Raw genomic sequence first — 57,671 nt, forward strand, 5'->3', positions numbered from 1 at the left:
TGATCTCAGAGAAATCCACCACCCACACGCAGTGGCCGTTATATTTCATGAACAGCACCTTCCTGGCCTCTGGGTCAAACATGGTGCAATCTTCTTCACGCGTAAACCCCAGTGATTTACCCACCTGGAAAGTCGTACCGAATTCCTGATTGACCGATGCCAGAGTAGAGACTAGCCGTGCTTTTTCTTGTTTGCCTATATATCTGATCCAAACAATGAAACCGCCGATGATCAAAATAGCGACCAGCTTCTCTGTCCACTTCTCCATCCCACCAAAGAGCAGAATGAGAGCGGTCACGATACAAACCAAGAGATAGGCCGTACCAAAAAGAGTAGCCAGCGTGTGCGAAGAAGCAGACGTCGATATATCGTAAGGGGTGGGTCGTTTCATAAAAAAGGGTAATTGGTGAATACCGAGGCCAGAAATTCAGTTGCGCCTGCGTGAAGTAATTGGCATGCGCTATTGCCTGGCCACCTCTGCCTGGGTTGGCACATTCACGAGCCAGAAGCGATAGTCCTGGGCTTCATTCCAGTTATATCCCAGTGTCATCATGATGCTACCGATGTAGTAGTTACCATTGGGGTTGAAGAACAGGTCGTAACCTGGTTTATTCGGAAACAGATGCTGTGGCGGCAGTGGGCCACGAGTACGCTGCGCGCCGGTGTGCTGCGCACCGCTGACGACGCCAAAGCTCTTCCACATCAGGCCAACATCCTTGAACGGCGTGTTCCGCACAATGTCGTCACCACAGACATTGAGATTGTCGTAATTGACAGAGTGTTTTGCATCGCTCCAAACCGTAATCGACACGTTCACGCAGTCATTGGCTGAATAACGACCAGGCACGCCACCGGGTGGCATACCGTAAAACCACTTGGGTAACTTATTGACGTTGACGGCAACCCTGGGCCAGTCGGCAGAACCACTTGTTCCAAAAATGTCTTTGGCAGGCAGGTTGCTGAGACGCAAGCGTCCATCTGGCGCGAGAGCACCAGTTTTGTTATTTCCACTCTGGACGGGGGCGACGATGGCATTGCCAACCGTATTGATGGATGCGTTCAGTCTCTCACCAAATGTCGGGCCAGAAGCTTGGACAGTCTGCCCATCTTTGCCCTCTTGTTGTGACGTTGGCGCTGTAACACATCCTGTGAGTACAAAGATGCTAGGAGAGAAAAAGGCAAGTGCAAGCCTTAGCCTATAGTGGCTGCTGAATTTCATTGCCTTATCCTTTTTGTCAATATGAGGAAGATTACCCGTGGTTTGATTGCCATCATATCGTGAAAATTGGCTTATGCCAATTACTTCACCACATGCCCAAGATAAAGTGCTGATCGCCTTCGGCGCAGCCGTGCGGCAAATCCGAAAAGAAAATGGCATTTCTCAGGAGGAACTGGCGTTGAAATGCGATATTGACCGCTCGTATATGGGATCAATCGAGCGTGGTCAGCAAAATTCTGGGCTTCTTCATATTTCCAGAATTGCTCAAGCTCTACATATTTCAATAGCTGAATTAATGACTACGGCTAAGCTGTAAGAATTGGAAAAGGCAATATCTGTGCGCACTCGACTTGGGTTGGTGCAATCGAATTTCCACTTCGCACCGCCATCTTAAAATAATTACAATAAATCAGTTCGTAGTTGCAGAGCTCACGAAGATGAGCCTAGCAAAGAACATCTGGGTAATTTTCTGAATATATGCACTTTGTATTTTGAAAATTATTTTACCTATTAAACAATGAATTGTTTGATGTATAAATGTTATTGTATAAAATAAATATTTACCTGAATTATTAATGGATTTTGCGTATGCGGCGTGGAAATGAACGTTTCGGCGTGCCAAAAGAAAATCTGCGGGCAGCAAAAAAATGGGCCGAAAAGCAAAACATTCAAGCTTTTCAATGCTATGTACCCACCCGCACAGAGGTTGCAAACTTAAGTCGCCAGAAAATAACTAAAATTCTTGTGAATTGGATGTGCCATAGCCCAGTCGAAATCATCCCGAGCAGAAGCCAGATCATTGAGGTAAGGGACATCCTGCTCTCTCATGAGGATGTCGATACGCTCAGCAATGTAATAACGATGTGCAATTACTATATTGCAAACGATTAAATTTCCGTTGCGCCTCAAAGTATAAAAAAAGCAGCCCAGAGGCTGCTTACAAACGGAATCGACGTCGAGGAGATGTACGCTTCAACTACAGCAGTCAGGTATTACAAATCAATGACTTCTTATCGTATTTGTTGCGTAGCAAAAACAAGCGTCGGTTTTCAGACACTTCATTTCAAAAGTCACACCGAATAAGAAAATTTTTACTATGCATTCTTAAATAGTCATCAACAATAAATTTTTTTGGACATTTTGCACTAAGTGTAATAACTAACGTGTAGCACTTATGTATTAGAAATAATGGCGTTTTTGAACGCATGAGATATGGCCGTTCGATTATCGTACGATCACTTTTTCGACAATACCGTCGCATTTGCAAAGATGTTGTTGCGAAATTAAATTAAAGGTGTAAGAAAGTTTTAGCAAATAAGAGAACAAGTCAAAGAAGGAAATGCTTCGAGTGTCGTAGCAAGTTGAGTAAATCCTGCTATGCGATCAAAACATATTTCAAATGTTATATACAATTAAACAGTCGCTAGCCCAAGTGCTAATTTAACATTTGCCTTGTCCAGCAAATTTTAGAGTGATCTGTCACAGTGACCAGCGTAACAACTTTGATCAAATTCCATTATTTCGTGCTGATCTTACTGAGGAAGTGGTGTCCAAGGCAAGTGAAGCATGGCATCAAGCACTGCCTTCTTTGACATCCGCGCCCAGGTTCGCAACACAAGCTTGCACCGTTTCCTCGTAGGAATGCAAAGTTAAATGGGCGCTGGGAATTGCTTGAGGAGTCTGGCTGAATTCCTCGAAGGGATTGTTCAGGCATACGGCGAGCGTTATTGCATGAGGCATGCGTTGACGGTTTTTCAAAACAGATGCTTCAAGGAGATTTTGCTCATTTTGAGGGTCGATGGAAACAAAGCAAACCATGGCAACAAGTTCGGGTGTGCTCTCGCCTGGTGGTGGGGCTTCCAGGTCTTCCAGGGAAAGATGCCTGCCATCCAGGTTTTGAGCACGGAGAACTCTGACCAGAATTTCTGCCGCGAATTCGTTTGCTACTGAACCAAGACCGATAGTCAGTATGATGGAGCCTGCGGGCACATTCAAAGGCCCTTGCCATTGACCGAAATCGCGCTCTCGTTTTGACCGCAAATGTCGCGCTGCGTTAACGCCTTCCAGCAAGGTGACACTCGAATTTCTCTTCCACCATTTTTTATTTTCTTCTATAGATATCAATAGAGAAGTGACTGCATTCGTGACTCTTGATTCCTCTTCTCTGGTGATGGCGCTCTTCATGAAATCCATTTGTGCCAGGTATAAAGCAGGCGTTAGCACCACGTCGCAATAACTGCTGAATGATTTTCGTTTGAGAAAGCGTTTTGCACTTCCCGTGATTTCCTGTGCGTCGCCCGCCAGTGCTCGTTGATAAAAATTCTCTGGCATGGTCAGGGCCGGGATTTCACCGAGCAGGATTTCCAGGAATTTGAGCGCATCAACATAATGTCCAGCTACAAGCAGGCAAAGCGTCAGCGGCGTTGAAAGGATGAGACCGACAGGCCCCCATATCCAACTCCAGAAAATGGCGGATATCACTACCGAGAGTGGCGATAACCCAGTCGCATGGCCATAAAGCCGGGGTTCCACAAGCTGCGAAATGACCAATTCGACGCAAGCAAACCAGGCAAAGCTCAAGATTGCCAGTGTCCAGTCCGGTGAAATCGCGGCTGCCAGCAGCGTGGCACAAGCGGCCGCGATCCATGCACCTACGTAGGGAACGAATCGTAGCGATGCCGTGAGTATCCCCCATAGCAGGGCTTGTGGAACACCGATGATGGCGAGTCCCAGGCAAATTAGCGTGCCAACCAAAAAATTCAGGGCGAGTTGAGACACAAAAAACCGGGACAGGCGATTACCGGCGTCGTTGACTGCCACTGTAGTCGCTCGCAGGTTATTCTTACCAATCAACCTGATGAAGCGGTCGCGCAGATCTTCACGTTCCAGCAATACAAATACCAGGACAACAAACACGATACCCGCAGTCTCAATTGGTCCCCAGACCGAGGCAGCGATACGCGTGAGAATTTGCAAGGGCGAAGACGCCGGTTCACGCAGCTCCACGGGAACTGGTTTACTTACATCTGCAGGCCCTGGCAAATCCTCTGTCCTGGTTGACAAGTGATTCGTCTTTTGACGGCTTGAGAGTTGATTAAACACACGATCTGAATGCTTGGTAATATCACCAAGCTTGCCCAGAGTAAGTTGATCCAGCACCACCAGTTTATGATGGATCGTGCTTTCATACTGTGGGAGGCTTGACCCCATTTGTATCAGTTGGGAGGTAATTAGCGAGCCGGTTGCGAGCATTACCAATGTGAGTACAAGAACGCTGGTCGCAACGGATCCTGTCTTCCCCATTCCAAATCGCGTTAGCCTGCGCACCATTGGTGCCACCAAAAAACTAAGCAGGATGGCCAGCGCAATGGGGATGAGCATCTCCCTGCCAAAGTAAAGTAGTGCCAATACCAGTGCCGCACCGATAATCTTGCTTAGTTGACTGGTGCTCTCTTGAGATCTTGCCTGGGTGCTCATGTACTGCTCCAATTTGAGGATAGTGTGTGGCTACGATATCTGTAGCTGTGTAGCCACCCACGTCGCTATTTCAAGATCAAGATACAAGCCAGGCACCCAGCGCGCGCAAACTGTCCTCGGTCAACTCGCCGGCTGCAGCGGCCAGACGCAGGCGTCCCAGGAGATAATCGGCGCGGGCCTGGACCAGGTCCAGTTCCGCCGTAAATGACCTCTGCTGCGCATCCAGAACGTCCAACTGAGTACGTGTGCCAACATCGCGGCCAAGTACGGTCGCCTCGAGGGCGCTACGTGCCGATACCAAGGCCTGCTCCAGGGCAGCGATACGGGAAACTCCGGTCGTCACGGCAAGGAATCCATCTTGCACTTTGATGCGCACATCTCGTCGCGCAGCATCCAGCTGGTGCTCGGCCTGATAGCGTTTGGCGACGGATTCACGCTGGCGTGAATCAAGTCCACCACCTGCATACAAAGGTATATTGAATTGCAGACCCACGATGCTTGTCCTTTCTCCATTGGGTGCGACCAAAGGTGACAGACCGCCACTCTGTGCTTTCGCACCATAGCTGGCCACAAGATCCACAGTTGGGCGTCCGGCCAGACGGTACTTGTCAATTTCAGCTTTGGCGATATCCCGTTCCGAACGGCGGCTCTTTACAAGGCTGCTCTGATTCTCCGCTTTGGTCTGCCAGGTGAGCAGGTTCTCCGGCTCTGGCCGCACAGGTGGGGATGAAGTCAGCCTGGAGAGTTGATCCGGTTGCGCACCAATAGTCTCGCGAAACTGGGTCTGCCTCAGTTCCAGCGCGGACTGTACCGAGAGCGCGCGTGCATTGACGCCGTCTAGCCTGGCCTGCGCTTCCTGCACGTCGGTGATCTTGCCTTGGCCTATGTCAAAACGCGCTTTGGCGCGATCTCGCTGATGGCGGAATGCGTCCTGTTCGGCCTGCACAACGCGGAGCGCCTCTTCCGCCACTAACACGCCGAAATAGTTTTCGGCCACACGCAGAACGAGATCTTGTCGCGACGCATCGAACTGAAATTGTGACAGCGCAGTTTGCTCCCGCAGTTGCTGCCGGTTCGCCCGGGCAGCCATGTCGTACAGTGGCTGTACCAGTTGCACCGTCATCTGACGCGCTGTCCCCGTGCTATCTGTTGGAACCAAGGTCGAAACGGCTGACGGAGCATCGGACGTGAGGTGATCATGGATGCGGCTGAGGTTTGCCTGGAGGTTGATGCGCGGACGTAACAGGGCATCACCCTGCACGGCCTTCTCGCGCCCCGCAGTCAGCGCCTCACTGTCGGCCAGGCTGGCCGGATCGTATTGCAAAGCCTGGCGATAAGCTGTAACCAGGTCGATGGCATTAGCGTGTGGGACGTTCAGGCCAAACAGCAAGCAGATTGCAGCCTGCGTCGCCCGCATGGAAATATGGGTAATCTTTTTCATGGAAATATCTCTTTCTTTAACTTGTCATCAGACTGCCATTGGGCGCTGCGCCCGATAGCAGAGCGCATACAGCGCTGGCAGGAAAACCAGGGTCAGCAGGGTTGCCACCGTCAGGCCACCCATAATCGCCCAGGCCATAGGACCCCAGAACACTGATTCGGTCAGCGGCACCATCGCCAGGATTGCAGCCAGCGCGGTCAGCAGGATGGGGCGCAAGCGACGCACTGCAGATTCAACGATAGCTGTCCATAACGGCATGCCGTTTGCAACCTCTTCATCGATCTGCACGACCAGGATCACTGAGTTACGGATGATCATCCCGGCAAGAGCAATCACTCCCAGCATCGCAACAAAGCCGAACGGGATTTGGAAGGCAGCCATAATGGCACTTACACCTATCAGACCCAAAGGTGCAGTGAGCAGCACCAGTGCCATCTTTTTCATGTCTTGCAGCTGTATCATCAGCAGTATCAGCACCACGATAATAGTCGCGGGCATGACGGCGGCCACTGAAAGCTGTGCCTTTGCGCTGGATTCAGCGGCACCACCAACATCTATGCCGTAGCCCATTGGCAATTCCTTGGCCAATGCCTCTATCTTTGGTTGCAATGCACTTGTTACGTCGGGTGCTTGCGCGCCCGAAATGTCTGCCCGCACCGTCAGTGTGGGGATACGGTTGCGACGCCACAGCTCGCTGTCTTCGCTGTCGAGTGTGAGCCTGGCCACTTGCGAGACCGGTACAAATTTGCCATCGCGCAGATATATCTTCGCATCCTTGAGATTGTTGAGGTCAGTGCGCTCCGCATCGATAAGGCGGGCTACTACGTCAATGTTTTGGTCATCTTCACGGAATTGAGTAATTGGAGTACCAGACAACGAAGCTTCAAGTGCAGCCTTGATCTGATAAGAACTAATGCCCAGTGCACGTGCCTTGTCCTGGTCTACATCAACCCGCATGCGCTTGACACTTTCACCCCAGTCCTTGTTGACGTTACGGACAAAAGCATTGGTGCGTACAATTGCAGCCACACGCTCGCCTATCGCACGAACCTTTGCGTTGTCAGTGCCATACACACGGAATTGAACGGGGTAGCCAACTGGAGGTCCATTTTCCAGGCGATTGACACGACCCCTGACATTTGGCAGGCGGCTTTCAAAAATTCCCTGTATCTTTGCCACGGCACGCTCTCGGGCCTCACCACCTTTGGTCATCACCATCATTTCGCCCAAGTTGATATTTGGCGTCTGCGCATCCAGCGGCAAATAGAAACGGGGGGCACCATTGCCGACGAAGCTGGTTACCGCAACAATGTCTGCGTCATCCTTCAAGAGCTTTTCCAGTTCGCGCACTTCGCTCTGGCTGGCTTCAAAGGTAGCAGCCTTGGGCATCCACAGATCCACCATCAATTCAGGGCGATCAGAGGCGGGGAAGAACTGTTGCGGCACTGCTTTGAACAGCACAAGCGAAGCGGCAAAAACTGCCAGTGTGATACCGATCACCCAGTGACGTCGCACCAGGCAAAAATTCACAAACCAACGAAACTTCGCATAGAAACCGCGTTGATAAATAGCATTCTCATCATGTGATGCATGTGCATTTTCCTTCAACAGCTTATAACCAATATATGGTGTGAAAATTACAGCGACGATCCACGACAGCAGGAGTGAGATACCCACTACCTGGAACAGCGAATACACATACTCGCCTGTACCAGATTTGGCAAATCCCACCGGCAGGAAGCCGGCTGCCGTGATCAGCGTGCCCGTCAGCATAGGGAAAGCTGTAGCAGTGTACGCATAAGTAGCAGCGCGGAATTTGTCCCAACCTTGCTCAAGCTTCAAGGCCATCATTTCTACCGCGATGATAGCGTCATCGACCAGTAATCCCAGGGCGATAATCAGCGCACCCAGGGAGATGCGTTGCAAATCTATGCCAAGCAAATACATAGCCAGGAACGTCAATGCCAGCACCAGCGGGATACAAAGCGCCACTACCAGGCCAGTACGCAAACCTAATGAGAAGAAGCTCACAGCAAGTACAATCAATACTGCCTCGGTCAGGCTCTTCTTGAATTCATGGACCGAATGCTCAACGACATGTGGCTGATCGCTGACAGCATGTATTTGCACGCCTACAGGAAGGTTAGATTTAATTCTGTGAACAGTTTCGTCCAGTTTGGCACCGAGATGAATGACGTCGCCACCCTTGCGCATGCTCACTGCCAGCCCGATCGCGTCATTGCCGTTGAAACGCATCCTTGATACGGCAGGTTCGACAAATCCGCGTCGCACTTCGGCGATATCACCCAGCCTGAAGGTGCGTTGACCAGCACGAATACCAATCGCACGTATGCCTTCAACGGAGTCGAATTCGCCACTGACGGTCAGGCGCACCTGCTCAGCCGAGGTCTGCACTGTACCTGCGGCGGCTACAGCGTTCGCCTGCGCCAGAGTGGATGCAATCAGCGCTGGATCGAGGCCAAGTGAAGCTAATTTTGCGTTGGAAATCTCTACATAAATTTTCTCGTCCTGTTTGCCAAGCAGATCAACCTTGTTGACATCATCCACGCGCAGAATCTCGCTACGCGCATCGTCGGCAATCTTGCGCAGGTCGGCGTAGCTGAAGCCATCACCCGTAATCGCATACAAGTTGCCAAAGGTGTCGCCAAACTCGTCATTGAAAAGTGGCCCTTGCACGCCCTGTGGCAGGGTGGCTCGTATATCATTCACCTTCTTGCGCACCTGATACCAGACATCCGGTACGGCACGCGGCGGTACATCTTCCCGCAGGTTGATTTTTATCTGTGTCTCGCCCGGCTTGACATAGGTTGACATATAGTCGATTTCTGCCACTCCCTGCAGCGCACGTTCCAGCTTGTCGGTCACCTGATCAGCCATTTGTTGCGCGGAGCTACCTGGCCAATAGGTCTGCACCACCATGGTCTTGATCGTAAAATCCGGGTCTTCCTTCTGACCCAGGCGGCTATAGGCCAGCGCACCCGCTACTGATAAAAGCAACAGCAGAAAAGCGATCATCTGCTGATGCTTCAGTGCCCATTCTGAGAGATTAATACGGCTCATTTGCTCTCTCCCGAAGCGACGACGGGTGCCTGATCGACCAGTTTGACTTGCTGGTCAGCATGCAGCTGGTGCACACCGGCAGTCACGACAATTTCTCCGCCAGTCAGCCCGCTGGCTATCAGCACGCTGTCTTTCTGTGCTGCACCCAATTGAATATTGCGGGCAGCAACACGTTTCGTTTTCGGATCGACTATCCAAACCTGACGTTGGACCTCGTGGTAGACAATGGCCGTCAGCGGCAAGCGGATTGCACTGCTACCTTCGATATCAGGAGCAAATACCGACGCGGTCATACCCAGTCGCAGCAAGGCAGGATCGGGCTGCTCGATAGCGATGCGGGCCGAGTAAGTACGCGTCACGCTGTCGGTAGCCGGAGCCAGTTCACGTAAGCTGCCATTCCAGACCTTGCCTGGGTAAGCCCAGACAGACACTTGCAGTGACTTGGCTTTGCGAAGTTCATCCACACGTGACTCAGGGATACTGATCGTCACTTCGCGCTCGCCATCGGCATCCATAGTCACGACTGGCTGGCCCGCTGCAACTACCGACCCAGCTTCTGCATTGATGGCGCTCACGACACCATCGCGATCTGCCACCAGGGTTGTGAAACCCCGCAAATTAGCGTTCATTTGCTGGCGGGCTTGCGCCGAACGCAGTTGCGCCTCGGCCTGGTCCAGTGCCAAACGCTGGTTATCAAGTTCCGCCTGCGATGCAAAGTTTTTTGCCAGCAATTGCTGGGCACGTTGCACATCAATTTTCGACTGCGCGACGCGGCTGCGTGCGGCATCGACATCGGCACCGGCGGCATTCACCATCAGCATTTCCTGTGATGGATCAAGTTGCAGCAGTGGCTGGCCACGCTTGACGTGACTACCAACTTCAACCAGGCGCGCAACAATCTTGCCTCCGGTACGAAAGCCAAGCTGGCTTTCGTACCGGGAACGAATTTCACCTGAATAGTTGGCACCCACCGAACCTGTGGTCCGGCCTGCAATGAGCGTCCGCACTGGGCGCACATCTTCATGCTCCGGTGGCTGAGAGGGGGCGCAGCCTGCAAGGATATGCGCCGCCATGATTGTAAGTATTGCTGATCGATTGTATTTAAACATTTTCCGTCCTCCTGTCGGGTACTGCGTATCGGCGAATGCCGACGACATCCTCATGGCATATGCGTAAGCCATTGCGGTTCTCCACAATGGCTTGATCAAGGCAGATCATCATTCGCCTGAACCTGTGATTACAGGTCTGTTGCCATCTTAGGTGGGAGTAATATACATCATAACGACATATTTGTCATGTTGACGATTAATTTAATTTGAAATTATTTTCAATGACCAAGACAATCTGGATCAACGTCACCGGAAGAAAACAATTGTGGTCGTGGACTCGCTAATCCAGTGATATGAATTGGCAAAAAGAAGGCGCAGAGCCAGGAGGAAATATGGAAATTGCAGATAGAGAAAACGACGAATTCAGGAACTATGTCAGCATCTATTTTGCAAATTGCAAGATAGATGTAGCAGGCAGGACTAGTTCTGGCAGAGGCAGTTCCACAATTTTTCCAGCCTTGAGTTCCTCCACGCCCAGCCCTTGCAGCATGGCCTTTACGATCGCTTCTGGATAGCCGGCGTCCAACACATCCCTGGCCAGTGAATAGGCCGCACTGAACATGACGCCCACTACAAGGTCGATGGCAGCCCTCTGCCTGACGCGTTGGAACTGGTCCACCATGACACCAAGTGCAACATCACGTGTCAGAAAGCGAATCCCAAGCAAACTACTGTTCGCTGCTGGGGCTGGCAAGCGGTATATATAGGAGGCAAATTGAGGAAACCTGATCACTGCATGCAGCAACAAACGCGCTCCACATGAAATCCGTTCAATTGGCTCAGGACAGCACTGTACGATAGGATCAATGGCGGCAAGCAGTTCATTATTTATTTCAACGGCAAGTGCGACCAGCAGTTCATCATAGGTTTTAAAATAGTTGTAAAAGGAACCGCGCGCCACCCCTGCCTGCTCAATAACATCTCCAATCAGGGCTTGCGATCCTTTCTTTGAGAGGACGTGCAATGCGCTTTGCAGCAGTTTTGTCCGGGTCTTCTCGCGACGTTCAGCAGCCACACGACTGCGATGATCTGGCGTTCCTTCAGTTCTCATATTCTGTCCCGGCAGTCACAACCAGCGATTGGCTATGCATTGCCGGATGACGCCCATCGTTTACTGCAAATGTATTAAATCAATCTTTGATATGACATTATAGTCAAATTGACGTTAATGTCAATATTGAGAGGGAGGTACTTGAAAGAATACTTTGCCGTCAATTAGGCAGATCGGCATTGGGTAAGCACTGATAGTGCTGGCGATTTGAGTAACGCAATCTGCTTGGCATCCTACCTGCAGAGGTGCTCAACATAACTGATCATTGATTACGGTCTTGGATAAAGATCATCTATTTGATTTAGCAATACCGTCATTTTGACGTTGATGTCAATTCAGGTTTTAACGTATAATAAAAAATTATATTTCAAGCATCTGAATGTATGAAATCCGAACAGCCAGAAAATCATAGAACACGAGTCGGTGCGGAACGGCGAGAAAAAGCACGTGCACGCCTGCTCGAAAGCGCATTGCTGGTCTTTGCTAACAAGGGGCCAGAGTCAGCTGTCATCGATGAAGTCATCGCATTGGCTGGCATGTCACGCGGTTCGTTCTACAACTATTTCCGTACGAACGAAGAGTTACTGGAAGCAGTAGCCGAGGAAATCAGCAACGAGTTGCTGAATGTGATTGATCCTGTTGTGCTCCAGTATGAGGATCCGGTTGTACGAATTACTTATGGCTGTCGGCTATTGTTACATGCGGTGCGCGAATACTCATTGCTAGGTGATTTTTTATCACGCCTGCATTGGCCTACTCTTGGCAAGTCGCTGCATGGGATTACTTTCCTTGCAAGAGACATAGAGATGTGTGTCGCTCAAGACAGGTTTTTGTGCACGAAGAGGGTTGCCTTCGATCTCATGGTCGGTGCCATGTTTGGTGCGGTCAATTCACTGGTGCAAGATAATTCACAGTCTGACTACCCCGAAGCAATGGTATTAACGGTACTCCGGGGGCTGGGCGTCGACAAAAGAGTCGCCACCCGTCTCGTTGCAGCCCCGCTGCCAACTATAGTATTTGACGACCAATCCATTTTGCAACGCACACTGGATCGCACCAGAATGCAGATTCAGATATCCGACAAGTCCTGAGTCAACCAGGGAGCATGATGGCTGCTCCCACAATGGTTTGCGCGTATGCGTTTAGTTGAAGAACGTTCGCCTGGCAAATCTACAAGGCATTTGGCAATACTTTGGCGTCGTGTTCAGGCGCAAGTTGGGTGGGATCAAACCCCACCACCCTCACCCGCGCCCTTACTCATCGACCTGACAATATACCGGGGCAATATGCTCCCCGTCACTGTTCATCTTTTAAGATCATCCTGTGCGTTGCCTGACGGACAGTACCCGGTTCGGTTGCGGTGCGCTGTGCAGCAAGCGTAGTTGTCCAGTGTGCTTGCGAGGGGAGCGCTGAGAGATACCAACCAACGGCGACTCGATCCGGTTTAACTTGAACAGGCTGATAGCCTGCTCCAGCCGTTCGGTTTGCTCGTGCAGACTGCCTGCCGCGTTGGCCGCCTGTTCAACCATTGCAGCATTCTGTTGCGTGTTTGTATCCATCTCAGCAACTGCCCGATTGACAAGGTCAATACCCGCGCTTTGTTCCCGGCTCGAATGTGCTATTTCCCCCATCAGCTCTGCCGTCTTCTGTACCGATGCGACGATTTCCTGCATGGTACCTCCTGCCTCGGCCACCAGTCGGTCGCCCTGTTCAAGGTGCTCTACCGTGTTCCCGATGAGTGCCCTGATTTCTTTTGCCGCTACTGCCGAACGTTGTGCAAGGTTACGCACTTCGCTCGCAACCACGGCAAAACCACGGCCTTGTTCACCTGCGCGTGCTGCTTCTACAGATGCATTCAGTGCCAACAGATTGGTCTGGAAGGCAATACCATCAATCAGGCTGATGATATCTTCGATCTTGCGACCCGCGGTTGTGATGTCGTCCATGGTCGTGCCGACCCGCGCAACCACTGCACCACCCTTGATTGCCACGACCGATGCATCTGCAATCAGGCGGCTCGCTCTTTCCGCATGCGCTGCGTTCTGTTTTACCGTCGCAGCCAATTCTTCCATGCTCGACGCAGTCTCTTCCAGGCTGGCGGCCTGCCCTTCCGTGCGTGAGGACAAATCTCGATTGCCTGACGCGATTTCTTCCGTCGACAAACTGATAGTGTCGATATTGCTGCGCACATCACCAACGATGGCGACCAGGTTCATGTGCATCTGCTGCATGGCCCGTAACAGTTGTCCAACGTCGTCATGTCGCCCGGTTGCTATGCGTACAGTCAGGTCACCACCTGCAATGGCGCGGGCGGCATGGATCGCCGCCTGTAGTGGCTTGGCGAAAGCTGTCTGCAGTATGGCCCAAAGCAGCATCAGCGACAGCACACCCGCGATGCCGGCGAATGCGAAAGCGCGACTTGCCCACCCATCAAGCAACATGGCACCAGCCAGGCCCATCCCGCCAGCCATGAGGCCGAGTACACTCAGGGCTGCCCGTACATGGTTACGCGCAGACATGCCGCGCCAGCGATCCATCAGTCCGGCCATGCCACCGCGAACAACTTGTCCCTGGCGTATGCTCAATCTCTCTGGATTGCCGCTACGGAAATTGCGATAGATACGCTCTGCCGCAACAACCTGGGATCGTGCAGGCTTGCTACGCACCGATATGTAACCAGTTGTCCTACCGTTTTCCAGTACTGGCGTTACATTTGCTTCGACCCAGTAATAGTCGCCATTCTTGCGTCGATTCTTTACAATGCCGACCCACGGCAAGCCTTGCCGCAGACAGACCCAAAGATCCGCGAATGCCTCAGATGGCATGTCCGGGTGCCGCACCAGGTTATGCGGCGCCCCCATCAGTTCATGCTCGTCAAAGCCGCTGACTTCGATGAAATAGGGATTGACGTAGGTGATTACTCCTTTGAGATCGGTCTTGGAGACTATAGGTTTGCCTTCTTCTATGAGATATTCATTGGCCGTCACCGGCAGTTTCTGTTTCATTACTTTACCTTTTCATGGGTTGGCGGCAACCTTCTTGGTCCCGCAGTTATCGAAGAGAGTCAAACCAGCTCAGTTTTCCAGGACATTTGATTTGACCGAGAGCGCGTGGTCGCCACGTTGCCAGGCGCGATACCAATTCTCAAATTCAGCAGCGGGCATAGGCTTGCCAATTGCGTAACCTTGGGCCACGTCGCAACCTAGTTGCCGCAGGATATCGAACACCGCTTGGCTCTCGACCCCTTCGGCCACGATGTGCACACCCTTCTTGTGTGCCACCGAAACGACGGCATCGACGATGTCTATGCTGCTGGTCTCGGTCAGCATGCGGCGGATGAAGCTCTGGTCAATCTTTAAAACCGATGCAGGCAAACGATCCAGGTAGTTCAGCGACGAATAGCCAGTGCCGAAATCGTCGATCGCAATGCGAACCCCAAGATCACTTAGTTGGCGCAGTTCGGCTGCTACCAGGTCGACGTCGCCTACCATGGCTCCTTCAGTCACTTCCAGTTCTAGCAAGTCACTGCTGGCACCGCAACGCGCCATGGCACGCTGGACTGTGCTGCAAAAACCAGGTTGCATCAGATTACGCGGTGAGACGTTGACCGCAATAGGAACCGGCATACCGGCGTCGCGCCAGGCCACCGCCTGCCATAAGGCGCGTTCAAGCACGAATTCCGTCAAGGCATGGATCAGTGTGCTTTGCTCGGCACGGGTGATAAATGCGGCCGGCGGCAGCGGCCCACGCTGCGGATGTTGCCAGCGTATCAGGGCTTCCACCCCAGTCACGGCGCCGGTGATCAGTGAGACCTTGGGCTGATAGTGCAGGTAAATTTCTTCGCGCTCCATGCCGCCTATCAGTTCACCGAGGATGGTGAGGTTGTCACGCGCCCTTGTGCGTATGCCACTGCGATAGAGGGAAATATCATGGCCGCTCTGGGAAGCCTGTAGCGAAGCTGCCTGGGCCTTGCGCAAATAACTCTCTGGTTCTTCAAGAAAACCAGGAATGGCGACATAGCCAATACGGGTATCAGCGTGGATAGGCTGAGCCAGATGCATCAGGGGCTGGCGGAATGCGGCGTTTAAACGCGCAAGCAATGGCAGCATCGCGTCCTCAGCGGTCTGGGACAGAAAACCTATCTGCTCACTCCCTATACGGAATACCGTCGCCCCTCGCGGCAGACAACCAGCAGCGCAAGCTGCCAGCTTTTGCATGCTGTCATCCATCACACCGTAACCAAAGGCCGAGCTCATTTCGTCAGAGTTATAGACGGTGACTACACCGAGAAGGTGACTGGCATCGCGCCGTCTGCTACGTGCCAGTTTTTCCAGCGCGGTAAGTAATGCACGGGCATTTGGCAGGCCAGTAGCTGGATCAAGACGCGTCTGCTGAAGAAAACGGGAAAGGTTTTCACGCATGGCATCACTGGCTAGTCCGCTGAGACAGCCAGTCAAGAGAAAAGCTGCTACCTGGCACAGCCAGCTCGACAGTTCGATTTCCACAGTACTCGGCGGATGAAACGGCAGGAAGGGGCAAATCGCGACCCCGCTGGCCAAGGCAAACAGTAAGCCGCCAGGAACACCATACACGAGGGCTGCCAGCAGAATGGGAATGAACATAGCGTGCGAGAGAATATGACCAACGCTACCAGTTGAGGAAGTGAGCCAGGCAATGCTGCCGCAGTACAGCAGCGCAGTAAAAGTCAGGCTAAGCCGTATAGCTCTATGGTAGGGCAACGAGCCCCTATACAACTGCAGCGTATTCATTGGCTACCCCGATTGCGGTAACCGACGTTATTCGAATTCATGTTTTCCATCCTTTCACATCACCAGTCGAATCCTTGCGGCAAATGACTCGCTTGGATATTTATAATGACTATAGTGTCAGTTTGACGAAAAGTCAAACATGAAAAAGAAAGTTTTGATTTTGAACAATGTGAGTTTGCTTCTCAAAAGATTGCTATGACAAGAGAAGGAAATTCAGCGTTTTAAATAGAACTGATCAATTAAAGAAATAAATTTAATTTGACATTAACGTCATTATGACGATAATGTCAAATAATAGATTAATTCACTTGGATAAAAATCAGGAGTCACCGTGGCATCCCCTAAAACACCACTAGCACCGCTATCACCTCAGTCAACATATGCAGAAAGCGCACTGCCAGCGCCCATACAAAAGCTGGAGCGGGTCACTGCACTTGTCCAGGCGCAGTCACTTGCCTTTCTGATGTTTGAAAAACCCGATCTGGAAGCGGTAGAAAACTTCCTGACAGATTTCGGGATGCACAGAGTTTCACTGAACAAAGACCAACTGGTCATGCGCGGCAGCGGCTGCGCACCATGCATTTATATTGCACGTCGTGGTCAGCATTCCCGCTATTTGGGTGCCTCGTTTACGGTCGCTAGCGAGCATGATCTTTTGCTATTGCAATCTCAAGCGGACGCCCGCAGATTACCGCCCGGTGCAATTCCCGGCGGCGGGGCGGGCGTGGAATTGGTCGATCCGGCCGGCAACCTCCTCTGGTTGATCAAAGGAGCGACACCTGTAGACCCAATTCCTGTGCGCTCACCCTTGTATCCACTTACGAATGGACCAGGAATTACTCGCCGGATCAACACGACTGTTCGCCCGCCGCTCGAACCTGCAGCAGTTAACAGACTTGGTCACCTTGTCTTGCAGACTATCGATTTTGCAGGAATGGCCCGCTGGTACATGCGTCACCTGGGCATCATCCCTACAGATGTTCAATACCTGGCAGATGGCTCACCGAACTTGTGTTTCTTCCGGCTCGATCTCGGTAGCACGCCAGCCGATCACCACACCCTGGTAATTGTCGGCGGTTTGGAAAACAAATACGAGCATAGCGCCTACGAGGTCGTTGACCTTGATGCGCTTGGCCAGGGTAGCAATATCCTGCGCACCAAAGGCCATCGTCATATGTGGGGAATAGGTCGTCACATTTTGGGTAGTCAGCTGTTCGATTACTGGTTCGACCCTGACGGTCTGGAATTCGAGCATTACACCGACGGTGACGTTTTCACCGCTGACCATGAAACTCACTACTCGCCGCTTGACCTCGCTGGCATCTGGGCCTGGGGCGATGACGTCCCGAAGTCCATGGGACCACAGCGTAATCTAAGCACATTGCTCAAAATTTTCAGCTTGTTATTCAAGGGCCAGCTATCAATGAGTCGCTTGAAGCTGTTGGGCCAAGCAATGTCGGCCCCGCCACGCCCCTGGCTTTAATGCCAGTGACTTCAACATCGATAAAATTATCAAGAGGAAAACATGGCTATAAAAGTGGTTCACTACGAACATCAAGGTCACCCCGCATGGGGTGTGGTTCATGGCAATCGCATACAGCCCTTGTCTGAGGCATATCCAAGTACTGCCGACTTCGTACAATATGGAATAAAAGAGGCGCAAGATTCAATTGTCAGTAGCGCATCGCTCTGTCTCAGCGAAGTTATCCTGCGATCGCCCATTACTGAAGACCGGCAGTTTATCTGCCAGGGCATCAACTATGCGAGCCATGTCCGTGAATCTGGTATGGATCCGGCTAAAATTGGTTTCAATACCATTTTCACAAAGGCCTCATCCAGTCTTGCATCCGCGCATGCAGATGTCGTTCGCCCTGAGCATGTCCGCTTGCTCGACTACGAGATAGAGCTTGGCCTGGTGCTGCGCCGTCCGATGACAGAGCCTCAAGAAATCCGGCACGATACCTTGCATGACTGGCTGGCGGGTGTGACCATCATCAATGACGTGTCGGCGCGCGACATACAATTGCCGCAAACGCAGTTTTACAAAGGTAAGAGCTACCGCACTTTCGGCCCGGCTGGCCCTTACCTTGTACTCCTGAACGCATCGGAATGGAGCCGCTGGTCTGAGCTGCATATGCGCCTGCAAGTCAATGGCAATCCACGCCAGGACACCTATTGTGGCGACATGATCTTCAAGCCACATCGGACCCTTACTGAACTCTCAGCACTGCAAAATCTGTATCCAGGTGACGTGATCGCTACCGGGACACCCGCCGGTTGTGCAGCGCGCGCACCTGGAAAGCTAACGATGTGGATATTGAAACACCTGATATCCGAGCAAGAAAAATGGCGCATGTTCATCAAGAAGGGCACATCCAATCCCGCCTACCTGAAGCCGGGAGACCTGATGACAGCCTCAATTCGCACTGATGACGGGGCAATTGACCTAGGTGAACAGCGCAACCGCATCGTAGCACCATGAGTAGCACCATGAAGACAGTCAATACAGCAGCAGCTATTTCCAGGTTTGGTGACACCAGCGTCATAGCATTGATACGCCAGCCTCGTCGCCCACCCCGACGAGGTGAAATTGAAGTCATGGTAGAGGCGACATCGGTCAATCCCATCGACGTTCGTCGTCGCGCAGGCTATGGCAGAAAATTATTCACCTTGCTTGGTGCTGCGCACTTTCCTTTAGTGCTGGGCAACGATTTTGTCGGCATAGTGAGCGCAGTTGGAGCAGGAGTGCTGGCCTTTCGTGAAGGCGATGCGGTGTTCGGTGCGAAGCCGCCTTCAAGTACCGGCTCTCACGCAACGCACATCATCGTACGCGCCGACCACGCGGCGCACCAGCCTGCCAGCATGGGCAATACTCCCGTGCGTGCGCTGGCAGCCTTGCCGTATAACTTTACGACGGTCATGCGAGCGTTTGCTGGCGCAGGGCTCAATAGCGAAAATGCCCGCGGGCGTGATGTATTGATACACGGTGCATCAGGCAGGCTTGGTGTGCTCGCGACCCGCACGCTCACTGCCTGGGGGGCAAATGTTACAGCTGTCTGTGGCACATCCGGCATGGATACTTGCTGCAATGCTGGTGCTGTATGTGTGATTGATCGCTACGAGCAATCGCTGCACGACATCACACATCGCTTTGCGGCCACACTGAATTTTGCGAACTGGGAAGACGAAACTGCCTTGCTGAAGCTGCTTGCAAGCGATGCCATTGGTCATGCCACTACTGTACATCCCCTGCTTGGGAATCTCGATCATGGATTGCTGCGCGGTGCCATTGCAATCATTCGTCAGAAGAAATATATGCGCTCGCATGTTCCAAAAGGGGCGCGCTACGCGTGGACGGTCTTCGCCCCCGATAAACATGCACTGCACTATCTTGCCAACAACGCCCTCATGTATACCGCACTAACAACTTGCGTAGATTTTCCACTGGCTCAAGCGGCCCTTGCGCACAGCCACGTTGAACAAGGCCGGCCAGGACACGCAATTCTCTTACCTACGCAATCCTGAAAAACCGCAACATCACATTTCACGAGCACAACATGTTTACAACAACAGATTCACACACCGGTGTACAGGGCGCTGTGCGCAACCTGGCAGATATACTGGAGATCGAAAAAATGCCATGGCAAGCAAGTATGGCCGCACGCAATACTTATGAACTTCTTTGCCTTGCCAGCAAACGTCATTCCGAGCGCACGGCGCTTCGCTTCCTGATGACCAGTGCACCTTCTGCCCAGGAATTTTCCATTAGCTATAAAAACCTGAAGTGTCGTGTGACACAAGCCGCAAACGCTTTTCATCGTGCGGGCATAATCAAAGGGAAAGCGGTCTCTCTGCTGCTACCCAATTTACCGCAAACGCATTTCGCCTTGCTCGGCGCACAGGCAGCGGGTATCGCCAGCCCTATCAATCCCATGCTTGAGGCCGAATATATTGCGAACATAGTCAAGGAAACCGGCGCAGAGGCCATAGTCGCCCTGGCACCAATGCAGGGATCTGAAATCTGGGAAAAAACCATGGATGTAGTTGACATGTGTCCTGGCATTCGCGTTGTGTTTGCCGTCAATGCCCAGCAGTATGTTGAACCAGCCGTGGCGGCTTCGCATCCGGCATTGACTTCTGAGGCAAGAAAACCTGCGCGAAATGATGTCGCTATCCTTGATTTCGATATGGCGCTTGATGCCGAATTATCGGATCAACTCGTATCTGAGCGAAAGTTCGATGAATCCGATATCTGTTCTTATTTCCATACCGGTGGTACCACCGGAATACCAAAAGTAGCAGCGCATACGCATTTGAATGAAACATTCGTCGCCTGGGCACTTGGCACGATACTGCCGTCTGGCAATGTCCTGTTGTGCGGATTGCCCTTATTCCACGTCAATGGTGCCATGGTGACCGGATTGGCAGCTTTTCATAGCGGTGCTGAAGTGATACTGCTCACCCCTTCTGGCTATCGGGGGAAAGGCGTGTTGCCCAACTTCTGGAAGCTGGTCGAACGTTTCAAGGCAAACAGTTTCAGCGCTGTACCGACTATCTATGCCACGTTGGCAGACCTGCCGGTCGGTGATGCAGACATTTCATCGCTGCAGTATGCTGTCTGTGGTGCAGCACCACTACCAGGCGAAGTGGCGCGTCGTTTTGAAGCGACATCCGGGGTTCGCCTCTTTGAAGGTTATGGACTCACCGAGGGAGCTTGTGTTTCGTCCTGCAATCCACCTTGCGGTGAGCGCCGACTGGGAACTGTAGGCCTGCGTCTACCATATCAAGAAATGAAAATCTGGAAGATTGATGGCGCTGGACAGGCTACTGAAGAATGCAGTGAAAATGAAATTGGCGTAATCGGTATTTGCGGGCCTAATGTCTTCCCGGGATACCTTAGGGACGCTGATAATCAAGGCATCTGGCTTAAACCTGGCTGGCTTAACACCGGCGACCTCGGTTTCATCGATGCGGATGGCTATCTTCACCTCACAGGCCGGGCCAAGGATTTAATCATCCGGGGTGGACATAATATCGACCCGGCGATGATAGAAGACGCACTGCTCAATCATCCTGATGTTGGCAGCGTCGCTGCGGTAGGTCAACCCGATGAGCATGCTGGCGAGCTACCGGTTGCCTACGTCACGCTCAAACCTGGATCTGTTGTGTCTGCTGAGGATTTGCTGATGGCGGCCCGTCAGCTTATTCAAGAACGTGCGGCTGTCCCGGCACGCATTGAAATAATGGAAAAAATACCGCTTACCGCCGTAGGAAAAGTGGCGAAGGCCGAACTGCGCATGCAAGCAACAATGCACGTATTTCAACAGTTGCTGGCAACGAATGCAATTCAGGCTATCGTCCAGGTGCGCGCTGACATCAAGCGTGGAACCACGGCTTTCATCAAATGTGCAGTTGAGCATGAAACACAAGTACGCGAGCTGTTAGGAAAATTTGCAATTCCTATCGACTTGTCTCCTGCATCCTGAGAAAACACGACTATGAGACAAACATTACCCTCTACAGTCGATGTATTGTTGATCGGACTTGGTCCTGTCGGTGCAGCCGCAGCAAACCTTTTGGGGCGCTACGGCGTGCGTACACTGGTCATTGAAAAATCCGCTGATATCTTCAAGGCACCGCGCGCCATTGCCCTGGACAACGAGGCTTTACGGATTTTGCAAATGGCGGGCCTGGAAGATGGCGCATTCGAAACATTGGCCATCGCCAAAGTGCAGATGCGTTCGCCACTCTTTGGCAAATACGCACGCGCAAATACCACAGGACAATGCGATGGACATCCACGGCTGGTCACATTTTACCAACCAGAACTCGAACGGACCTTAAGGGAGCGGCTAGCTGCCTATCCAGATGTACATGTTGCCCTGAGTACCGAGTTGACCAGTATCACTGAAAATGCACAGGGAATTCGGGTAGAAATTCGTGGAGCCGATGGTCAGACTAAAATAGTCCACGCCCGCTTCCTGATTGGTGCCGATGGTGCCAGCTCTTTCGTGCGTCGTCATGCCGGACTGGATTTTCAAGGGCAGACGTTTTCCCAGGATTGGCTGGTGGTTGACGCACTAAACGTTCCCAATCCGATTGATCACGTCGAATTTTTGTGTGACCCACGCAGGCCGACGCCGCACATGGTCGCTCCCGGGAATCGCCAGCGCTGGGAATTCATGTTGCATCCAGACGAAACACGCGAACAGATGGAAAAACCTGAAAGCATCAGAAAGCTGCTCGCACCTTGGTGCAAGCCTGAGGATATCAACATCGAGCGCACCGCCGTGTATCGATTTCACGCCAGGGTCGTTGAAAAATTCTCTCGTGGCAGAATATTTCTCGTGGGAGATGCCGCGCACATTACGCCGCCATTTGTCGGCCAAGGCCTGGTCGCCGGTTTGCGAGATGTCGCCAACCTTTGCTGGAAGCTGGCCTGGGTCGTGCATGGCCGTGCGCCTGAAGCCATACTTGACACTTACGACATCGAGCGTCGTCCACATGCAAAGTCCATCATCAAGCTCGCGCTCTTCATGGGATCGCTTGTGATGCCGACTAACCGCGTAGCCGCGTTCGGCATTCACGGAATCATGTGGTTGCTAGGCCACATCCCAGTGGTTCGCACATTGTTTGAAGAACTCCACATCAAGCCTCAAAACAGGTTTACTGATGGGCTGTTCGTGCTCGGAAAATCTCGTTCACGACTGATACGCGGCGGGCAGTTGCCACAAGGGTTGGTGCGCAAATCAATAAATACGCCAGTACTAAAAAGTGATGATGCATTTGGACAAGAGCTCACATTAATCGGTTTTGCTTGTGATCCTGGGAAAGTAATGAGCGAAAAACTGAAAATGGCATGGGCAGGCGCTGGTGGCAAATCTGTGCAGCTACGGTATCGGGGGCAGATGAGCGATAGCGAAAATTCTTGGGAAGACATGACAGATGCACTGGTACCAGGAGCAGCGCCTGTCGGATGGGTCGCCATAGTCAGACCCGATCGTACCATCGTGCATGATGGCCCTATAGAAGAAGTCAACACAATTGTTTCTGAAGCCTTGGCTGTTTTAGGCATAGTTCAATAAAAATCGTCCTTAGACTATCACCGGTGACATCTCCTTGTAAGTTTTGAAAACAAAGCTCAGCCCTTGATGGGAGCGCAGCGCGTTAGCGTCTCGTGCCTCTAAAACCGGTTGGGATAGTGAAAATAAGTAGATGCAACAGAAACTATCGTTAACGATCAATTTGGGACGAGTGGAATGAATATATTTGGTCGCTGCCTTGCGATTGCAACTGTTGCATTTACGTGCGCAATCGCTGGTTTTTTTGTTCATAAACTATCCCCTTCTCACGTTGCATCATCCATGGACGTGATAAGAGCTGTTTCCGGATTAATCGGCACTCTTTTTGCTATTGTTTTAGGTTTGTTGGTGTCTTCCTCCTACTCCACCTTTAATAGCCATCAGGCCGATTTTGATTCTCTCGTCACCACCGTGGCTAATATCGATCTTTTGCTAAAACACTTTCCCGGGGAGTCGGATCAACCCCGGCTCGTCTTGAAGAAAATGGTACTTCGTTTGCTAAAACGATATTGTCTCGATAAAAGTGGGCAAACTCCTGAGGATGTAAACTACAACCATCTTTCTAATGATGTGACAGAAATATTGGAAATTAATAACGCCTCCGAAAAATTCAAAAACGTGACACGCGACGATTTAAATTCAATCCGCGAATTCTCCAGAAAATTCGTTTCTATTCAGTCGAATATCATTAGAAACCTGTCGAACCAGATGCCTGCCTTGCTTCTTGTTGTCGTTTTTGGTTGGGCGTGTTTATTGTTTTTTCTTTACGGTTGCATTAGCGATGGCAATATGTTGGCGATATTCTTCCTGTTCCTGGGAGCCATTGCCATTGCGAGCGCCAATTTCCTCATTCTGGAATTGACCCATCCATACCACGGCCAATTCAAGGTGTCAGGTGCTGCATTCGATTTGCTTCTGGATTCGATGATCCAGGAGCCAGAGAAATCCATTATCTCGTTGAGTAAGAGACAGGAGTGATAGCCGTGGCATTACATGTTCATAGTAATGAACGCGTCAAACATGAACAGGTTGTCTAAGATGATCGCAAGACTGATAACTTGCTTTCATTGCCAGAGAAATAATGCTAGCCGTAATTGCAATATGGATCACAAATTTAAATGTCTTTCATATTGTCTAGAACTCAAATCTCTCAAAAGACACGCATAGCATTTTGCAATAATGGCCTGTATCATCTCTGAGGCATGTTGTAATGTGAGCGACTGAAGTCTCTTCTAGGCGAGGGAGATATGAGTACAAATGACAGAGACGATCTACATCGTTTCGTTCTGGAGTTCCGGTCACACCTTGTTTTTATAAACGCAATTTTTTCGCTACTGTTCGCAGCATTGCGAATATGGCCACTTGCCGCTACATTTGTCATTGCCACTATCCTGCATATCTTCTTGAGGAAGTGGGATAAAACTCATCCGACTCAGTCAGAGTCATGGACACCCTGGATGTGGTTCGTATTTCTGATGCAGTTTATATTTACTGTTATCACGGTTGGTCCAACTGCTGGTTTTCAGTTTTATATGATTGCGACGATACCAGCACTCTTCGCCAATATGCGATGGTCGCTTTCTGCAAAAATTCTTCAGGTGACAATAATTGCCTTGTTTTTCTTTGTTTGCGATTTCTGGCTCTCTTGGTGGACGCCACTTTACGCACTCGATCCCAGCCTCAGCAACTTCTTGCATAAATTAAATATTTTAGGTACGTGTGCGGTCACCTCAACCGTGTCCTACACACTCTATCTGACCATAAAGCAGGCAGAGCAGAAGTTTAAACGCCTGGCCAGTACTGATGCGCTAACAGGCCTGCTAAACCGCAGGCGGATGACGGAACTGGCTGACAAAGAATTTGCGCGCAGCATAAGGGTTTCAGTACCACTCTCATTGCTTATATGCGATATCGATCACTTCAAGTTAATCAATGATCGCTACGGACACGACGCTGGAGACCAGGTGCTGAAAGTCGTAGGTGATATTTTCAGGAGTTTACGAGAGTACGACAGTGTTGCTCGCTGGGGCGGTGAAGAGTTTTTAGTCCTGCTCCCTGATGCAGATTGCAATATTGCCCAAAATGTCGCGGAGCGTCTAAGAGAGAAAGTTGCTCAAGTCGTTATTTCAATCAACGACACACAAATTTCAGTCACGATGACATTCGGCGTGGCGCAAATTGAACGTAATGAGCCCTGGCAATCAGCTCTCAACCGCGCCGATAAAGCGCTGTATCAGGGCAAAGAAGGTGGGAGGAATCAAGTTATATGCAGTAGTTTTGATTTAATCGGAGGGTAGCCTGTCAGAAATGGCTACTTAATTGCCAAACGCGAACATCATAGTCTTGGAATGGTCACGTGGTATTGATTTAGGGGTTTAGTAAGCGGCTATTTGATTATTTGTTGCATCAATTAATACCACTCCCCGCTAATATTGTCTGATCAGGCGACTAGGTGTCCACTTTGAAATGCGACAGTGTGTCCAGTTTGAGATGCGAATTAATGGCAGATTCGATAGGCTATTTGCTGTCTGATTAAATAAGAATATTCAAAGTGCGGCAATCTTATGGTTCCATACCAGTGAAACGGCAATCTTATGCTTCTTGGAGAAGTATTTCAAAACCACGCTGAAATATGAAATTCGAAATATTCCGGCAAAAATATGGTTCCATACTTCGGCAAAATTATGGCTCCAGCGACACTTTTGTCCTTACTTCAAGGCAGTCAATATTGCTGTGTTACACACTGGCGTGTTCTGATTCACCCCCCTTTTCCCGCCTGACCGCCTGGTACTTTGCATACTTAGTACACTTACTTTTCCCCTGGAGCTACAATAGTGGCAAATTTCACATTGCTTACGCAACAGATCCACGACCCCACTGGTTGATTAAAGGTAAAAATTAAGATGAAGCAACTGACATTACGCGTCATATTCGCGCTTGCCCTGCTGGGCGGTATCACGACCACGCATGCCAGCGAACCCGTAAACGGCAGTTTTACTGCCAGCAAATCCTGCGAGCTGTATTCATCTTTCAACAAGCAAAGCAACCCTGGTGCCGTGCATACGGTGGTAGGTAAGAGCTATGCGGTGAAAGAGATCAACAAGCCGGGGGACTATGGCTGGTTGCGGGTGGATGTGGATGGGGCCAATCCTAACTTGCGCTGGGTGGCGCGGGACTGCGGTACGGCGCAACTGGACCAGGTGCCGCAAGAGAATGCACCAGCGGGGCGTGCCAAGGCGAACAGGGAAGCTGACCGCCAGACCATGTGCAGCACGCCAAATCTGGAAGACAGTTATGTGCTGGCTATCACCTGGCAACCTGGGTTTTGCGAACATTTTGCTTATCGCGGCAAGAAGCCGGAATGCGATGCCATCAACAGCGGCAAGCTGAAGATCAATAACCTGACCCTGCATGGCCTGTGGCCGAATAAAAAAGAATGCGGCATCAATTATGGTAACTGTTCGGCTGAGCCGATGAAGCTGTCATCGGACACGGTCAAGCGCATCGCCAAGTGGATGCCGAATTTTCAGTTTGAAAGCAAGTTTGGCGAATACGAATGGAGCAAGCACGGCACCTGCCAGACGCGTGATGCTGATACCTATTTCAAGACTGCAGCGGCTGCAGTGGAAGAAGTGAATAATTCTGCAGTAGGAAAATTCATCCTGGAGCATGCAGGCAAGTCATTTTCGGTAAAAGATTTCTTTGAGATGGTCAAAAAACAGGAAGGCGAAAAAATCGCGCAGAATTTCATGCTCAGTTGTGCGGATGGTAAATACCTGCAAGAGATACGCCTGAAGCTGCCGACGAATTTTGAAACGGGCAAGGGCCTGGCTAAACTGGTTGGTGACGCGGAAGGATTTAATCGCCAGGTGGACAGATGTGATAATGAGATTATTGTGGAGACGAGTGGGCGTGGACGGTAAGCGTTTTGCAGGGTGCGCCGTGCGCACCGTTTCGCCAGCATGGATGTTCATCAATGGTGCGCATGGCGCACCCTACCGTGACATAGATTGACATAGTTGCCGCCCAGGCCAGGTTTGAAATCACATGTGACGCATTGCAATGCGCCCTACGTCACGGCAATGTTAGACATAGGCATATGCGCCCGCCCTGCTCAATAAGGAGCGCCTTGCGCATCGCATGAAAATCGAAAGATTGCTGGCCTGTATATTGCATTCTTTGGTTCATACTCTTACTTGATTACCTCCAAAATTTCTTATCATGTTCATCGTCGAACTCACCTACATCCAGCCTCTTTCTATCGTAGATAACTTTGTCAGTGAGCATCGCGCATTTCTTGAGCGGCATTATGCGACAGGGCAGTTTTTGCTGTCGGGGCGCAAGGAGCCACGCACGGGTGGATTTATTCTGGTGAATGCGATAAGCCGGGATGCATTGGAAGCGATACTGCGGGAAGATCCATTCCAGCGTGAAGAAATCGCGCAGTACAAGGTGACAGAATTTTTGCCATCCATGGCTGCACCAGACCTGGCGAGCATGCTGGCGAATTGAACGCATTACGGGCAAGCACAGGGAGGCACATTCCTCCCGCGCTTTGCCGTATCAATACTTGCTATTTACTGAGCACAGCCACTGCCTTGTCCAGTACTACATCACGCCCTGCGCGTATGTCAGCAACCGTTGGCACAACTTCCATATCAGGTGCGATGCCCTTGCCGACGAATTCGCGGCCATCGGGGAAGCTGTCGTGTTTGACGCAGATACGGGCGCTGCCGCCGCCAGGCAGTTTAAAGGACATGGGCATGCCGGTGCTGCCAGCAGTGGCGCTACCTATGACGGTGCCGCGTTGCAGCGTGACAAAAGACATCAGGAAATCTTCTGCTGCAGAAAAAGATTTTGCGCCAGCCAGCACGACCACCGGGCCAGTGTAGACCTCCTTGCGTTCCTTGGTATAGGGTTTGGAAATGCCAGCCCTGAGCGTGTCAAGCAGGATGAGGTCACCTTGAGCACGCATGAGATTACTCTCTTGCCTTTCTGTGCTATAGGCATACGGTACTGGCTTCTTGCTTAAAAAACTCAGGATGGCTGCGCCATGCAAACTAGACCCACCACCGTTGGCACGTATATCAAGTATCAGGCCTTTGGCCTTCATGATGCTGGGCATGACGGATTCAAGTTTTTTGACGCCTGCATCACTTTCAAAATGATCGACGGCAAGGTAGGCGATATCGCCGGGCAGCATTTTGAAATCAAAGGGTGGTTCACCTGCCACGTCGCGGTCTTGCCCACGGCTGACGACCTCTACTCTTTCTTTGCCAGCGGCATCGCTCAAACCCAAACGTATGCTTTTGCTTTGATCACCGCTTAACAAGCCGTAGCTATACATACGCACGGTCTTGTCTTGCGGCGTACTGCTGCTGGCATAAGGCGCGACCTTGCTTGCTGCATACTCGTGCACAGGCTGGCCGTCTATGCTGATGATTTCATCTCCGCGCTGGATTTTTTGAGCAAGTTGCTGGTTGAGTACCCTGGTCACCAGCACATTCTTGCCGACCAGGGCAGTTGCCAGCGCAGGACGGGAATAAAACACATCTTGCAGTTCATCCGGCGCGTAGATATTAGTGTGCCCATCCTGCAGTTGCGGAGCCAGTTGCATCATGACCTGATAATACTCACGGGTGCTCCTGGTTTGCGTGACTTTGTCGAGATATTCCAGGTAGAGCTTATCCCAATCCAGGTCAGGAACATTGTGGAAATTCACAAAGCTTCGTTTGACTTCTGACCAGAACATGGAAAGGCCAGCGATTTTTTCTGCGTTGCTGATATTGTCTTTGTAGGGAGTAGCGAGAACAGAAGCACGCCCCATTTTTGCGGGCAACTCTGCCAACTTGAGATAAGCTTTAAAGCGCGGATCATCCTGTACGGAGGCAAAAGCAGGAGTTGTCAGGTAGTTCTTTAAGGAGGGGATCAATACCCAGGTCTGGCTGGATTCCAGGAAATTTAAAAAAGCTACTTTGTTACCCAGGCGTAGTTCCAGCATGGCAGCATCGAACATGTAATCAAAACGACGCCCTCTGAAGCGATTGGCATCAGAAGCCAGATTTTGTGATTCTGTACTGTCTATCGCCGATAGGGCCAGTTTGACCTTGGCGAGAGCTGCCTGCAAGTCTTCTTTGCTGGCATCCGGTTTGGACAAGCTGCTGGCTTCGCCTCTGAGTTGCTGGATGCCATTCAATGCCTGCGTCACGGCTTGCACAGATTCGCTGACCTTGGTTTTGATGTCGGCTGGCCTGGCAGTTGAATCAGTTGCGCTGGAAATGCTGCAAGCTAACAATAAGGGAAATGCCGTCAGCAAGCGCAGAGGGAAAGCAGAAGCAATACAGATATTTTTCACAAAAACGTCACTTTCACTGAGGTGATATTAAACTACCAGAATAAAAACTCCAGTAATTATAAATTGAGCATGTGGAATAGTAATAAAATTTCTAGCCAGATTCATCAGAAATACCCACCTTCATTGATGGCAAAAAAAGGGACTGACCCTGGGTTTCCACTTCTGGAACATGACAACAGAGGTACTACAAACGCCGATAGCATAATGAACACAAATCCCGCCGCTAACGTTATCATATGGGAATGAGCAGCAACGGTGCTACCTGCCCTGCCCTTTAAAGACAAGATCATCACTTAACAAGACGGGAAGTTCATGGGATTCTTCGATTTATTCAAGTCCAAGCCATCGACACACAAGTTTGCCCAGATCGTCATCAAATACGCGCGCAGTCAGGGCATCGCCCAGGCCATGCATTTTGATGAGGCAGAGTTCCGTCTGGTCGTGGGTGAAAATGGCTCGCACATCCTCAACCTGCACAATGCCTATCGTGACTATTGTGCCGCAGCCAAAAGCCAGCGTGACCATGTCCTGTTGAAATACACGGCTGGCTTGCAGGTGAATGGCATCCCCGACGATTTTGCCAGTGCCAGCAAGCACCTGATGCCCAGCCTCAAGCCGCGCGGCCAGGGTGAATACCTGCGCCTGACCTCGCTGATGCAGGACCAGCCCATGTCCTACCAACAGGCTGCGCTGCCCTTTGGCGAAGATGCCATGCTGATGCTGGCCTACGATACTGAGCACTCCATGGCGCTGGTCAACCAGAGTAATTATGAGACCTGGAACATCAGTCTTGAAAACGCCCTGAAAGTGGCGCTGGAGAATTTGCGTGACCGCACCAGCGACAAGTTTGTCAATCTGGGTGATGGTGTCGTTGCCGGTGTGTGGGAAGATGCCTATGATTCTTCTCGTATCCTGCTGCCTGACTTGATTTATCGCGCTGGCTGCGGCAGTGACCCGGTGCTGATGGTGCCAACCCGTGGCCGCTTCTTGCTATGCGCTGCCAATTCCGCTACATCACAATTGAAGATGCTGGAACATGCGCAAGACTGCATGGAACAGGAAGGCCGCGTAGTCTCAGCCTGCATGTACAAGCTCAAGGAAGGCAAGATCATCAGCTATACCCCTGATAATGCCGATGTGCTTGACCGTCTGAAGAACCTGCAAACCACCCAGAGGGCGGAAGACTATAGCTCACAAAAAGAATTGCTGGAGGCCCTGCATGATAAAACCGGGGAAGATGTTTTTGTCGCCAGCTATACCGTACTCAAAAACAATGATACCGACAAACTGACCTCGCTTTCTACCTGGACCCAGGGCGTGGTATCGCTACTGCCCAAAACCGATCTGGTCGCGATGGTCATTCCAGGCACACGGGAAGGTGAGTACACCAGCAAAATCCTGAGCTGGGATGACTTGTGCAACACTGCCAGTGAACTCATGCAAAGTGCAGAAGGCTATCCCGAGCGCTATCTGGTAAAAGAATTTCCTGCGCAAGACAAGCTTGATGCGGCGGCGGAATCGACTTTGTAAGGCAGAACATAAGCGTCTTATGGGTCATGGCAATTTGTAGGGTGCGCCGTGCGCACCGATTGCTATTCCGTATGGCGACAAACGGTGCGCACGGTGCACCCTGCTCTATGCTATTTCACCCGTCTTAATATTTCATGTTTGCTGAAGCTTCACTATGAAAATGTATATCCTCGTGAAAGACGATGTACCACTTGGTTTTGCAATGGTGGCTGTGGCGCATGCGTCCTTGGCGGGCTATCTGCGCTTTCAAGATGCGCCTGAGGTCAAAGCCTGGTTGGCCGGGCCATTTTTCAAAGCGGTATGCCGTGTCAATGCCAGGGAGTTTGAAAATGCCAAACAAGTTGAAGACCATGTGGTGCTGACGGAGTCTGCACTTGATAACCGCGAAGTTGCCATCGTTTTTAAACCGCGTGAAGAATGGCCAAAAATGTTTAAGTTTTTGAAGTTATATCGCGATGTACCAGTAGAACCTGGCTTGTAAGGCTGGTGAGAACGACGGCCTTGTGATTTATTACAATTTGTAGGGTGCGCCGTGCGCACCGATTGCTATTCCGTATGGCGACAAAACGGTGCGCACGGCGCACCCTGCTGATTCACGGCTTGAACCACAATTCTGGTCGGTTCAAAGGCATTTTTTCTGGACTCAGCAAGGGATTTCGCAAGGTGATAATAGTGCGAGATTTGAGATTGGCATTCTTGATCGCAGCTTGCTGATAGCGTTGGAATATTTTTTCAAAGTTGCCGTTTTTGATCATTTCTTCCAGGCCGTTTTGTATGTCTTCAGCCATTTTTGGTTCACGCGGGCTGACAAAGAAATACAGGGCCGATGGATAGTACAGCGCAATGTGTTTATCGATGACTAGCTGTTGCCCAGGGCGGCCATCCAGTTCAACCTGCACCTCAAATACTGAGCGTGGAAAATAATCAAAGCGCCCTGCTTTGAGCATATTGAACAGGGGTTCATACGATGCCGAGGTTTTTACCGGCAAGCCATTGCTTTTGAGTATGGAGACATCCGGCCAATCCAGTTCTTGTCCGGCAGTGAAGGCGGCCAGGTCCTTGAGGTTTTTCACATCCTTGAAGATATTTGCATTCGTCGCCGTCAGCAGGGCGATACGCCAACCTATCAAACCCTTGTCTATGGGGATGCGGATGGGGATGAGTTGCGCTTCTCTTTCATCGGTACTCATGGTCCAGAGAATATCGACATTTCCCTGTGCTGAACTAAGCTCATAGATACCGCGTGCCTGTTGCATGGGTGCTTCGCTGGCTTGCAACTGGTAAGGCTGGCCGCTGGTCTTGATCGCCAGTTTTAAAATTTCCAGGACATAGTCACTATGCGGATCAAGTTGCACGGACAAGCGCGGATAGCGTATGAGCTTACTTGCGCTGCGACCTGCAGTGCTGCCCGCGCCGTTACCCGTATTGACGGCATCACTGCCATGCGCCTGGCTCAGACAGGCAAAAGTCATCCATAACAGTATCAGTAGTCTAAGCAATTTCATCTGATCAGATTTTGTGTGGATTTCGTGGCTGGCAAGCCTTATTGCCAGCACTGCTGGCATGCAGTTTTAGTGTAATGCGGGCGCGCATATCCGTGTCAAGTATCAGTAACTTATTCCCTTATATTGGCAAGAAGCAGACAGAATTTAAAGATTTGCAAACAAGCTCATCTTGTCGCTGGCTTGAAGGCTCGCTTTTTATCTGCTTTTTATCCGCGTATTTCCCCATTCAATCCCTGCTTTTTACACTTTGTCAGATCGCTGATGTAATTTTTTGTCATCTGTTTATAGTGCCATCCAGTCGCCCACCAGCCCATCTTACCGGGCGTGGCCGACGCAGACTATACTCACAACAAAGTAAACGGGGAGATTTATGACAACAGCAGAAATCAAGGCCAGCTTCAACAAGCCTGTCTGGCACAAGAAACTTTTGCAATACACGATCGTCAAATTTTTGCTGGCATTGCTGATTGTCGGCAGTGTGCAATTTGTATCGCGCAAGGCCATGTCGCATTTCCTGGCCGGGCCAGACTGGATGGTGTTTCGCAATATGGCGGGCACGGCGCTGGGCTTGCTGAGTTATGCATTTTATGTGCGTCTCATAGAAAAACGCGCTGTCACTGAACTGGCATTATTCTCTGCCTGGAAAGAATGGCTGCTTGGGCTGGTGTTGGGTGCCATGCTGTTTGCAGTGGTGCTGGGCAGCTTATCCTTGCTGGGTGTGTTTCATGTCGATGGCTATAATGACCCGCGACTGATGCTCAAATATCTGCCCGTCTTTGCGGTGGTGGCGGTGATGGAAGAATTATTTTTCCGTGCCATGATATTTCGCATGATGGAAGAATCGCTGGGCAGTGTAGTCGCCATCCTGATATCAGCACTGGCCTTTGGTTTTGCCCATGCCTCCAACCCCGGCGCGACCATCTTCAGTTCCATCGCCATTGCGCTGGAAGCGGGTATTGCCTTTGGTGCTGCCTATATGCTGACACGTCGCCTGGCACTCTGCATTGCCATGCATTTTTCCTGGAACTTTACCCAGGGCGCTGTGTTCTCTGTCGCCGTATCAGGCACCGACAGCAAAGGCTGGTTGCAAACCCATATGACGGGTTCTGACTGGCTCAGCGGTGGTGCCTTTGGCGCTGAAGCCTCGGTGCTGGCAGTCTTGCTGGCGACGCTGATGGGTGCGGTGTTCTTGTATCTGGCCTGGAAGAAGGGTGAGTTCAAATCAGGATTCTGGAAAAAACCACGCCAGGTCGTGGCGGCATAAGGTCTGGCCAGCAGGTGCGCGCGGCGCACTCTAGTGTTGCAGGTAGTTTTGCATCTGTGTCATTTCATCATGCAGCCAGTTGACAAAATGATCGACTTTGACTGCCCTGCTGCTGGCGGTGACGATGCGATAGCAATAGCGTGAACTGAGTTGCGCAGTCGGCAGTGTGTGCAAGCGACCTTGCTGTATATCTTCACAAGCAATGGCGACAGGTAGCAAGGCCACGCCCTGGGCTGCGACGGCGGCCTGTACCAGCAAACCGGCGTGGCTGTAATTTTGTGCAAAGTCATGTGACTGCTTATGTGGCAACTTATGTGGCAACTTAAGCAGATCATGACTTTGCAGCAGGCGTATCCAGTTTTCTGGCGTGCCTTCATACAATAGCGGGTAGCGTAGCAAGCGTTTCAGGTCAGGCTCCTGACGTGCGCGTCTATCCTTGTCGCTCAGCATGGCGGGACTATACGCCAGCAATAATTGTTCGCGCCACAGCAGACTGGCGTCATCCCCATCGACAAACAGTTGATGGCGGATGGCGATATCACATAGACCCTGGCCGGGGTCAACCACGGCGTCATTGGAATCGATACGGATATCAATATCAGGATGCAATTGCGTATAGCGATGCAAGCGCGGCACCAACCATTTCATGGCGAAGGAATGGGTGCAAGAGATGCGCAAACTGTCGTTAGCGCTGTCTTCACGCAGGGCCGCAACCTTGATATGCAAGTCGCGCAGTAGCTGGCTGACGGTGCTGGCGAATTCTGTCCCTTTTTCTGTCATGCTCAAATGCCGTGCATGGCGGGCGAACAACGCAAAGCCCAGTTGCTGCTCCAACTGCTTGATGTTCTGGCTGACAGCTGCCGGGGTCTTGTGGAGTTCATGTGCTGCCAGCTTGAAACTACACCAGCGCGCCGCGCATTCGAAGTCAACCAGCAAAGACAGGTTACGTAAAGGTTCTTGCATATTGAGATAGTTTTACTTAGTCATGACATCAGTATTAATCGTTTGTCGCCAATCTTGGTAAAGCGCATGATTCTTCTTGATACATATGAGAGGATTATCCCATGCATAAGAATATCTTGATTATAGGTGGCACCCGCTTTTTTGGGAAACAACTGGTCAGACGCCTGCTGGCAAAAGGCCACAGCGTCACTATCGCCACCCGTGGCCAGACGCCGGATGATTTTGGCGACGCCGTGCAACGCCTGCATGTAGACAGGCGTGATGAGACTGCCATGCATGTCGTGTTTGCCCAAGCCAGCTACGACCTGGTGTATGACCAGATGTGTTACAGCCCACTGGACGCAGCAATTGCGCTGGATGTGTTTGCTGGCAAGGTCGGGCGTTATGTGATGTCATCCACCATAGAAACCTATCGCCACCTGATCGGCAATGTCAATCGGCCATTGCGTGAAGATGACCTGGATCTGAGCCAGGTCAGCATCAACTGGCAATACCCCTGGCATGACCCGGCGCTGGCAGATATCAGCTACGCATCAGGAAAATTGCAGGCGGAAGCCGTGTTACTGCAAGATGGTCGCTTACCGGTGGTCAGCTTGCGTATTGCCCATGTGCTGGCAGCACAGGATGATTTTACCGGCAGGCTGGCCAGTTATATACGCACTGTGCAGCAAGGTCTGCCCTTACATCGTCTAGCAGGCGCTGGACGCACTTCATTCTTGAACGTGGATGAGATTGTCGATGCCATGTTGTGGGCCGGAGAGGCAGATTTTCTGGGGCCAGTGAATCTGGCTTGTGAAGGCAGTTTATCGGCACCGCAATTGCATGAACGCATAGCCCACCAGCTGGGCAAGCCAGCGTTGCTGCGAGTAAGTGAGAATGGTGAAACGGAGAACAGCCCCTTTGATTACGCCCATGATTATGCGATGGACACAGCGCGTGCACGCAGTCTGGGATATGAATTTTCTGCGACCGATGACTGGCTGGATAAATTGATACTGGACTTGCATGCCCATCTGCAAGCCGTGGAAACGGAGGCGCAATATGCCTGATCTGCCCTCGCTACCAAGTTTTATCCTGGCAGCCAGCCTGGTCATCATCATACCTGGCCCTGCCACCTTGCTGGTGGCCGGATATGCGAAGCTATCTGCCAAACGTGCTGCAGCCGCCGTTGCGGGCATCATCTGCGGTGATGTCTTGCTGATTGCGCTGTCAGCAGCAGGTTTTGCTGTACTCATGCAAGGCCTGCCCTGGCTATTGCCCACAATACGCCTGCTGGGGGCTGTGTATTTGCTGTACCTGGGTTTTATGCTCTGGCGCGGCAGCTCCAGACAAAACCAGGAAGGACAGCAGGAAGCTGCCATGTCGCAGCAATCGGGCTTTACACGCGGATTATTGATCACGCTCAGCAATCCCAAACCTTTGCTGTTTTTTTCCACTTTCTTCCCTTTGTTCATTCCAGGTGAGCATGGCAATACCGTGCAAAGTTTTGTTGCGTTGGGCGTGGTATTTGAAATACTCAACCTGCTGTATTTTGTGTTCTTGTGCAGCCTGCTGAAATGGACGGCCAGGCTGCTGGCCCAGCGTCGGTTTGCCTGGCTGCCAGATGGTGGTGTGCAAAAATTCTGTGCCTGTGGATTGATATTGTGCAGTGTGGGGATGCTCTGCTATCAATGAAGTAAAAGATCACTTAAAGGCGCTATCTTGGTTTTTTCTTATAGAATGCTGGCATATTCAACAACTCCGTAATGGCATCCATGCGAACCTCCCTGATCTTCACAACAGTGGCAATAGGTGCCAGCCTGCTGTACAACTTGCCAGTCACTGCCGCAGAAACAGGCAAGTTGCCTGCGCAAATGCAACTGACTCGCATTGCTGCAGACAAATGGCGCGCAGACTATAGCTTCAGCGAAGCGATATCCAGGTTGACCATGCCTGCCGCTGGCGACTACCGCAGCACTGCCTGGAAGCCGCTGACAACCGGTGTACGCTATCAGGCAGAACAATCTCCCCAGTCTGATCAGCAGATGGACAGCTATATCCTTGCGCAGCCCCTGCGCCAGCTCAGCTTTGAAATCACTGCCTATAATGGCTTTGTGCAAAAAAACTATGCGCCCAATAACCGTTTCAGCGACGGTGGCGCGGGTATCTATATGGGATTTTTTGATGGTGATGTCCAGGAAGCTAGCAAGACCAGGGGCATGAATTTGACCGTCAGCTACCGGGGACTGCCTGGTGAAACCATCATTCCCACACCTGCGTTTGCTGATGCAGAACGCAACTTGCGTGCCTATGCTTATTTCGGGCCACAAAAACCCGTCCCCGCTGGCACGGCCAAACTGATCCTGGACCCGGCCACGCCTGAATGGCTTGCCAAGCTTATCCTTGATACTAGCAGCACCATGTCGGCCTATTTTTCCAGTACTTACCAGCGCACTCTCTTGCGTGAACTGGTGCTGATGGTTTCTGTCACTGATACGAGCAGTCCGGGTTTCTCCATGAAAGGTGGTGCGACGAACGGGCAAATCACTTTCCGTCTCAGCGGCAAAGCCATGCTCAACGAACATCCTGCGATACGCCGCCTGGTACAAAAACTGGTCGCCCATGAAATGGCACATATCTGGCAAGACAATGTCAGCCAGGGTGGCATAGGTGATGAGCCCGCCTGGATACATGAAGGCGGCGCGGAAGCGATGGCAATAGTCGCACTGAAAAATACAGCACTCTGGACAGCAGAAGAAGCTGCCACTTATCAGGAAAACGCCAGCGCCACCTGCAAAAAAATCACCAGCCAGAGTGATCCCTACCATTATGCCTACGCATGTGGCCTGCAAAAATTCATGGACCTGAATGTAGATATCCCCGTGCTATGGCGTAGCCTGATCAGCGAAACAGGGCAAAGCGGCCTGCCTTACAGTGAGACGATGCTGAGCAACGTCAGCCAGCGTTTGCGCAAATAATATATAAGTGTGAGCAAATGAAAATCTGTTTTTGCTGGTGCCGCCAAACTGTTATTGTGAAAAGTTGAACAGCCCCGCTGGAAATATATGTCTACCATCACCCATCAGCAAGCCCTGGACAAACTGGCCGCCCACCAGTTGGTACAAGTCATCGAAGATGACGTCGCCAGCCTGACATCAACCGCCATGAGTTATGCCAAGCATGACCAGCAGATGACTGTGGCAGGCCATGTACTACCCCTGCTACTGGGACGCTGGAATTGCGTACTGAATGCAAGCGATGATGAAGCCAGCCCTGGCTACAGGGACAAAACTGCGCTGGCACTGGCGCTGCTCTTGCACAAGCATGGCATCGCCGAACCCGCTATCACCCAGCGCGCCCTGCAGGCCATAGATAATCTGAATGCGGCTGTCGCCCTCAGCGATGCATTTTTCAGGAATACCGATGCCATCAAGGCTTTGTTGAGCAGCCCTGCCCTGCCACTGAAGAAGCGGCCATCTACCAGGGACAGCCTGACATTTCTGCGCGCCCAGGACGTCATCGCCATCCAGCTCGAGCAATACTATTACGCCGCTTATGTACACGAGATCACGGGTTTTAATGCATACCCCGTCGTTGAGTTTTACCATGCGCGTTTTGAACACAGGCCAGACATGGCATCCCTGCAAGGATGTACTGCGCAAGGCGAAACCTATAATGATGGCAAAACACGTATCTCACTACATGCTGTCTGCGGCATGCGCCATGTGCCTGATCCGGCTAACCAGTTCCACCTGATTGCCACAGGTATCACCGAAAAGCCAGACCAAAGCAAACTGGCTGCGTCAGTCGGCTTGCATGCGATCAGCGACTTGTTTCGGTTGCAAGGCATTATGCGCAAGACTGGCATTTGAGTTAGTTTTACAGCATAGTCATCTGTACTGCGCAAAGCGCGCAGCGAAACTTTCCAGTTCCACTTTTGCGGCATTGGTGATGAAGGATATGGTGTGGTAGCTGCCAGTCAGGCTGATGATTTCCAGTAGCTGTTCCTGACTGAAATGCTGCTCCAGCTTCGCCCACAAAGCATCCGCGATACTTGAATTTTCATGTAATTCGTCAACAGCTTTGAGCAAGAGTACTTCGCTGGCTGACAAGGCTGCCTGTGCTGGATCATCGCTCAATGTGGCTGCAATATCATCCTTGCTCAATCCAGCCTTGACAGCAAACAGGGTGACATGCACACCCCATTCATATTCCGAGCCGCAACGGGCACAGGTGCGCAAGATGACCAGCTCACGTTCACGCAAGGAGACCGCCCCCTTGTCCAGCAGGTTGCCTGCAAACACGCGTAGCAACACCCGTTTGTTATGCGCCTGGGTGCGGAACAGTTTCAAGGGCGGCATGCCGGGTGGCATGATGCGGCTGAAAGCCTGGTCTACTTCTGCATCATAAGGTGGCTCCATTGGAGCAATTCTCGGCATGTCCATCGTCTTCTCCTGAAAAAGTGCGCAACAAGGCAGCGCTAAATGCCAGTCTAGCATCGCTCAATGATAGAATTCATGTGCGCTACGTTATTAGTAGCGAATAGCATAGCGCTACATTTAATGTAGCGCAAGGAAAAAATATGACGACACCAAAACCAAGGCAGCCCGTCCGGGGATCACAAACTGGCCGCCCCATCATGGCCTTGCTGGATTTGCTGGGCCGACGCTGGGCCCTGCGCATGATCTGGGAACTGCGTGGCGAGCCCTTGAGCTTTCGCGAATTACGCGAGCGCTGCGATGCCATGTCCCCCACAGTACTCAACCAGCGCCTGCGCGAACTGCGCGAAACCCGGATCATAGAAATGGGGGCCGCAGGTGGCTATAGCCTTAGTCCTTCAGGGCAAACGCTGATGCAGGCGATGATGCCCTTGCTGGCCTGGTCGGAAGAATGGCAGCAGATGCTGGATATGACCGGGGACGAGCGCTGATTTCACCCGTGCCGGGTAAGATGAATTACACTAACAGCCATCTAGAAAAATCTGTCCGCAAGACTATATCCTCATCCATGTTCAAATCAACACTCTTTGCTGCCCTGCTCTCCACCCAGATATTGACCGCCAGTGCCGCCATTGCGCCGGTCGCCCCAGCCAAGCCGGATGCTGCTGCGGCTGCCTTCAAGGAAGGTAATTTTGCACTGGCCTTCCAGGACTGGAGCGCGCGGGCAGAAAGTGGCGAGGCCGCAGCCCAGCATAACCTGGGTACCCTGTATCTGAGTGGCAAGGGCCCGGACAAGGATGAAGCCAAGGCCATGGAATGGTTCCGCAAGGCTGCCACCGCTGGCTATGCCGGTTCGCAATTCAATCTGGCTGAGGGCTACAGGCTGGGCATAGGTGTAGAAAAAGACATGGCGCAAGCCATAGTCTGGTATCAAAAAGCTGCTGCGCAAGGTCTGGCCAGCGCCCAGGTGACGCTGGGGATTTGCCACGAAATGGGCTTGGGCGTGCCCAAGGATATGGAACAAGCCAACCAACTGTACAGAGCCGCCGCTGACCAGCATGATGCTGAAGCGCAGTTCCGCCTGGCGCGCATCTTTGCCCTGGGCCTGGGTACAGAAGTTGATCAACGTGTTGCCAATATCTATGCCGCTGCTGCTGCCAACCAGGGCCATCCTCAGGCGCAAACTTATCTGGCAACGCAATATCTGTCCGGTGCCAGCATGCCCCGCGACGTGAATCTGGCTATTCATTTGCTGGCGCAGGCAGCAAGACAGGGCCATGCCCGCGCCTTTGCCTGGCTGGGCAATATCTATAGCGAAGGCAATGGCATTGCAGCCGACCTGCCACGCGCCTATCTGTATTTCAGCATTGCCGACAGGCTTGATACAGAAAAAGAAATGCAGGACATGCCCAATAAACAAAAACTGGGCCTGGCTTTTCGCCTGAAAACAGAAGATATACAACAGGCGGTGACCTTGGCTAGCGAATGGAAAATCGGCAGCTTGCCACCCAAGCTGGTCTTGCCTGCGCTGAACACCAATAAAGCCAAGCCTGAGATTTATCAGGGCGAGGTTTATTATTTAAAGAACTAAGCAGCACCTTTTCAGAATGATCATGTCCGCATTACCATCACCACCTTTACCACCACCATCTTTACCATCACCATCTCGCCTTCATTCAATCACATTGCGCAGTGCCGCTACCGTCTTCAGCGGCCTGTTAATACTGAGTACGGCATTCGCGCAAAATGCTGCCCCGGCATCAGCTCCGGTCACTGGCATCAATGATGGCCCTTACGCCTTTTACCAGTCGCCAAACCAGCCAGACAAGGGGGGCCTGGATGTCAACTGGGTATGCAATGACCAGTTGCAAAAGCAAAGCTTCGCCAGCTCTGCCAACATCAGCCTGCCTGCGCCTTGCGGCTATCCCCAGACATTGACAATACGCCCTGCTGAAACTGCCTTCCCCGTAACAATCAAATTCAAGGCTGACAAACTCGCCGCCATCAGTGACATCCACGGCCAGTTTGACCTCATGCTCAAGCTCTTGCAAGGCAATGGCATCATCAATCAGGACTGGCAGTGGACATATGGCAAAGGCCATCTCGTCATCACTGGCGACGTATTGGACCGTGGCCCCAAAGTCACTGAGGCCCTGTGGCTATTGTATGCACTTGAAGCCCAGGCCAGCGCCGCTGGTGGTGGCGTGCACCTGCTGTTGGGCAACCATGAAGCCATTTCCATGGCTGGCGATGTGCGCTACCTGAATAAAAAATACGTCGCCGTCGCCCAGCATCTGAATACCAGCTATCAGCAAATGTTTGATAACAGCAGCGTGCTTGGTCGCTGGCTGCGCAGCAAACCGGTCATCATCCAGGTCAACGACATGCTCTTCATGCATGGCGGCCTGCATCCTGATCATCAAAACCTCAATATGAGCCTGCAACAAATCAATGAGAAATACCGCAGCACGCTGGGTTTGAGCAAGGCGCAAGTCAAGACCGACGATGTGCTCAACTGGCTGTATGGCAGCATTGGGCCACTCTGGTATCGCGGTTATTTCAACGCACCAAAATTACCGGTCGATGATCTCGATAAAGTGCTGAAGCAACTCAAACTGGAACGCATCGTCGTCGGCCACACCACCATGGATGGCGTGTATTCTCACTACCAGGGAAAAGTCATCTCCATCGATTCCGGCATCAAGGGCGGCGTCAAGGGAGAAATGCTATTCTGGCACAAAGGCCAGCTCAGCAAGGCTGGCGTGGATGGGCAAAAAGTGGCGGTACCGGATGCACCTGAGAAGCGTAAGGATGCGGGAGATTAAATCGTAGTCCAGATCATCGCAATACTTCTGACGTAGGGCCCATTGCAATGCGCCGCATGTTTGCCTGATCAACAGCTAACCCTCATTTCACGATCTCATGCGGCGTATTACAATACGCCCTACGATATTCAAATAGCTGAATTAAGTAGCATCCCCGGCCCCATCGCAAAATGCCCATCGCTGAATTCAAAAAAATTGTTCCGAAATCAGAACACCACAAACTCATGCAGTGGTGGGATGCGCTGGGAATAGTTTTGCAAGCAGAACTAGGGGACTTTTATCGCCAAGGGGATGCCGTCACCACCTGGGTGCACAACATCAATACTGAACTTGCCAAACGTGAAGAGCGTCACATGGAAGCGCAAGAGATCATCAATCTGGATGGTTATGACTTCCCCAACCAGGACTATTACGAGAACCTGATAGGCAACGATATCTATCTATGCCTGCGCGGCCCGACCTTCCATATATGCAAGGCGCACCCAGAACTGCGATTAATGTTATTGCTTGGCATACTTCCCAAAAAATTTAACTGTTATATTGGCAAAAACGATTGTGCGATGACTGCAAATCTACATTGTAATAGCAATGGATATTGGGCATTACAATGCCATCAGACTAAAGCAAAGCGAATATAGTAGGCATAATATATCCCGCAACATTTGTGCTGATAATCAGTTTATTTTTATTTCGAGGCCTCATGCATCATATTAAAATGCATTCTACAGAAATAGTGCGGATAAACTATGTGGCTACGATTCACCAAAGGAAATCATGAAGTTTCAGGATATAGATACCGGAGATAAATTGGTTCAGTTTCTTGAGAACTGGACAGCTTTTGATGGCGATGGTTACGGTTACGACATCAATGGTTTACTCTCGGTCCTGCGTGCTTGTCTGAGAAATCTCAGCAAACATTCCATAGAAGCAGATTTTGACGAACTGGAAGATGTATTTGATGAGCCTGAAATTCAAATTTTAATAAAACTGCTCAACGGTACAAAGCGAGGCAGTTTTGACTGCAATACAAATTAGATCAATAAATTAACGATGAATCCATGGCCATTTAGCGACCCGCCAAATATAGCGGTTATCGCGAACAAGAACTTCTTCACAGGTGACAACTGGATTGCCTATGTCTCGCACGATGAGGATGATGGTGGCTGGCAATTCCATGGGCCAGAATCCCATCCTTCCGAGTCTGATATGGTCTTAGTCAGCCTGGCAAGCATAGCGGAACATGATCCCAATGTTTGTGCTTTGGCGGACTTGCCATTGGGCTGGCGTGCATGGAGAGATACAAAAGAATCAATTTGGCAGCGAGCACCTGCAAGTTAAGGGACTATAAATTTACAGCGGAAAATCATCCAAGTAGGCTCGCAAATCGTCAAGGAAAAATCCTGGTGCACCAAGAGCGAGCCAATTTTCAAATTCAACCGGATGAGCGAACCATAGTTTCCCATTAATTTCTGTTAATGGTGAAACCGCGTTACCAAACCTTGACAAAAAATCCAAATGGAATGAGGCGTAATTCCATGCAAGTAATTCCGCATCACTCATGGGCGGATATGGATCAGCTCCACTATATTTTGAAATATTGCCCATCAGTTCATACAAGGCAATGTATCGTTCAGACTTCATCATTTGACGCAACAACGCTATTTTGATGGAGTCGTCAGAGTCAGGTACAGCCTGGTTTTCGCTAAATTGCATTCCATCACCCCAGCAACACCCTTTTCACCACCCCACAAATTTCATCCACATCCCTCACCGTCAAACCCACATGCAAAGGCAAGGTGACGGTTTCGCGGGCGATCCGTTCTGCATTGGGGAACATACCCTCGCCATAGCCAAAACTCTTGCCCACGGTAGTCGTGTGACAGGCTTCATAGGAGACACCTGTACCTATGCCTGCATCATGTAGCGCAGCGCGGAAGCTGTTGCGGGTGTGGCCGAAGTTTTCGTAAGGGATGAGAACACAAAACATATTCCAGGTCTGGTCGGGCTGGCCCTGGGGTGGGAGCACCATACCGGGGATTTGCGGGAAGCTGGCGAAGTAACGTTCTGCCAGAATCTGGCGCTGGGCCATGAAGTCGTCGAACTGGGCCAGCTGGTGCAAGCCTATTACCGCTGATACGTCCGACATATTGAACTTGCCGCTGGCCTCTACCACGTCGCGGGTCTGGTCTGGCAGTTTGGCGATGCCATGGAAGCGCAATACATCTACCCGCTGTGCTTCTGCCTCATCGTTGACGACGATGGCACCACCTTCTATCGTCGTCATGTTTTTGTTTGGATGGAAGCTGAAGATGGCGATGTCACCAAATGAACCTACGGGCTTGCCTTGCCATTTCGAGCCTTGCACCAGCGCGGCATCTTCTATCACGCGCAGTTGATATTTTTTTGCCAGTGCATACAGCGCATCCATATCACCGAGCGCACCGGGGAAATGGGTAGGCATGATGGCCTTGGTTCTGGGCGTAATGGCAGCTTCGACCTGGGCCAGGTCTATGGCACGGGTGACCAGGTCACAGTCAACAAATACGGGCTTGGCACCGCATTTGGCGATCATGTTCATGGCGGAGAAAAAGCTTTGTGCGGAGGTGATGACTTCATCGCCTTCACCTATATCACACAAGGCCAGTGCCACTTCCATAGCACCTGTGGCCGAGGTCAGCAGCCTGGTTGGGCGATGACCAAAAGTTTTTGACAGTGCCTGTTCCAGTTCGCTGACCTTGGGGCCAGTGGCAATCCAGTTGGAACGCAGCACATCGGCCACGGCCTGTATGCTGGCTTCTGATAATTGTGGCTGGGCGAATTTATGATAGGCAGATGAAGTCATGGAAAAAGGCCGATGCTAAAAAATGAAGCGCTATTGTAGCTGAAGATTTTCGGGGACGGCTTTACAGGTCAAACCAGTCAAGCTGCCTGTCCAGAAAACAGCTTGAGTCTGGCACTGGCAGCCACCAGCAACATGGCAATACCCAGACCTGCAAACGCCATGTTCAGGCTGATTGCATGTGCGACAAAACCTATCAGGGCCGGACCAGCCAGCACGCCTGCATAACCTATGGTGGTGATGGCACCGATGGCCAGGCTGGCAGGCATGGCATTTTGCTTGCCAGCGGCGCTGAACAATATAGGCACGATATTCGATGCACCTATGCCGATCAAAATAAAACCAAAAATGGCAACAACAGGCGATGTCGCCAACACAGCGGCAAAAAAACCTGTCGCCGCACACACGCCACCCGCCAGCATGACGAGCTTGCTGCCCAGACGCTGCACCACGCGGTCACCCGTCAGGCGGCCCAGGGTCATGGCGATGGAGAATGCGGCATAACCTATGCCGCCCTGCCCGGCTTCCAACCCGCGGCCAGCGGTCAACAACAAGGCTCCCCAATCAAGCAAGGCACCTTCCGCCAAAAAGACCACAAAACACAGGACACCGATAAAAATCACGGCACCGTGGGGAATAACAAATTGCGGGCCATCACGGTCAGATGCATCTGGTTCATGCAATAAGCCTGGGCTGGCAATCCCCAGCATCAGCGCAACCAGCAGGCCAAGGCAGATACTGGCGGCCAGTGTATGCATGCCCAGCCACAGCAACAAGGCCATGGTACCCGCGCCAAGAAAACCACCAGCACTGAACATGCCATGAAAGCCTGACATCAGTGCAGCCCCGCTGCTTCTTTCAACAATCACCGCGTGTATATTCATGGCAACGTCCAGCGTGCCGACTGACGCACCGAACAGGAATAATGTCAGGCCAAACAGCAAGGGGCTGCTCACGACTGCCAGGCAAGGCAGGATCACGCAAGTCAGCGCACCTGCCGTCAAAATCACCAGACGGCAACCAAAACGAGCCGACAACATGCCTGTCATGGGCATCGCGCACAAAGAGCCACCGCCAAGGCAGAGCAAGAGCAAACCCAGGGCAGCCTCATCCAAGCCCAGCCTGTCTTTGGCATAGGGCACCAGCGGTGCCCAGGCAGAGACAACCAGGCCAGCCGCCAGAAAAGCCAGGCGAGTGGACAGGCGTTGTGCGGAATCTGTTTTATTGACGGGGATTACTGTGCTTTGATTTTCAGACATGCGATTGATGAAATGGCTTGGATGCTTACCGCTTTTTTTAAAAACAGTGAAGAGATTGTTTAATGATGAAAACGTATCTTACCGCATGCAATACACATCTGTAGGGTGCGCCATGCGCACCGTTTTTAATCCAAAAAAACATAAAACATCGGTGCGCACGGCGCACCCTACTCTGCGTTCAAGGTTCGGGCCTTGTCCATTTCTTTTCTATGGTGCCGTACACACCGTTCACCCTGATCTGGTGCAAGCCCTGGTCAAGCGCATTGGCATAGCGAGTGGATTCCGGTCGGCGTTTTGAGAAGCTGACGTACAAGTTATCTTCCACCAGAATGCCGACCTGTTGAATTTTTCCTTTGAATTCTTCTGTATGGGTACTCGTCAGATAATCAGCAATGCGGGTATAAATCAGGGAGTAATCAGAGCGCCCAAGCAAAAGTTTGCGCAAGTTGGACAAATCATTGGGTGCAGATTCGCGGGTGATGCGGGTATCGTTCTCAAACGCCGTGCCATAGGTATAACCGTGGGTCACGCCTATGACATATTTGTGCAGTTCCTGGACATTGATCTTGCTGACCCTGGATTGCGGGCTGTCTGTCCGGGCATAGATGCCGACACTGGCTTTGAAAATGGCTTCTTTGTGGAACAGAAAATCCGGCTCCAGCTTGGCGTCTTTCAGGCTGTCAAAACAACCGAGTTCCTGCCCGCTCTGCACCAGCATCAGGCAGCGCGAATAGGGCGTGGCAATGAATTTCACATCGATATTGACGGCAGCATAGGCAGCCTTGATGACATCAACGGCAAAGCCACGGTTTTGCCCATCCTTGACTGCCGAATACGGGTACCAGCTATCTTCACCGACAAGCGTGATGGTCTCGGCCTGGCTGCAAGCGCTGCCAAGAAAACTGCAGCAGCACAGCAAGACACTGATGAATCTGGACAGGAGTTTTTTTGAAGAAGCTGCGCGCATGCTGATTTGGATGATGACGAGACCACTTGCCAGAGTGTGCCATACATTCTCTATAGAGATGCTGATTTAAGTCGCACATCCAGCGTCAATACCAATCATGCTATGCATGTTGATATACGTATATATTCGTTTTCTTATAAATATATTCTTGATATTTTTCGGTCTTCGTTCATTTGTGAGAAGACCCATGCACCATAAAACCCATCCCCGCAAGCTCGCATTCCGACCTGCTCTCAAGCCAGTTGCAGCTTGTCTTCTGGCGCTTTTTTATAGCCAGACTTATACCAGTGCCGCCTTTGCCCAGACGGCAGAAAGCAAATCAGAATCTGTCGTCATCACTGGCTCACGCATACCACGTGCCAGCCTTGAAGGGCCAGCGGCAGTGACCATCATCACCTCAGAAGAAATCACCAGGCAGGGCTACAAGAATGTCTATGATGCGATCAATAACTCGGTACAAAACTCTGGCTTTACCCAGGGCGAAGACTTCGGCAATACATTCACGCCTTCAGCCAATACTATCAGCCTGCGCGGTCTGGGTCCTAACCATACATTGATACTGCTGGATGGCAGACGCATGGCTGATTTCCCCATCGCTTATGAGGGCACGGTCAATTTTACCAATCTGGCGAATATCCCATCAAACATCGTAGAACGCATAGAGATCCTGAATGGTGGCGCGTCGGCAATTTATGGTTCAGATGCGATTGCCGGCGTGGTCAACATCATCCTGAAAAAACAAAGCCAGGGTTACAACCTGAATGTCAAACTGGGTGATACTGATAGAGGTGGTGGTAGCAACAAGCGCGTGCAATTCTCTGGCACCGCCAATGTCGATCAGTTGCGCAGCCTGTTCAGCCTGGAATACAGCGAACGTGAACCGCTACGCGCGACCCAGCGTGATTTCATGGCGAGCCGCAGCACACCCAGTGCAACGCTATACCGCAAGGATATCAAGTCTGGCAAATACCTGGACCTGGGTGATGCCTGTAGCCAGCTCAGCGATTTTTTTGAAGGCACGCAGATCAGCTATAAAACCAGCAAGGGCAGCTATTGCGCCAGCCCCCGCCTGAGCCCCATGCACTGGACAGTGCAAACCAAGAACCAGAGCCTGAATTTTTTCTCCAGCAGCAACCTGGACCTGAATGCAGACACCACCCTGTTTGCCGATATCCTGTTGGGCAAGAACAAGACAGAAAACGATACCCGCTCGCCAAGCTGGGTATCATCTTCGACCAACCAGAGCTATTTCTGGAACAAGAACAACAATGCCTATGAAGCCTGGAGCAAAGTATTCGCGCCTGAAGAAATCAATGGTGTGAACCGTTTCAACCGCCTGTGGGATGACCAGTCTGCCGGCATCAATCTGGGTATCAAAGGTGTCATCCCTGGCACACAATGGAATTATGAAGCAGCTTATAGCGCTTCTGCTTACCGCAGCGAGAACGTGGCACCGCGCACGCTGGCCAATATAGACCCGTTTTTCCTGGGACCCAAGCTGGGCCTGGACGCCGCAGGCATCGCCATCTATGCGCCTGACCCAAAACGCCTGACGCAAAGACTGACACCTGCAGAATTTGACCAGATCACCTCGGCATCACGCAGCTCTGACAGTTCACGCACCCAGACACTGAGCCTGGCAGTCAATACAGAGCTGTGGAAACTGCCCGCAGGCACAGTCAAAACCGCAGGTATTGCCGAGATAGGCCGCCAGAGTTTTGATAATCTGCCTGATCCAAAAATCAATCAGGGTGTGTTCAATACTGTCACCAAATCAGATGATGTGCGAGGCTCACGCCAGCGTTATGCACTGGGCGCAGAAGTATATGTACCACTGCTCAAGGAAGTCACCGCCAGTCTGGCTGGCCGCTACGATGATTATCACTTCGCTGGCCGCAAGGATGGCAAGCTGACCTATAACGGTGGCCTCGAAATTCGCCCGACCTCTGAACTTTTATTGCGCGCCAATTACGCCACCAGCTTCCGCGCGCCGGACATGAACTATATCTTCAAGGCACGTGGCACAGGTTATTATTCCAGCACCACCGACTATTACCGTTGCAAGGCTGAAGGCCAGGAACTCAAGGATTGCGACTACGCGAATTATTCACCAGGTGCCAACTATGTGCAGTTTGGCAGCCCTGACCTGAAGTCAGAAAAAGGTAAATCCTTTGGCCTGGGTGTGGTCTGGTCACCCAGCAACCAGTTTGATGTCTCGCTTGATTACTGGAATATCAAGATCAGCGACATGGTGGTCAACCTGAGTGCTGACCAGCTCTTGCGCGATGAAGCTGACTGCCGCACCGGCAAACGCGATATAGGTTCCAGCCTGTGTGCTGACACCATCAACCGCATCAAGCGTTATCCAAAAGATGCGCTGAGCCATGCGGGTGAGATACAGGAGATCTGGGTCAACCCCATCAATGCAGCTTACCAGGCTACCAGTGGCATCGACATCAGCGGCAAATATCAGTTAAAAACCAGCGGCTATGGCAGCTTCAGCATCAAGGCCAATTACAGCAAGACCCTGAGCAAAAAATCCAAGCAGTTTGAAGGCGATGCCCTGTACGACGACCTGGCCGATCTTGGCAACAGCGACTGGCGCGACAAGCTCATCACCAGCGTCAACTGGGCAAAAGGGGATTTTTCAAATACCCTGACAATCACACGCTATGGCAAGATACCAAATGGCTCTGGTCAGTATTACCTGTCACCTATCGGTATCGCCAACTGGAGCACGGTCTATCAGGCAGACAAAAACCTGACAGTATCCGTCATCGTCAACAATGTCTTTAACAAGATCAAGTATGACTATAGCGGTGGCTGGCCGAATTACCCGGTTGGTTCATTCAGCCCGGTTGGCCGTCAGGGCTGGGTGGAAGTGAATTACAAGTTTGGTGCCTGATGATATGAATCTCCTCTCCCTTCACGGGAGAGGTCGGGTGAGGGATGGGTTTCAGCTGACCAATCGAAACATCAACTACCCCTCATCAATCCAGAAAATTCACCCGTGCAAACTTGACCCTGAAATCTTCCGGCATTTCCACTACACGCCCGGCACGATAATCAAAAAATACAAAACCTGATTTCGCCATGGCGATAGCAGTCTGGTCAGCAGGCCGGGTAATACGGAAGGTAATGTCCCCACCGTATTTATTAAAGTCCATGACACCCACTTCAAACAATAACTGGTCTCGCGCATGGGCTTCAGCCCTGTAGGTGGTTGCCAGGTCAGTCACGATGATGCCGCTGCCGCCAGCAGCAGTTTCGCGTATGCCAAAGTCATATAGGAAACGTGCCCGTGCTTCAGATATCATCGAGATCATTGAGTCATTACCGAGGTGGTTTGCACCATTGATGTCGGTCACCCTGACAGTCAACTGGGTAGTGAAATAATATTGGTCTTCAGGGAAATGCAGTTGCAGGCGGGCCATGATAAACAAGAAAACGCAGTAAAGACCGTATTTTACCGCGTCTGCTCCAGATCCTATCCCTGGTTTATGCCTCAGCCCGCCAGAAAATCAGTCACAGCCTGCCACTGCGGAATGTGAGGCAATACAATAAAGCTCAATTGCTGGAGAATCATGATACCCAATACCATCCAAAACGGTGTCTTGTATTTGCCCAGACGCAGATCATGGGCGATAAGGCCAAGCAAGATGATGTCAGTCAAAAAATAGCCCGCATGAAAAGACGCCGGGAATGAATTGATGCCAGGAATAAAATTACCAAAAATCCTGGCAGCAGCAGGAGGAAAAGCCAGCAACGCCGTGCATGCCATCCAGCGTGAATGCAGTGCACGAGTGCGGCGGTAATGGATGGCAAGGCAATATGCAGTCGCAAAACCCATCATTGTCGTGATATCAACAAAAGCCAGACGACTGCCAAATGCCTTTGAGAAGCCATTTTTGCTAGACAACATCACTTGCATAATGAGGATGCCAGAGATGATGAACAAAGGCGCAATCACCATCGACAGCTTGCCTATCGTGCGGTGTATGTCCAGCCGCCTGTGGGTGGCTAGCCAGCTTTGCAAGACCAGCATGAGCATCCAGACGGTAGCGACCATGCCGTGGAAATGGTGCTTGAAATCAAGCTGCGCCAGGCGGCCAAAATAGGATGGATAAAACCCTATGAGCACCAGCAAGAACAATGCTGCGAAATAAACCGGCGACCTGGAATTATTGCTATTACTGATGGCTGCTTGCATGAGGCTGTACTCTTTCATTGAAAAAATAAGACAGGCAAAAACAATGCGATACCAACTATTTTCTTTCCAAAAATTGAGTATGAAGAAGAGGTAATTAGCTTAAAAATTAAGCAAAAACATCGCACCTACGAACAGTAGTTTAGAATACATTAGCTGTCAATTAATTAAGTGGATTCTGCGTATGCGAATGCCTGCCCAAAGCAGCACAGTGGTATTGTGCAGGCGTGTCCAAGTGTGTTTTTGCAACACGGGTTTCGGGAATTTAAATAGTGAATGAATAGAGAATATATAGGGCGTGTTGACCTGGCTCAGGCGTCCAGTTTTTTTTCACCCAAAGCCACGGAAGCGCTTTGTATCAGCCCATTTTTTATTTCATAGATCGCAATCATTTCCATGCGGCCTGTGCCTTCAGGAAAGGTGCGCGTCACTTCTTCATGGTCGATGACGATGTGACCTATCACCTCGCGGCGTATCAGCCTGGCATGCAGATTGGGTTCGGCAAAGCGCGCAGCCATGCGCGGGCGGATATCAGCATGGCCGGTAGCCAGCAATTTACCGGGGAATTCAAACTGTTGCGCGTCAACAGCATAGGTCTTGAGTATGGCCTCGACATCGCGGGCATTATAGGCATCGAGCTGGGCCTGGACTACGGTTTCAGGTGTTGCGTCAGTAGTAGTTGTCATGGTTTTAGTCAGTCTTTTAAAGTAAATGCGCCAGGCTGGCAGGTGCAGGGTCTGCGCTCAAGTCACCGTCAGGCAAATTGGCAATCACTGCTTCTACCGTGGACTGCTTCAACAATGACTCCAGCACTGCTGCATGCGGTTCTGCCCAGATACCGGCAAAGTCTTGTTCGCCAGGTGTTTTAATGGCAAAAGCCAGTTGTTCTTTTGGCGGGCAAAATTCTGCATTCACACCCGGCTTGTTGCCACGCGGGTCCAGCCGGTACCAGCCATGCTCAGGCAAATAAACAGCGTTCAAACCATGCAGGCAAAATGGCGGTTCTGTGCCGATGGTCAAGCGCTGGTAACACAGGCCAGCGGGAATACCATTGGCACGCAACAAGGCAGCCAGCAAATGGCTCTTGGCATAGCAATAACCAGTACCATGTGCCAGCACATCAGATGCCTTGCAGGTCACAGGATTCTGACGGTAATCCCAGCTATGCTTGATCTGGTCACGCACAAAATGAAAACAGCGTCGCGTGACTTCCGCCTGATCACCACCGGCAGCTGCCAGTTCTTGTGCTTGCGCCAGAACGGCGGGATGTTGCCAGTCTATGTAGGTGCTGCTTGCCAGGAATTCTTGCATGCCTGTTTCCGTGAAATGGGTTATGAAATGGGTTCTAAAATGGGTTTTGAATTGCGTCAGATTTTATAAGCCATGCCCACCGAGGCGGGCGCCGTATGTTTGAAACCAAATTGCGCATACAGGTCTTGCGCCGGGCCATCAGCAATGAGGCTGACGTAGGCCGATTCAGGCGCATTTTGCTGCAGGTAGTGCGTGATCTCGCGCATGATCATCTTGCCCAGGCCCTTGCCCTGATGTTCTGGCAAGACCGCGATATCAACGACATGATATGAAGTGCCACCATCGCCAACGACACGCCCCATGCCTACGACCAGCTCACCCTGCATGATTTGCACGGCAAACAGGCTGGCAGGAAGACCACGTGCTGCTGCTTCGGCGGTCTTGGTGCTTAAACCGGATGCCTGGCGCAGGTGGCAGTAGGTGGCAATGTCGGGGATAGCGGCAACTGCCTGGTAAGTGTTTGTGCTCATGCTGTTCTTCAGATTAACCATTGCGTTAAAAAGGCAGAGAAATTTATCACAGATAGACAAGGAATGTGTACCAGCATGCAACCGCACGCCCTGCATAAGGGCAGCTTGGGAAACAGGCAGACTGTTTTTCAGACTGTCACTCAGATTTTTACGCAGACTGTCACTCAGATTTTTGCGCAGACTGTTACTTATAGCAGCGATAGTTGAATGCTACGAACGCCACTAGATTCCAGCCTGCGCTGGAATGACATTGCGATGATAGTGAGTGATCAAATTTCACGGCTAAGATCAAGCCGCAAACTCAACGTCGTCATTCCAGCGCAGGCTAGAATCCATCTGCGCAAGATCCGTAGCGTGGAATAATCTGGTATTTTCAGAATGTGCCGTACGCACTAAGGCCCTGCCTCTGAATTGATGTGGATATATGGATACGAGCTGATACGAGCTGATACGAGCTTTGCGCCGCCTTCTTGAAAAACATAAATCGCCCGTTAATCAGGAAAAGTTAAACAAAAGACAGGCTAAGCACCCTCAAAAACCTTAATAAAATTCTTCCTCAACCTGCCCACAGCTATAAAACAGGTTTACAATCCAGCCAAACCAAAGACTTTGCTTTCCTGGAATTTGCCTATGATTAATGTCTTCGTCTTGCACAATGGCCGCCTGAGCCAGATCAACGTGGAAAACCGCGCTGATCTTGAAAATACCCTGCCTATCTGGGTCGACCTGACTGACCCCAATGAAGAAGAGCGCGAATGGGTAAAGAGTATCTATGGCGTGACCCTGCCAGGGGAAGACGAGGTCAAGGATATCGAGGCATCGGCCCGTTATTACGAAGCCGATAATGGTGACCTGCATCTGCGCACCGATTTTCTGATCGACGATGACGATGAACCGGCACGCACGGTGACGGTCGCCTTCATCCTGGCGCGTGATATTTTATTCTCGGTCCATACCATCGATTTACCAGTGTTCCGCCTGGTACGCATGCGCGCGCGTTCGCGTCCCGGCTCTATCGCTGACTACAAGGATGTGCTGCTCGACCTGTATGCGACAGACGCCGAGTATTCTGCCGATGCGCTCGAAGGCATCTATCAAAACCTGGAAGACGTCAGCCGCAGCGTGCTGCAAAAAAACTTCAGCGATCAGGATGCTGCTGCCGCGCTGAATTCGATTGCAGTAGAAGAAGATTTGAATGGCCGCATACGCCGCAACATGATGGACACCCGCCGCGCTGTCAGCTTCTTGATGCGCGGACGTTTGCTCAATGCTGATCAGTTTGAAGAAGCACGCCAGATTTTGCGTGATATAGAATCACTGGATGGTCATACTTCCTTCCTGTTCGACAAAATCAACTTTTTGATGGATGCGACCGTCGGTTTCATCAACATCAACCAGAATAAGATCATCAAGATTTTCTCGGTCGCCAGCGTGGCCTTCTTGCCGCCCACCCTCATCGCCAGTATCTATGGCATGAACTTCAAGGGCTGGTTCCCTGAACTGGACTGGCAACTGGGTTACCCATTTGCACTGGCATTGATGCTGGCTTCGGCGATCACGCCGTTCTGGTATTTCCGCCGTCGCGGCTGGCTCAAATAAAAACTGATAGGGAATCTCATGCCTGCAATTGCACTGGGTCATTACAACCTGCGCGGTGACCGCGCCACGCTGGAAAAACTCAGGGATTTTTATATCCGCTATGTGGGGCTGACAGAGGGCCCACGCCCGCTGAAGAGCTTTGGCTTTTGGTTATATGCCGGTAGCCGCGATGTCTTGCACCTGTCAGAAAACCGCCCTGACGAAAGCCGCCAGACAGAATTAAAAACCGGCTTCGACCATGTCGCCTTTGCGTGTACCGATTTGCCTGTCATGCTGGCAAGATTGCAGGCTGATGGTATCGTTTATCGCCAAGCCACGGTGGAAGCATCGGCGGGCTTTGCGACCCAGCATCAGGTTTTTTTCAGTGACCCTGAAGGCAATGGCATAGAACTTAATTTTTCTGGAAATGCTTGAGTTGATTTCTTTGCCTGTTTGATCAACAAGCTATCATGGGAATATATGTCCGTAGGGCGCATTGTAATGTGCCGCATGTATCAGACGAACACCACACAGATATTTCCTCTGGACCTGTAGTAATTCTTCAGCATTTCAAGACCACTCAACACAGAGGCACAGAGACACAGAGTAAGCACAGAGAGATATACCTGAGAGGCATTTGAATGCATGGGAACAGTGAAAGTTGCACATTCATTAGAGCCTCAGTGCCATCTCTGTGTCTCAGTGTCTCTGTGGTGAGACCTTTGGTCTTTTTTTAAATTCACATATAAATGACTTGCAGGCTGCCTCGTGCTCACCGCTTTTGTTTCTATGCTGATTGCAAAGACGATGCGCGCTCAAAAAAACGCCATCAGCACAGTCCATCAAACAAGTTTAAGATAAGCAAATTATCACTTCCAAATCATCTTAGCCATGTTCAAGATACGCGAAATCGATCATCTGGTGCTCAGGGTGAAAGACCTGGACAGCATGCTGCATTTTTATTGTGATGTGTTGGGTTGCCCAATTGAGCGCAGGCAGGAAGAAATTGGTTTGACACAGCTGCGTGCAGGCAGGTCGCTGATAGACCTGATCACGGTAACGGGCAAGCTGGGTCGCATGGGTGGTGCTGCGCCAGGCAAGGAAGGCCGTAATCTTGACCACCTGTGCCTGCGTGTTGAGCCCTTTGATCTCACTGACATACAAGCCCATCTGCAAGCCCATGGCGTGACCGTTGGTGAAGTCGGCCAGCGTTATGGTGCCGAGGGTGAAGGCTTATCGATCTACATCAATGACCCGGAAGGCAATGTAGTGGAATTGAAAGGCCCGCCGGATAGTGCATAAAGATCAGGTTGGTGTATCCACCTCATCCCAGGCAGCATTCTCAAAATTCACCAGCCAGTTCAGGGCATAGTGCCGTTCGTAGATGACACCGGCATCCAGGTTCAGCGGCAGCGTGCCTTCTTTCATCCGGGTCTGGCGCACCAGCCAGTGCAGGCGGTAATGCAGGTCCAGGGCATCCAGTAGCTGGCTGGCCGGGCGTGTTTTCGCCTTGCTCATCGCAGCTTCAAAATCCAGGTTCATCATCGTGCGCGCTGTCAGTGGCACGTCGCAGATAGCATCGGCAAAGGGCAATTCATCCTGTAAACCCAGCACCCATTCGAGCACATACAGGGATTCATAACGCCAGGCAAATTGCGGCAAGATGTCTTCTGCCGGTTCATCCGTCTCCAGGAATTCACGCTCATTTGGTGAAAGCCAGGCATGCACTTGCGGGAAACGCTCGGTCAATTCGTGCGCAGGAATTGGCTGGTGTGTCGCCACTGATTCTGCGCGCAAAGCCACGATGTATAGAGCCAGCGCTCGCCCCAGTATCTCGGTTGCCGGGCGCAATTGCAGTTCAGCCTCGCTAACCAGCGGCGGCAGGTGCGATGGCAGTTCAATGCCCATTTCTGCCAGCAAAGTATCTGTGCGCGCCTTTCTTTGCCATGCCAGGGCGGGATAAGGGATAGTTGCCCCGGTTTCTATACCGCCATCTGTAGCCGCCAACAAGACATAACCATGCGTGTCACGGATATCGCCATCGGGCATGAAGGCTATCGCATTCGCCACCACTGCCCAGTCAGAAAATGCATCCAGCTGGCTCTCATCTATCCACAAACTGAGATGCTGCTGCACACGCTGGATATGCCGCATCACATGATAACGCTGATGCGTCATTTGCCCATCACCACGATTGAGTACATAGCCAATAAAACCTTGCAAATGCCCATGCAGTTCCGGGTCGCTCATATCACGCTGGTTATTGAGTTTATGCGGAAAATTCAGAGGCGGTAATTGCGCACATGTGCAATAGGCATTAACGAGTATGCTGCTGGCAGCATTGATATCAATTTCTGATGCAACTGAATCTGCCACTGATACCACGGTATTTGCAGTAACTGCCGCAGGAATTGTTGCAGATGCAGGGACATCCGTCGCCGCATTAGCAGGTTTTCCGGAAATTAAATTCTTTAAAATTTTCAGCATGATGCAGTCAGAAATTGGGGGTGGATTGCTGAGCCAGGGATAGCGTTTGATGAGTTGACGCCATCATTGCGCAGCATGAAAGGCGGTAGGATACGAGCAATGCAAAAACTGTGGGGGTGCTTTTACATGTAGAAACAGAATTGGAAACAAGCAATAGTCAAGATGGCAGATTGCAACCCGGAGCGATCAAGAGTCGCTCAACAATCACGGCAAGCATCCTGGCTGTGCAACAGATCAATGACCTCCCTCAACTCTGTACACTTCCATAGGCGCGGCTTCGCCGGGCAACCACTTCTGGTGTATCTTTTGAAAGCTGCCATCTCTCTTCATTTGCCGTAATGCGTTTTCCCACAGGGTGATGGTCGCAGCCGGGGTTTTCAAGGAAAAGGCCAGATACAATTCCAGACTATCCAGCACCATGACTTCTTCAACATCAGCAGCGCTACGTCCACTCTCTTGCAGGA

At 51.3% G+C, this 57,671-nt stretch carries 53 protein-coding genes (2 of these 53 running past the window's edge); 29 read left to right on the plus strand and 24 right to left on the minus strand.

What is annotated here, in order from left to right; all coding sequences use genetic code 11:
• Together ACO0LD_RS26720 and ACO0LD_RS26725 are read right to left on the minus strand one after the other, a co-directional pair.
• Positions 1-298 carry the 5' portion of a hypothetical protein gene (locus ACO0LD_RS26720; protein WP_423011680.1) on the minus strand. 209 nt of this gene lie to the left of the window's left edge, so the window shows 298 of its 507 coding nt (coding positions 1-298); its start codon is at positions 296-298; its stop codon lies off the left edge, out of view.
• Between the two features lie 162 nt (positions 299-460).
• On the minus strand, positions 461-1,219 hold the full coding sequence (locus ACO0LD_RS26725) for a hypothetical protein (protein ID WP_423011682.1): 759 nt from the start codon (positions 1,217-1,219) through the stop codon (positions 461-463).
• A 73-nt stretch (positions 1,220-1,292) separates the two neighbouring features.
• Here ACO0LD_RS26725 and ACO0LD_RS26730 point away from each other — a divergent pair, with 73 nt between their 5' ends.
• Together ACO0LD_RS26730 and ACO0LD_RS26735 are read left to right on the plus strand one after the other, a co-directional pair.
• Positions 1,293-1,535: a helix-turn-helix domain-containing protein gene (locus ACO0LD_RS26730; RefSeq protein WP_423011684.1), complete on the plus strand. Its 243-nt coding sequence runs from the start codon at positions 1,293-1,295 to the stop codon at positions 1,533-1,535.
• A 272-nt stretch (positions 1,536-1,807) separates the two neighbouring features.
• Entirely contained in the window at positions 1,808-2,110 is a 303-nt protein-coding gene (locus tag ACO0LD_RS26735; RefSeq protein WP_423011686.1) for a hypothetical protein, read from the plus strand.
• Positions 2,111-2,791: 681 nt separating this feature from the next.
• On the opposite strand, the gene ACO0LD_RS26740 is transcribed toward ACO0LD_RS26735, so the two are convergent.
• The 5 genes from ACO0LD_RS26740 to ACO0LD_RS26760 form a co-directional block, all read right to left on the minus strand.
• Positions 2,792-4,696, minus strand: a complete 1,905-nt coding sequence (locus tag ACO0LD_RS26740) for an AI-2E family transporter (protein ID WP_423011688.1) — start codon at positions 4,694-4,696, stop codon at positions 2,792-2,794.
• Between the two features lie 76 nt (positions 4,697-4,772).
• The gene (locus tag ACO0LD_RS26745) at positions 4,773-6,137 is read right to left on the minus strand and encodes a TolC family outer membrane protein (RefSeq protein ID WP_423011690.1); all 1,365 of its coding nucleotides are present in this window, start codon (positions 6,135-6,137) and stop codon (positions 4,773-4,775) included.
• A gap of 27 nt (positions 6,138-6,164) precedes the next feature.
• Positions 6,165-9,218 carry an efflux RND transporter permease subunit gene (locus tag ACO0LD_RS26750; protein ID WP_423011692.1) on the minus strand — a complete coding sequence of 1,018 codons (3,054 nt, stop codon included), beginning with the start codon at positions 9,216-9,218 and terminating at the stop codon, positions 6,165-6,167.
• Positions 9,215-10,291 (minus strand): efflux RND transporter periplasmic adaptor subunit, encoded by a 1,077-nt coding sequence (locus ACO0LD_RS26755; protein ID WP_423011694.1) that lies wholly within the window; start codon positions 10,289-10,291, stop codon positions 9,215-9,217. The genes ACO0LD_RS26750 and ACO0LD_RS26755 overlap by 4 nt, the downstream gene beginning before the upstream one ends.
• A gap of 418 nt (positions 10,292-10,709) precedes the next feature.
• A complete protein-coding gene (locus tag ACO0LD_RS26760) occupies positions 10,710-11,378 on the minus strand; it encodes a TetR family transcriptional regulator (protein ID WP_423011696.1) in 669 nt (222 codons plus the stop codon).
• Between the two features lie 383 nt (positions 11,379-11,761).
• Between ACO0LD_RS26760 and ACO0LD_RS26765 the strand changes: the two genes are divergently transcribed.
• Positions 11,762-12,469, plus strand: a complete 708-nt coding sequence (locus ACO0LD_RS26765; RefSeq protein ID WP_423011698.1) for a TetR/AcrR family transcriptional regulator — start codon at positions 11,762-11,764, stop codon at positions 12,467-12,469.
• Between the two features lie 225 nt (positions 12,470-12,694).
• On the opposite strand, the gene ACO0LD_RS26770 is transcribed toward ACO0LD_RS26765, so the two are convergent.
• On the minus strand, positions 12,695-14,383 hold the full coding sequence (locus ACO0LD_RS26770; protein WP_423011700.1) for a methyl-accepting chemotaxis protein: 1,689 nt from the start codon (positions 14,381-14,383) through the stop codon (positions 12,695-12,697).
• A gap of 69 nt (positions 14,384-14,452) precedes the next feature.
• Positions 14,453-16,000 carry a putative bifunctional diguanylate cyclase/phosphodiesterase gene (locus tag ACO0LD_RS26775; protein ID WP_423011702.1) on the minus strand — a complete coding sequence of 516 codons (1,548 nt, stop codon included), beginning with the start codon at positions 15,998-16,000 and terminating at the stop codon, positions 14,453-14,455.
• A 478-nt stretch (positions 16,001-16,478) separates the two neighbouring features.
• Between ACO0LD_RS26775 and ACO0LD_RS26780 the strand changes: the two genes are divergently transcribed.
• The 9 genes from ACO0LD_RS26780 to ACO0LD_RS26820 all read left to right on the plus strand — a co-directional run bounded on the left by ACO0LD_RS26780 (position 16,479) and on the right by ACO0LD_RS26820 (position 27,741).
• Positions 16,479-17,630: a VOC family protein gene (locus ACO0LD_RS26780; protein WP_423011704.1), complete on the plus strand. Its 1,152-nt coding sequence runs from the start codon at positions 16,479-16,481 to the stop codon at positions 17,628-17,630.
• Positions 17,631-17,672: 42 nt separating this feature from the next.
• On the plus strand, positions 17,673-18,629 hold the full coding sequence (locus ACO0LD_RS26785; RefSeq protein WP_423011706.1) for a fumarylacetoacetate hydrolase family protein: 957 nt from the start codon (positions 17,673-17,675) through the stop codon (positions 18,627-18,629).
• An 8-nt stretch (positions 18,630-18,637) separates the two neighbouring features.
• On the plus strand, positions 18,638-19,672 hold the full coding sequence (locus ACO0LD_RS26790) for an alcohol dehydrogenase catalytic domain-containing protein (protein ID WP_423011708.1): 1,035 nt from the start codon (positions 18,638-18,640) through the stop codon (positions 19,670-19,672).
• Positions 19,673-19,704: 32 nt separating this feature from the next.
• The gene (locus tag ACO0LD_RS26795; RefSeq protein ID WP_423011710.1) at positions 19,705-21,633 is read left to right on the plus strand and encodes an acyl-CoA synthetase; all 1,929 of its coding nucleotides are present in this window, start codon (positions 19,705-19,707) and stop codon (positions 21,631-21,633) included.
• Between the two features lie 12 nt (positions 21,634-21,645).
• Positions 21,646-23,232: a bifunctional 3-(3-hydroxy-phenyl)propionate/3-hydroxycinnamic acid hydroxylase gene (locus ACO0LD_RS26800; RefSeq protein ID WP_423011712.1), complete on the plus strand. Its 1,587-nt coding sequence runs from the start codon at positions 21,646-21,648 to the stop codon at positions 23,230-23,232.
• 174 nt (positions 23,233-23,406) lie between these two features.
• Complete coding sequence (locus tag ACO0LD_RS26805) at positions 23,407-24,207, plus strand: hypothetical protein (RefSeq protein WP_423011714.1); 801 nt, start codon at positions 23,407-23,409, stop codon at positions 24,205-24,207.
• Between the two features lie 269 nt (positions 24,208-24,476).
• The gene (locus ACO0LD_RS26810; protein WP_423011716.1) at positions 24,477-25,526 is read left to right on the plus strand and encodes a GGDEF domain-containing protein; all 1,050 of its coding nucleotides are present in this window, start codon (positions 24,477-24,479) and stop codon (positions 25,524-25,526) included.
• A 606-nt stretch (positions 25,527-26,132) separates the two neighbouring features.
• The gene (locus tag ACO0LD_RS26815; protein WP_423011718.1) at positions 26,133-27,152 is read left to right on the plus strand and encodes a ribonuclease T2 family protein; all 1,020 of its coding nucleotides are present in this window, start codon (positions 26,133-26,135) and stop codon (positions 27,150-27,152) included.
• Between the two features lie 298 nt (positions 27,153-27,450).
• The gene (locus tag ACO0LD_RS26820) at positions 27,451-27,741 is read left to right on the plus strand and encodes a YciI family protein (RefSeq protein WP_423011720.1); all 291 of its coding nucleotides are present in this window, start codon (positions 27,451-27,453) and stop codon (positions 27,739-27,741) included.
• A gap of 61 nt (positions 27,742-27,802) precedes the next feature.
• On the opposite strand, the gene ACO0LD_RS26825 is transcribed toward ACO0LD_RS26820, so the two are convergent.
• Positions 27,803-29,584 (minus strand): S41 family peptidase, encoded by a 1,782-nt coding sequence (locus tag ACO0LD_RS26825; RefSeq protein WP_423011722.1) that lies wholly within the window; start codon positions 29,582-29,584, stop codon positions 27,803-27,805.
• A 312-nt stretch (positions 29,585-29,896) separates the two neighbouring features.
• Between ACO0LD_RS26825 and ACO0LD_RS26830 the strand changes: the two genes are divergently transcribed.
• Positions 29,897-31,114, plus strand: coding sequence for a hypothetical protein (locus tag ACO0LD_RS26830; RefSeq protein WP_423011724.1), 1,218 nt, complete (start codon positions 29,897-29,899; stop codon positions 31,112-31,114).
• Positions 31,115-31,268: 154 nt separating this feature from the next.
• Positions 31,269-31,595, plus strand: a complete 327-nt coding sequence (locus tag ACO0LD_RS26835) for a hypothetical protein (protein WP_423011726.1) — start codon at positions 31,269-31,271, stop codon at positions 31,593-31,595.
• Positions 31,596-31,707: 112 nt separating this feature from the next.
• Here ACO0LD_RS26835 and ACO0LD_RS26840 read toward each other — a convergent pair whose 3' ends face one another.
• Complete coding sequence (locus ACO0LD_RS26840; RefSeq protein WP_423011728.1) at positions 31,708-32,619, minus strand: substrate-binding periplasmic protein; 912 nt, start codon at positions 32,617-32,619, stop codon at positions 31,708-31,710.
• A gap of 370 nt (positions 32,620-32,989) precedes the next feature.
• On the opposite strand from ACO0LD_RS26840, the gene ACO0LD_RS26845 reads away from it, so the two are divergent.
• On the plus strand, positions 32,990-33,883 hold the full coding sequence (locus tag ACO0LD_RS26845) for a lysostaphin resistance A-like protein (RefSeq protein WP_423011730.1): 894 nt from the start codon (positions 32,990-32,992) through the stop codon (positions 33,881-33,883).
• A 30-nt stretch (positions 33,884-33,913) separates the two neighbouring features.
• Here the strand turns inward: ACO0LD_RS26845 and ACO0LD_RS26850 are convergent, their stop codons facing one another.
• Positions 33,914-34,846: a LysR substrate-binding domain-containing protein gene (locus ACO0LD_RS26850; RefSeq protein WP_423011732.1), complete on the minus strand. Its 933-nt coding sequence runs from the start codon at positions 34,844-34,846 to the stop codon at positions 33,914-33,916.
• Positions 34,847-34,947: 101 nt separating this feature from the next.
• Here ACO0LD_RS26850 and ACO0LD_RS26855 point away from each other — a divergent pair, with 101 nt between their 5' ends.
• The 4 genes from ACO0LD_RS26855 to ACO0LD_RS26870 all read left to right on the plus strand — a co-directional run bounded on the left by ACO0LD_RS26855 (position 34,948) and on the right by ACO0LD_RS26870 (position 38,697).
• Positions 34,948-35,895 (plus strand): NAD-dependent epimerase/dehydratase family protein, encoded by a 948-nt coding sequence (locus ACO0LD_RS26855; RefSeq protein WP_423011734.1) that lies wholly within the window; start codon positions 34,948-34,950, stop codon positions 35,893-35,895.
• Positions 35,888-36,520 carry a LysE family translocator gene (locus ACO0LD_RS26860; RefSeq protein WP_423011736.1) on the plus strand — a complete coding sequence of 211 codons (633 nt, stop codon included), beginning with the start codon at positions 35,888-35,890 and terminating at the stop codon, positions 36,518-36,520. Before ACO0LD_RS26855 ends, ACO0LD_RS26860 begins: the two co-directional genes overlap by 8 nt.
• Before the next feature lie 80 nt (positions 36,521-36,600).
• Positions 36,601-37,803 carry a basic secretory protein-like protein gene (locus tag ACO0LD_RS26865; protein ID WP_423011738.1) on the plus strand — a complete coding sequence of 401 codons (1,203 nt, stop codon included), beginning with the start codon at positions 36,601-36,603 and terminating at the stop codon, positions 37,801-37,803.
• 87 nt (positions 37,804-37,890) lie between these two features.
• The gene (locus ACO0LD_RS26870; RefSeq protein WP_423011740.1) at positions 37,891-38,697 is read left to right on the plus strand and encodes a hypothetical protein; all 807 of its coding nucleotides are present in this window, start codon (positions 37,891-37,893) and stop codon (positions 38,695-38,697) included.
• 18 nt (positions 38,698-38,715) lie between these two features.
• Here the strand turns inward: ACO0LD_RS26870 and ACO0LD_RS26875 are convergent, their stop codons facing one another.
• Positions 38,716-39,270, minus strand: a complete 555-nt coding sequence (locus ACO0LD_RS26875; RefSeq protein WP_423011742.1) for a carboxymuconolactone decarboxylase family protein — start codon at positions 39,268-39,270, stop codon at positions 38,716-38,718.
• Positions 39,271-39,407: 137 nt separating this feature from the next.
• Between ACO0LD_RS26875 and ACO0LD_RS26880 the strand changes: the two genes are divergently transcribed.
• From ACO0LD_RS26880 to ACO0LD_RS26905, 6 genes are all read left to right on the plus strand, one after another.
• Positions 39,408-39,755, plus strand: a complete 348-nt coding sequence (locus ACO0LD_RS26880; protein ID WP_423011744.1) for a winged helix-turn-helix transcriptional regulator — start codon at positions 39,408-39,410, stop codon at positions 39,753-39,755.
• A gap of 77 nt (positions 39,756-39,832) precedes the next feature.
• Entirely contained in the window at positions 39,833-40,855 is a 1,023-nt protein-coding gene (locus tag ACO0LD_RS26885) for a tetratricopeptide repeat protein (RefSeq protein WP_423011746.1), read from the plus strand.
• A 22-nt stretch (positions 40,856-40,877) separates the two neighbouring features.
• A complete protein-coding gene (locus ACO0LD_RS26890) occupies positions 40,878-42,089 on the plus strand; it encodes a metallophosphoesterase (RefSeq protein WP_423011748.1) in 1,212 nt (403 codons plus the stop codon).
• A 170-nt stretch (positions 42,090-42,259) separates the two neighbouring features.
• Positions 42,260-42,727, plus strand: a complete 468-nt coding sequence (locus tag ACO0LD_RS26895; protein ID WP_423011750.1) for a hypothetical protein — start codon at positions 42,260-42,262, stop codon at positions 42,725-42,727.
• Between the two features lie 136 nt (positions 42,728-42,863).
• Positions 42,864-43,124, plus strand: a complete 261-nt coding sequence (locus ACO0LD_RS26900; protein ID WP_423011752.1) for a hypothetical protein — start codon at positions 42,864-42,866, stop codon at positions 43,122-43,124.
• A 15-nt stretch (positions 43,125-43,139) separates the two neighbouring features.
• Positions 43,140-43,427: a hypothetical protein gene (locus ACO0LD_RS26905; RefSeq protein WP_423011754.1), complete on the plus strand. Its 288-nt coding sequence runs from the start codon at positions 43,140-43,142 to the stop codon at positions 43,425-43,427.
• Positions 43,428-43,439: 12 nt separating this feature from the next.
• On the opposite strand, the gene ACO0LD_RS26910 is transcribed toward ACO0LD_RS26905, so the two are convergent.
• The 4 genes from ACO0LD_RS26910 to ACO0LD_RS26925 form a co-directional block, all read right to left on the minus strand.
• Positions 43,440-43,802 carry a hypothetical protein gene (locus ACO0LD_RS26910; protein WP_423011756.1) on the minus strand — a complete coding sequence of 121 codons (363 nt, stop codon included), beginning with the start codon at positions 43,800-43,802 and terminating at the stop codon, positions 43,440-43,442.
• Between the two features lie 4 nt (positions 43,803-43,806).
• The gene (locus tag ACO0LD_RS26915) at positions 43,807-44,931 is read right to left on the minus strand and encodes a DegT/DnrJ/EryC1/StrS family aminotransferase (protein WP_423011758.1); all 1,125 of its coding nucleotides are present in this window, start codon (positions 44,929-44,931) and stop codon (positions 43,807-43,809) included.
• Positions 44,932-45,008: 77 nt separating this feature from the next.
• Entirely contained in the window at positions 45,009-46,187 is a 1,179-nt protein-coding gene (locus tag ACO0LD_RS26920; protein WP_423011760.1) for an MFS transporter, read from the minus strand.
• 178 nt (positions 46,188-46,365) lie between these two features.
• A complete protein-coding gene (locus tag ACO0LD_RS26925; protein ID WP_423011762.1) occupies positions 46,366-47,154 on the minus strand; it encodes a substrate-binding periplasmic protein in 789 nt (262 codons plus the stop codon).
• A gap of 187 nt (positions 47,155-47,341) precedes the next feature.
• On the opposite strand from ACO0LD_RS26925, the gene ACO0LD_RS26930 reads away from it, so the two are divergent.
• Entirely contained in the window at positions 47,342-50,059 is a 2,718-nt protein-coding gene (locus ACO0LD_RS26930; protein ID WP_423011764.1) for a TonB-dependent receptor plug domain-containing protein, read from the plus strand.
• Between the two features lie 85 nt (positions 50,060-50,144).
• Here the strand turns inward: ACO0LD_RS26930 and ACO0LD_RS26935 are convergent, their stop codons facing one another.
• From ACO0LD_RS26935 to ACO0LD_RS26955, 5 genes are all read right to left on the minus strand, one after another.
• Complete coding sequence (locus ACO0LD_RS26935) at positions 50,145-50,588, minus strand: thioesterase family protein (protein ID WP_423011802.1); 444 nt, start codon at positions 50,586-50,588, stop codon at positions 50,145-50,147.
• A gap of 71 nt (positions 50,589-50,659) precedes the next feature.
• Positions 50,660-51,364 carry a hypothetical protein gene (locus tag ACO0LD_RS26940; protein WP_423011766.1) on the minus strand — a complete coding sequence of 235 codons (705 nt, stop codon included), beginning with the start codon at positions 51,362-51,364 and terminating at the stop codon, positions 50,660-50,662.
• A gap of 308 nt (positions 51,365-51,672) precedes the next feature.
• Complete coding sequence (locus tag ACO0LD_RS26945; protein ID WP_423011768.1) at positions 51,673-52,047, minus strand: nuclear transport factor 2 family protein; 375 nt, start codon at positions 52,045-52,047, stop codon at positions 51,673-51,675.
• 16 nt (positions 52,048-52,063) lie between these two features.
• Complete coding sequence (locus ACO0LD_RS26950; protein ID WP_423011770.1) at positions 52,064-52,672, minus strand: transglutaminase-like domain-containing protein; 609 nt, start codon at positions 52,670-52,672, stop codon at positions 52,064-52,066.
• Positions 52,673-52,728: 56 nt separating this feature from the next.
• The gene (locus tag ACO0LD_RS26955) at positions 52,729-53,142 is read right to left on the minus strand and encodes a GNAT family N-acetyltransferase (RefSeq protein ID WP_423011772.1); all 414 of its coding nucleotides are present in this window, start codon (positions 53,140-53,142) and stop codon (positions 52,729-52,731) included.
• Positions 53,143-53,772: 630 nt separating this feature from the next.
• On the opposite strand from ACO0LD_RS26955, the gene corA reads away from it, so the two are divergent.
• The 3 genes from corA to ACO0LD_RS26970 all read left to right on the plus strand — a co-directional run bounded on the left by corA (position 53,773) and on the right by ACO0LD_RS26970 (position 56,022).
• Complete coding sequence (gene corA / locus ACO0LD_RS26960) at positions 53,773-54,741, plus strand: magnesium/cobalt transporter CorA (RefSeq protein ID WP_162043097.1); 969 nt, start codon at positions 53,773-53,775, stop codon at positions 54,739-54,741.
• 18 nt (positions 54,742-54,759) lie between these two features.
• Positions 54,760-55,155, plus strand: coding sequence for a VOC family protein (locus ACO0LD_RS26965; protein ID WP_423011774.1), 396 nt, complete (start codon positions 54,760-54,762; stop codon positions 55,153-55,155).
• A 456-nt stretch (positions 55,156-55,611) separates the two neighbouring features.
• Entirely contained in the window at positions 55,612-56,022 is a 411-nt protein-coding gene (locus tag ACO0LD_RS26970) for a VOC family protein (RefSeq protein ID WP_423011776.1), read from the plus strand.
• Positions 56,023-56,025: 3 nt separating this feature from the next.
• Here ACO0LD_RS26970 and ACO0LD_RS26975 read toward each other — a convergent pair whose 3' ends face one another.
• On the minus strand, positions 56,026-57,207 hold the full coding sequence (locus tag ACO0LD_RS26975; RefSeq protein ID WP_423011778.1) for a DUF4272 domain-containing protein: 1,182 nt from the start codon (positions 57,205-57,207) through the stop codon (positions 56,026-56,028).
• A gap of 234 nt (positions 57,208-57,441) precedes the next feature.
• Positions 57,442-57,671, minus strand: partial view of a substrate-binding periplasmic protein gene (locus ACO0LD_RS26980; RefSeq protein ID WP_423011780.1) — the final stretch only. 505 nt of this gene lie beyond the right edge of the window; the window shows 230 of its 735 coding nt (coding positions 506-735); its start codon lies off the right edge, out of view — the gene reads right to left on this strand; the stop codon is at positions 57,442-57,444.

Origin of the sequence: Undibacterium sp. Ji83W (assembly GCF_049340385.1) — a bacterium.
GTDB lineage: Bacteria > Pseudomonadota > Gammaproteobacteria > Burkholderiales > Burkholderiaceae_D > Undibacterium.

Excerpts from the sequence above, each read along its gene's own strand:
- ACO0LD_RS26725 (WP_423011682.1), bottom strand. The coding sequence starts at position 1,219 with ATGAAATTCAGCAGCCACTATAGGCTAAGGCTTGCACTTGCCTTTTTC.
- ACO0LD_RS26730 (WP_423011684.1), top strand. The coding sequence starts at position 1,293 with ATGCCAATTACTTCACCACATGCCCAAGATAAAGTGCTGATCGCCTTC.
- ACO0LD_RS26735 (WP_423011686.1), top strand. The coding sequence starts at position 1,808 with ATGCGGCGTGGAAATGAACGTTTCGGCGTGCCAAAAGAAAATCTGCGG.
- ACO0LD_RS26740 (WP_423011688.1), bottom strand. The coding sequence starts at position 4,696 with ATGAGCACCCAGGCAAGATCTCAAGAGAGCACCAGTCAACTAAGCAAG.
- ACO0LD_RS26745 (WP_423011690.1), bottom strand. The coding sequence starts at position 6,137 with ATGAAAAAGATTACCCATATTTCCATGCGGGCGACGCAGGCTGCAATC.
- ACO0LD_RS26750 (WP_423011692.1), bottom strand. The coding sequence starts at position 9,218 with ATGAGCCGTATTAATCTCTCAGAATGGGCACTGAAGCATCAGCAGATG.
- ACO0LD_RS26755 (WP_423011694.1), bottom strand. The coding sequence starts at position 10,291 with ATGGCGGCGCATATCCTTGCAGGCTGCGCCCCCTCTCAGCCACCGGAG.
- ACO0LD_RS26760 (WP_423011696.1), bottom strand. The coding sequence starts at position 11,378 with ATGAGAACTGAAGGAACGCCAGATCATCGCAGTCGTGTGGCTGCTGAA.
- ACO0LD_RS26765 (WP_423011698.1), top strand. The coding sequence starts at position 11,762 with ATGAAATCCGAACAGCCAGAAAATCATAGAACACGAGTCGGTGCGGAA.
- ACO0LD_RS26770 (WP_423011700.1), bottom strand. The coding sequence starts at position 14,383 with ATGAAACAGAAACTGCCGGTGACGGCCAATGAATATCTCATAGAAGAA.
- ACO0LD_RS26775 (WP_423011702.1), bottom strand. The coding sequence starts at position 16,000 with ATGTTCATTCCCATTCTGCTGGCAGCCCTCGTGTATGGTGTTCCTGGC.
- ACO0LD_RS26785 (WP_423011706.1), top strand. The coding sequence starts at position 17,673 with ATGGCTATAAAAGTGGTTCACTACGAACATCAAGGTCACCCCGCATGG.
- ACO0LD_RS26790 (WP_423011708.1), top strand. The coding sequence starts at position 18,638 with ATGAAGACAGTCAATACAGCAGCAGCTATTTCCAGGTTTGGTGACACC.
- ACO0LD_RS26795 (WP_423011710.1), top strand. The coding sequence starts at position 19,705 with ATGTTTACAACAACAGATTCACACACCGGTGTACAGGGCGCTGTGCGC.
- ACO0LD_RS26800 (WP_423011712.1), top strand. The coding sequence starts at position 21,646 with ATGAGACAAACATTACCCTCTACAGTCGATGTATTGTTGATCGGACTT.
- ACO0LD_RS26805 (WP_423011714.1), top strand. The coding sequence starts at position 23,407 with ATGAATATATTTGGTCGCTGCCTTGCGATTGCAACTGTTGCATTTACG.
- ACO0LD_RS26810 (WP_423011716.1), top strand. The coding sequence starts at position 24,477 with ATGAGTACAAATGACAGAGACGATCTACATCGTTTCGTTCTGGAGTTC.
- ACO0LD_RS26815 (WP_423011718.1), top strand. The coding sequence starts at position 26,133 with ATGAAGCAACTGACATTACGCGTCATATTCGCGCTTGCCCTGCTGGGC.
- ACO0LD_RS26820 (WP_423011720.1), top strand. The coding sequence starts at position 27,451 with ATGTTCATCGTCGAACTCACCTACATCCAGCCTCTTTCTATCGTAGAT.
- ACO0LD_RS26830 (WP_423011724.1), top strand. The coding sequence starts at position 29,897 with ATGGGATTCTTCGATTTATTCAAGTCCAAGCCATCGACACACAAGTTT.
- ACO0LD_RS26835 (WP_423011726.1), top strand. The coding sequence starts at position 31,269 with ATGAAAATGTATATCCTCGTGAAAGACGATGTACCACTTGGTTTTGCA.
- ACO0LD_RS26840 (WP_423011728.1), bottom strand. The coding sequence starts at position 32,619 with ATGAAATTGCTTAGACTACTGATACTGTTATGGATGACTTTTGCCTGT.
- ACO0LD_RS26845 (WP_423011730.1), top strand. The coding sequence starts at position 32,990 with ATGACAACAGCAGAAATCAAGGCCAGCTTCAACAAGCCTGTCTGGCAC.
- ACO0LD_RS26850 (WP_423011732.1), bottom strand. The coding sequence starts at position 34,846 with ATGCAAGAACCTTTACGTAACCTGTCTTTGCTGGTTGACTTCGAATGC.
- ACO0LD_RS26855 (WP_423011734.1), top strand. The coding sequence starts at position 34,948 with ATGCATAAGAATATCTTGATTATAGGTGGCACCCGCTTTTTTGGGAAA.
- ACO0LD_RS26860 (WP_423011736.1), top strand. The coding sequence starts at position 35,888 with ATGCCTGATCTGCCCTCGCTACCAAGTTTTATCCTGGCAGCCAGCCTG.
- ACO0LD_RS26865 (WP_423011738.1), top strand. The coding sequence starts at position 36,601 with ATGCGAACCTCCCTGATCTTCACAACAGTGGCAATAGGTGCCAGCCTG.
- ACO0LD_RS26870 (WP_423011740.1), top strand. The coding sequence starts at position 37,891 with ATGTCTACCATCACCCATCAGCAAGCCCTGGACAAACTGGCCGCCCAC.
- ACO0LD_RS26875 (WP_423011742.1), bottom strand. The coding sequence starts at position 39,270 with ATGGACATGCCGAGAATTGCTCCAATGGAGCCACCTTATGATGCAGAA.
- ACO0LD_RS26880 (WP_423011744.1), top strand. The coding sequence starts at position 39,408 with ATGACGACACCAAAACCAAGGCAGCCCGTCCGGGGATCACAAACTGGC.
- ACO0LD_RS26885 (WP_423011746.1), top strand. The coding sequence starts at position 39,833 with ATGTTCAAATCAACACTCTTTGCTGCCCTGCTCTCCACCCAGATATTG.
- ACO0LD_RS26890 (WP_423011748.1), top strand. The coding sequence starts at position 40,878 with ATGTCCGCATTACCATCACCACCTTTACCACCACCATCTTTACCATCA.
- ACO0LD_RS26895 (WP_423011750.1), top strand. The coding sequence starts at position 42,260 with ATGCCCATCGCTGAATTCAAAAAAATTGTTCCGAAATCAGAACACCAC.
- ACO0LD_RS26900 (WP_423011752.1), top strand. The coding sequence starts at position 42,864 with ATGAAGTTTCAGGATATAGATACCGGAGATAAATTGGTTCAGTTTCTT.
- ACO0LD_RS26905 (WP_423011754.1), top strand. The coding sequence starts at position 43,140 with ATGAATCCATGGCCATTTAGCGACCCGCCAAATATAGCGGTTATCGCG.
- ACO0LD_RS26910 (WP_423011756.1), bottom strand. The coding sequence starts at position 43,802 with ATGCAATTTAGCGAAAACCAGGCTGTACCTGACTCTGACGACTCCATC.
- ACO0LD_RS26915 (WP_423011758.1), bottom strand. The coding sequence starts at position 44,931 with ATGACTTCATCTGCCTATCATAAATTCGCCCAGCCACAATTATCAGAA.
- ACO0LD_RS26920 (WP_423011760.1), bottom strand. The coding sequence starts at position 46,187 with ATGTCTGAAAATCAAAGCACAGTAATCCCCGTCAATAAAACAGATTCC.
- ACO0LD_RS26925 (WP_423011762.1), bottom strand. The coding sequence starts at position 47,154 with ATGCGCGCAGCTTCTTCAAAAAAACTCCTGTCCAGATTCATCAGTGTC.
- ACO0LD_RS26930 (WP_423011764.1), top strand. The coding sequence starts at position 47,342 with ATGCACCATAAAACCCATCCCCGCAAGCTCGCATTCCGACCTGCTCTC.
- ACO0LD_RS26935 (WP_423011802.1), bottom strand. The coding sequence starts at position 50,588 with ATGGCCCGCCTGCAACTGCATTTCCCTGAAGACCAATATTATTTCACT.
- ACO0LD_RS26940 (WP_423011766.1), bottom strand. The coding sequence starts at position 51,364 with ATGCAAGCAGCCATCAGTAATAGCAATAATTCCAGGTCGCCGGTTTAT.
- ACO0LD_RS26945 (WP_423011768.1), bottom strand. The coding sequence starts at position 52,047 with ATGACAACTACTACTGACGCAACACCTGAAACCGTAGTCCAGGCCCAG.
- ACO0LD_RS26950 (WP_423011770.1), bottom strand. The coding sequence starts at position 52,672 with ATGCAAGAATTCCTGGCAAGCAGCACCTACATAGACTGGCAACATCCC.
- ACO0LD_RS26955 (WP_423011772.1), bottom strand. The coding sequence starts at position 53,142 with ATGAGCACAAACACTTACCAGGCAGTTGCCGCTATCCCCGACATTGCC.
- corA (WP_162043097.1), top strand. The coding sequence starts at position 53,773 with ATGATTAATGTCTTCGTCTTGCACAATGGCCGCCTGAGCCAGATCAAC.
- ACO0LD_RS26965 (WP_423011774.1), top strand. The coding sequence starts at position 54,760 with ATGCCTGCAATTGCACTGGGTCATTACAACCTGCGCGGTGACCGCGCC.
- ACO0LD_RS26970 (WP_423011776.1), top strand. The coding sequence starts at position 55,612 with ATGTTCAAGATACGCGAAATCGATCATCTGGTGCTCAGGGTGAAAGAC.
- ACO0LD_RS26975 (WP_423011778.1), bottom strand. The coding sequence starts at position 57,207 with ATGCTGAAAATTTTAAAGAATTTAATTTCCGGAAAACCTGCTAATGCG.